47 protein-coding genes and 3 pseudogenes are annotated in these 50933 nt (G+C 36.0%); 25 read left to right on the top strand and 25 right to left on the bottom strand.

Translation table 11 applies throughout. The features are described from left to right. From C6H08_RS04275 to C6H08_RS04265, 3 genes and pseudogenes are all read left to right on the top strand, one after another. Positions 1-1560, top strand: a 1560-nt coding sequence (locus C6H08_RS04275; RefSeq protein ID WP_104686115.1) for a dihydroxy-acid dehydratase domain-containing protein, incomplete at its 5' end; no start/stop codon positions are given. 11 nt (positions 1561-1571) lie between these two features. Further along, positions 1572-2129, top strand: a pseudogene (locus C6H08_RS04270) (restriction endonuclease). A 49-nt stretch (positions 2130-2178) separates the two neighbouring features. Next, the gene (locus tag C6H08_RS04265; protein WP_034580224.1) at positions 2179-3351 is read left to right on the top strand and encodes an Eco57I restriction-modification methylase domain-containing protein; all 1173 of its coding nucleotides are present in this window, start codon (positions 2179-2181) and stop codon (positions 3349-3351) included. 229 nt (positions 3352-3580) lie between these two features. Here C6H08_RS04265 and C6H08_RS12255 read toward each other — a convergent pair whose 3' ends face one another. The 7 genes and pseudogenes from C6H08_RS12255 to C6H08_RS04240 all read right to left on the bottom strand — a co-directional run bounded on the left by C6H08_RS12255 (position 3581) and on the right by C6H08_RS04240 (position 7745). Then, positions 3581-3727 (bottom strand): hypothetical protein, encoded by a 147-nt coding sequence (locus tag C6H08_RS12255; RefSeq protein ID WP_267892875.1) that lies wholly within the window; start codon positions 3725-3727, stop codon positions 3581-3583. Continuing rightward, a complete protein-coding gene (locus C6H08_RS04260) occupies positions 3703-4092 on the bottom strand; it encodes an RICIN domain-containing protein (RefSeq protein WP_267892874.1) in 390 nt (129 codons plus the stop codon). The genes C6H08_RS12255 and C6H08_RS04260 overlap by 25 nt, the downstream gene beginning before the upstream one ends. A 14-nt stretch (positions 4093-4106) precedes the next feature. After that, positions 4107-4937 (bottom strand): annotated as a pseudogene (locus C6H08_RS04255) (cytolethal distending toxin subunit B family protein). Between the two features lie 10 nt (positions 4938-4947). Beyond that, positions 4948-5202, bottom strand: a complete 255-nt coding sequence (locus C6H08_RS12250) for an RICIN domain-containing protein (protein WP_267892873.1) — start codon at positions 5200-5202, stop codon at positions 4948-4950. A 17-nt stretch (positions 5203-5219) separates the two neighbouring features. Next, positions 5220-5669 carry an RICIN domain-containing protein gene (locus tag C6H08_RS12245; protein ID WP_267892872.1) on the bottom strand — a complete coding sequence of 150 codons (450 nt, stop codon included), beginning with the start codon at positions 5667-5669 and terminating at the stop codon, positions 5220-5222. A 610-nt stretch (positions 5670-6279) separates the two neighbouring features. Continuing rightward, positions 6280-6741: an NfeD family protein gene (locus tag C6H08_RS04245; protein WP_034580697.1), complete on the bottom strand. Its 462-nt coding sequence runs from the start codon at positions 6739-6741 to the stop codon at positions 6280-6282. A gap of 329 nt (positions 6742-7070) precedes the next feature. Continuing rightward, positions 7071-7745 (bottom strand): hypothetical protein, encoded by a 675-nt coding sequence (locus C6H08_RS04240; protein ID WP_233708485.1) that lies wholly within the window; start codon positions 7743-7745, stop codon positions 7071-7073. Positions 7746-7859: 114 nt separating this feature from the next. On the opposite strand from C6H08_RS04240, the gene C6H08_RS04235 reads away from it, so the two are divergent. The 3 genes from C6H08_RS04235 to C6H08_RS04225 all read left to right on the top strand — a co-directional run bounded on the left by C6H08_RS04235 (position 7860) and on the right by C6H08_RS04225 (position 10717). Then, entirely contained in the window at positions 7860-8075 is a 216-nt protein-coding gene (locus C6H08_RS04235) for a hypothetical protein (protein WP_034565306.1), read from the top strand. 379 nt (positions 8076-8454) lie between these two features. Continuing rightward, positions 8455-9897, top strand: coding sequence for an argininosuccinate lyase (argH, locus tag C6H08_RS04230; RefSeq protein ID WP_034562865.1), 1443 nt, complete (start codon positions 8455-8457; stop codon positions 9895-9897). 13 nt (positions 9898-9910) lie between these two features. Further along, positions 9911-10717 carry a 3'-5' exonuclease gene (locus C6H08_RS04225; protein WP_034562867.1) on the top strand — a complete coding sequence of 269 codons (807 nt, stop codon included), beginning with the start codon at positions 9911-9913 and terminating at the stop codon, positions 10715-10717. 513 nt (positions 10718-11230) lie between these two features. Here the strand turns inward: C6H08_RS04225 and xseB are convergent. After that, positions 11231-11428, bottom strand: a complete 198-nt coding sequence (xseB, locus tag C6H08_RS04220) for an exodeoxyribonuclease VII small subunit (RefSeq protein ID WP_004084166.1) — start codon at positions 11426-11428, stop codon at positions 11231-11233. 139 nt (positions 11429-11567) lie between these two features. On the opposite strand from xseB, the gene rpmE reads away from it, so the two are divergent. After that, positions 11568-11768: a 50S ribosomal protein L31 gene (rpmE, locus tag C6H08_RS04215; RefSeq protein WP_005219927.1), complete on the top strand. Its 201-nt coding sequence runs from the start codon at positions 11568-11570 to the stop codon at positions 11766-11768. 316 nt (positions 11769-12084) lie between these two features. Here the strand turns inward: rpmE and rplI are convergent, their stop codons facing one another. After that, the gene (gene rplI, locus C6H08_RS04210; RefSeq protein WP_034579542.1) at positions 12085-12528 is read right to left on the bottom strand and encodes a 50S ribosomal protein L9; all 444 of its coding nucleotides are present in this window, start codon (positions 12526-12528) and stop codon (positions 12085-12087) included. A 63-nt stretch (positions 12529-12591) separates the two neighbouring features. Between rplI and C6H08_RS04205 the strand changes: the two genes are divergently transcribed. Next, complete coding sequence (locus C6H08_RS04205) at positions 12592-13254, top strand: M48 metallopeptidase family protein (RefSeq protein WP_034579545.1); 663 nt, start codon at positions 12592-12594, stop codon at positions 13252-13254. Positions 13255-13280: 26 nt separating this feature from the next. On the opposite strand, the gene C6H08_RS04200 is transcribed toward C6H08_RS04205, so the two are convergent. Genes C6H08_RS04200 through fur form a run of 3 tightly spaced genes read right to left on the bottom strand, consistent with a single transcriptional unit; the run spans position 13281 to position 14841 of the window. Continuing rightward, a complete protein-coding gene (locus C6H08_RS04200; RefSeq protein WP_034562873.1) occupies positions 13281-13745 on the bottom strand; it encodes a hypothetical protein in 465 nt (154 codons plus the stop codon). Further along, positions 13742-14368: a hypothetical protein gene (locus C6H08_RS04195; protein WP_233708484.1), complete on the bottom strand. Its 627-nt coding sequence runs from the start codon at positions 14366-14368 to the stop codon at positions 13742-13744. Before C6H08_RS04195 ends, C6H08_RS04200 begins: the two co-directional genes overlap by 4 nt. An 11-nt stretch (positions 14369-14379) precedes the next feature. Next, a complete protein-coding gene (fur, locus tag C6H08_RS04190; protein WP_034562875.1) occupies positions 14380-14841 on the bottom strand; it encodes a ferric iron uptake transcriptional regulator in 462 nt (153 codons plus the stop codon). Between the two features lie 234 nt (positions 14842-15075). Here fur and C6H08_RS04185 point away from each other — a divergent pair, with 234 nt between their 5' ends. The 4 genes from C6H08_RS04185 to C6H08_RS04170 are packed head-to-tail and all read left to right on the top strand — an operon-like array spanning position 15076 to position 18530. Then, the gene (locus C6H08_RS04185) at positions 15076-16050 is read left to right on the top strand and encodes a DUF475 domain-containing protein (protein ID WP_034562877.1); all 975 of its coding nucleotides are present in this window, start codon (positions 15076-15078) and stop codon (positions 16048-16050) included. A gap of 44 nt (positions 16051-16094) precedes the next feature. Further along, the gene (locus C6H08_RS04180; protein WP_005219933.1) at positions 16095-17150 is read left to right on the top strand and encodes a ribonucleotide-diphosphate reductase subunit beta; all 1056 of its coding nucleotides are present in this window, start codon (positions 16095-16097) and stop codon (positions 17148-17150) included. Continuing rightward, complete coding sequence (locus C6H08_RS04175; protein WP_034562881.1) at positions 17134-17871, top strand: carbon-nitrogen hydrolase family protein; 738 nt, start codon at positions 17134-17136, stop codon at positions 17869-17871. Before C6H08_RS04180 ends, C6H08_RS04175 begins: the two co-directional genes overlap by 17 nt. Continuing rightward, complete coding sequence (locus C6H08_RS04170; RefSeq protein WP_034562883.1) at positions 17868-18530, top strand: protein-L-isoaspartate(D-aspartate) O-methyltransferase; 663 nt, start codon at positions 17868-17870, stop codon at positions 18528-18530. The genes C6H08_RS04175 and C6H08_RS04170 overlap by 4 nt, the downstream gene beginning before the upstream one ends. A gap of 69 nt (positions 18531-18599) precedes the next feature. On the opposite strand, the gene C6H08_RS04165 is transcribed toward C6H08_RS04170, so the two are convergent. From C6H08_RS04165 to C6H08_RS04130, 7 genes and pseudogenes are all read right to left on the bottom strand, one after another. Beyond that, entirely contained in the window at positions 18600-19313 is a 714-nt protein-coding gene (locus C6H08_RS04165; RefSeq protein ID WP_034579548.1) for a toxin-antitoxin system YwqK family antitoxin, read from the bottom strand. A 121-nt stretch (positions 19314-19434) separates the two neighbouring features. Then, complete coding sequence (gene gap, locus C6H08_RS04160; protein WP_034579550.1) at positions 19435-20412, bottom strand: type I glyceraldehyde-3-phosphate dehydrogenase; 978 nt, start codon at positions 20410-20412, stop codon at positions 19435-19437. 236 nt (positions 20413-20648) lie between these two features. After that, positions 20649-21956: a hypothetical protein gene (locus C6H08_RS04155; protein ID WP_034579552.1), complete on the bottom strand. Its 1308-nt coding sequence runs from the start codon at positions 21954-21956 to the stop codon at positions 20649-20651. Positions 21957-24821: 2865 nt separating this feature from the next. Continuing rightward, positions 24822-26039, bottom strand: a pseudogene (gene trpB / locus C6H08_RS11885) (tryptophan synthase subunit beta); the annotation flags it as partial. A 680-nt stretch (positions 26040-26719) separates the two neighbouring features. Further along, the gene (locus tag C6H08_RS04140) at positions 26720-27493 is read right to left on the bottom strand and encodes a basic amino acid ABC transporter substrate-binding protein (RefSeq protein WP_034562896.1); all 774 of its coding nucleotides are present in this window, start codon (positions 27491-27493) and stop codon (positions 26720-26722) included. Between the two features lie 11 nt (positions 27494-27504). Next, entirely contained in the window at positions 27505-28233 is a 729-nt protein-coding gene (locus tag C6H08_RS04135; RefSeq protein ID WP_034562898.1) for an amino acid ABC transporter ATP-binding protein, read from the bottom strand. Next, a complete protein-coding gene (locus C6H08_RS04130; protein ID WP_004085863.1) occupies positions 28226-28930 on the bottom strand; it encodes an amino acid ABC transporter permease in 705 nt (234 codons plus the stop codon). The genes C6H08_RS04135 and C6H08_RS04130 overlap by 8 nt, the downstream gene beginning before the upstream one ends. 351 nt (positions 28931-29281) lie before the next feature. Here C6H08_RS04130 and C6H08_RS04125 point away from each other — a divergent pair, with 351 nt between their 5' ends. The 6 genes from C6H08_RS04125 to C6H08_RS04100 all read left to right on the top strand — a co-directional run bounded on the left by C6H08_RS04125 (position 29282) and on the right by C6H08_RS04100 (position 37226). Beyond that, on the top strand, positions 29282-32404 hold the full coding sequence (locus C6H08_RS04125; RefSeq protein ID WP_034562899.1) for an efflux RND transporter permease subunit: 3123 nt from the start codon (positions 29282-29284) through the stop codon (positions 32402-32404). Positions 32405-32618: 214 nt separating this feature from the next. Further along, entirely contained in the window at positions 32619-32903 is a 285-nt protein-coding gene (locus C6H08_RS04120; protein ID WP_014666476.1) for a hypothetical protein, read from the top strand. A 232-nt stretch (positions 32904-33135) separates the two neighbouring features. Continuing rightward, positions 33136-33909 (top strand): glycosyltransferase family protein, encoded by a 774-nt coding sequence (locus C6H08_RS04115; protein WP_233708483.1) that lies wholly within the window; start codon positions 33136-33138, stop codon positions 33907-33909. Between the two features lies 1 nt (position 33910). Then, positions 33911-34675, top strand: a complete 765-nt coding sequence (locus tag C6H08_RS04110) for a glycosyltransferase (RefSeq protein ID WP_034562747.1) — start codon at positions 33911-33913, stop codon at positions 34673-34675. A gap of 14 nt (positions 34676-34689) precedes the next feature. Next, positions 34690-35754 carry a Gfo/Idh/MocA family protein gene (locus C6H08_RS04105; RefSeq protein WP_034562748.1) on the top strand — a complete coding sequence of 355 codons (1065 nt, stop codon included), beginning with the start codon at positions 34690-34692 and terminating at the stop codon, positions 35752-35754. A 2-nt stretch (positions 35755-35756) separates the two neighbouring features. Beyond that, the gene (locus C6H08_RS04100; RefSeq protein ID WP_034562750.1) at positions 35757-37226 is read left to right on the top strand and encodes an FAD-dependent oxidoreductase; all 1470 of its coding nucleotides are present in this window, start codon (positions 35757-35759) and stop codon (positions 37224-37226) included. A gap of 165 nt (positions 37227-37391) precedes the next feature. Here the strand turns inward: C6H08_RS04100 and C6H08_RS12415 are convergent, their stop codons facing one another. Further along, positions 37392-39455 carry a methyl-accepting chemotaxis protein gene (locus C6H08_RS12415; RefSeq protein WP_034580085.1) on the bottom strand — a complete coding sequence of 688 codons (2064 nt, stop codon included), beginning with the start codon at positions 39453-39455 and terminating at the stop codon, positions 37392-37394. A 135-nt stretch (positions 39456-39590) separates the two neighbouring features. Here C6H08_RS12415 and era point away from each other — a divergent pair, with 135 nt between their 5' ends. The 4 genes from era to C6H08_RS04075 all read left to right on the top strand — a co-directional run bounded on the left by era (position 39591) and on the right by C6H08_RS04075 (position 43589). Continuing rightward, entirely contained in the window at positions 39591-40508 is a 918-nt protein-coding gene (gene era, locus C6H08_RS04090; protein WP_034580084.1) for a GTPase Era, read from the top strand. Between the two features lie 80 nt (positions 40509-40588). Next, entirely contained in the window at positions 40589-41245 is a 657-nt protein-coding gene (locus tag C6H08_RS04085) for a tetratricopeptide repeat protein (protein ID WP_034562752.1), read from the top strand. Positions 41246-41383: 138 nt separating this feature from the next. Beyond that, the gene (gene prfB, locus C6H08_RS04080; RefSeq protein ID WP_034580083.1) at positions 41384-42487 is read left to right on the top strand and encodes a peptide chain release factor 2; all 1104 of its coding nucleotides are present in this window, start codon (positions 41384-41386) and stop codon (positions 42485-42487) included. 43 nt (positions 42488-42530) lie between these two features. Continuing rightward, a complete protein-coding gene (locus tag C6H08_RS04075; RefSeq protein WP_034562755.1) occupies positions 42531-43589 on the top strand; it encodes a DNA methyltransferase in 1059 nt (352 codons plus the stop codon). Here C6H08_RS04075 and C6H08_RS04070 read toward each other — a convergent pair. The 5 genes from C6H08_RS04070 to lptE all read right to left on the bottom strand — a co-directional run bounded on the left by C6H08_RS04070 (position 43488) and on the right by lptE (position 47963). After that, on the bottom strand, positions 43488-43877 hold the full coding sequence (locus C6H08_RS04070) for a hypothetical protein (protein ID WP_080745693.1): 390 nt from the start codon (positions 43875-43877) through the stop codon (positions 43488-43490). The two genes, C6H08_RS04075 and C6H08_RS04070, sit on opposite strands and share 102 nt — an antisense overlap. A 91-nt stretch (positions 43878-43968) precedes the next feature. Next, positions 43969-44688 (bottom strand): hypothetical protein, encoded by a 720-nt coding sequence (locus C6H08_RS04065; protein ID WP_034562757.1) that lies wholly within the window; start codon positions 44686-44688, stop codon positions 43969-43971. A gap of 109 nt (positions 44689-44797) precedes the next feature. Further along, a complete protein-coding gene (locus C6H08_RS04060) occupies positions 44798-45979 on the bottom strand; it encodes a glycosyltransferase family 9 protein (RefSeq protein WP_034580082.1) in 1182 nt (393 codons plus the stop codon). A gap of 158 nt (positions 45980-46137) precedes the next feature. Then, positions 46138-47265 carry a cytochrome-c peroxidase gene (locus tag C6H08_RS04055; RefSeq protein ID WP_034562761.1) on the bottom strand — a complete coding sequence of 376 codons (1128 nt, stop codon included), beginning with the start codon at positions 47263-47265 and terminating at the stop codon, positions 46138-46140. Between the two features lie 194 nt (positions 47266-47459). Then, complete coding sequence (gene lptE / locus C6H08_RS04050) at positions 47460-47963, bottom strand: LPS assembly lipoprotein LptE (RefSeq protein WP_034562763.1); 504 nt, start codon at positions 47961-47963, stop codon at positions 47460-47462. A gap of 193 nt (positions 47964-48156) precedes the next feature. On the opposite strand from lptE, the gene C6H08_RS04045 reads away from it, so the two are divergent. The 3 genes from C6H08_RS04045 to kdsA all read left to right on the top strand — a co-directional run bounded on the left by C6H08_RS04045 (position 48157) and on the right by kdsA (position 50894). Next, on the top strand, positions 48157-48918 hold the full coding sequence (locus C6H08_RS04045; RefSeq protein ID WP_034562765.1) for a TSUP family transporter: 762 nt from the start codon (positions 48157-48159) through the stop codon (positions 48916-48918). 19 nt (positions 48919-48937) lie between these two features. Beyond that, positions 48938-49996, top strand: a complete 1059-nt coding sequence (locus tag C6H08_RS04040) for an ATP-binding protein (RefSeq protein ID WP_034580081.1) — start codon at positions 48938-48940, stop codon at positions 49994-49996. Between the two features lie 70 nt (positions 49997-50066). Next, positions 50067-50894 carry a 3-deoxy-8-phosphooctulonate synthase gene (gene kdsA, locus C6H08_RS04035; protein ID WP_104686113.1) on the top strand — a complete coding sequence of 276 codons (828 nt, stop codon included), beginning with the start codon at positions 50067-50069 and terminating at the stop codon, positions 50892-50894. Positions 50895-50933 lie beyond the last annotated feature (39 nt).

Raw genomic sequence — 50933 nt, 5'->3', positions numbered from 1 at the left:
GGTCCTATGAAAGCAGGGCGACTAGAAGATGGCACAATACTTGATTTAAACTCAGCATTTGAAGCAGTAGGTGCGTATGAAAGCGGTAAGATTAGCGAAAAAAGACTGCACGAGATAGAGTGTCAAGCCTGTCCTAGTGGGGGGAGTTGTAGTGGAATGTTTACTGCAAACTCTATGAATACGCTGTGTGAAGCTATGGGCGTGGCGTTGCCGGGCAATGGCACGATCCCGGCTTTAACACCTGAAAGAGAAGAGCTACTAAGGCAGGGGGCTAGACGCATTGTAGAGATTGCCCTAGATTCTAGCCTAAGTAAAAAATTTAGATTCCGCAATATTTTAAATGCAAAAGCCGTGCATAATGCCTTTGTCGTGGATATGGCAATGGGGGGAAGCACAAATACGATTTTGCATATGTTAGCCATCGCTAAGGAAGCGGAAGTGGATTTCAACCTAGAATCTATCAATAATATTGCCGCAAATGTCGCACATATCGCCAAAATCGCCCCGGCGTTAAGTAGTGTGCATATGGAGGATATTAACCGAGCAGGGGGAGTGTCGGCAGTGATGAATGAGATTTCTAAGCGTGGCAATTCGTCTTTGGGTAATCATAGCGGCGATTTTGTGGATTTTAGGAGAACCGCAGACTCTATGTCTAGCTCCCCCCTAAAATCCACAAAAAGCCCCACTAGCATCACCGCAAATACTAGAATTGTGGATTCTAACATTGCAGAATCCCAAGCAAGTTTCACTAAGCTAGATTCTAATGCGGAAGTATCTTTGAGTGATTTTCAGGGTTGTGAAGCTTTGAGTGCGAGAAGCTACCTAAGCGGTAGTGCCGAAGCACGAGAAGCAAACTCCCTGAAAAGCACCAAAGAGACAACGCAAAGCTTGTATTTAGACGCCCTCACAATCACAGGGGAGACTTTGGGAGAGAGAATAGCAAACGCAAATATCACAGACCCCGAAATTATCCGCCATAATGACAATGCCTACTCACAAGTTGGCGGATTAAAAATCCTTTTTGGTAATCTCTGCGAACAAGGCGCGGTACTAAAAGTTGCTGCAGTGGCAGAATCTATGAAAGAATTTAGCGGCAAGGCAATTTGCTTTAACTCCCAAGATGAAGCGATTAAGGGCATCGCAGGGGGCAAGGTAAAGGCTGGAAGCGTGGTAGTTATCCGCTATGAAGGACCAAAGGGGGGACCGGGAATGCAAGAGATGTTAAGCCCCACAAGTCTTATTATGGGAATGGGCTTAGGCGAAAGCGTGGCACTCATAACCGATGGGCGATTTAGCGGGGCGACAAGGGGGGCTTGTATCGGGCATATAAGCCCGGAGGCTGCTGAAGGGGGACTTATCGCACTCATTGAAGATGGTGATATTATAGAGATTTCTGTCTCGCGTGGGAGCTTGGAGCTAAAGGTAGATTCTAAGATTCTAGAATCTAGAAAGGCAAAATGGAAGCCAATACAAAAAGAGATAAAGAGCAAATGGCTCAAACGCTACTCGCTACTTGTAAGCAATGCTGCAAATGGTGCGGTACTAAAAACGGAGTTGTAAAAGTGAATAAAATGGCTTTACCCAAGGAACTTGAAAAAATTGTGAAATTTTTAAAACAGCAAAATCTGCATTTAAGCGAACAAAGTCGCGATGGGCGAATTAACTCTGCTTTTAATGAAGATGAGATTTTTAATCTTTTAGATTCTCACTTTGCGATAAATCGTCCAAATATGCGTGATTGGGTGGATTTTAGTTTTTATGAAAATAATGTGTTTTATCCTGTGAATATCAAGGTTAGCACGACAAAAACGACCGATAATCTCAACTGCAAACTTGGAATCTACTATGCTTTAACAGGTAAAATTCCACCTTTTGGCAATGGAGTAAGCTGGGAAACATATTTTAAGACGCTAAAAGAAAACTTAGAGACAAACGACAAGGATTGTTATTTTTTAATCATCAATAAAGATAATCCTAGTGATGTATTTGCTACTTCGCTTAAATGCCTAGAATCTATCTTGCCAAATGGTAATAATCTGCCCTTTCAAGCAAAATGGGATAATAATCGCCAAATTATGCAAAGAGATTTTGAATAAGTGAAAGAATTTTTATTAGGCACATTTGAGTAGTCTTTAAAACTTAGGGCTGATGCGTATTTGCATTTTAGGAAATACTTTTATGAATCTTGATGTTGAAAGCTTAGGGCAAGTCTTTACCCCGCCGCATATTGTAAGCGATATGTTAGCTTTAGTGCAAAATAATGGGCGATTTTTAGAGCCAAGCTGTGGTAATGGGGCGTTTTATGAGAATCTACCTAGCAATAAAGTGGGAATTGAGCTAGATTCTAGCATTGCTTGTAAAGGGGCGTTGCAACTCGATTTTTTTAGCTATCCTGTGAGTGAAAAATTTGATACCATTATTGGCAATCCCCCTTATGTGAGATTCCAAGATATTAGAGCTCACACAAAAGAGCTTTTAACGCCCTTTATGTCTATGTTTGATGAAAGAAGTAATTTATATTTGTTTTTTATTTATAAGTGTATTTTGCATTTAAATGATGGCGGGGAGCTAATTTTTATCACGCCTAGAGATTTTTTAAAAAGCACTGCGAGTGTGAAGCTTAATGGGTTTTTATTTCGCACAGGTAGTATTACGCATTTTGTAGAGTTAGGAGATAGAAAGATTTTTGCAAAAGCCCAGCCAAACTGCATAATATGGCGTTTTGTTAAAGGGGATTTCACGCGTAAAACACAATGTTTAAAAGAATTTTCTTGCATAAATGGACAGATTTTATTTACAAAAAAGACTTACACGACTCCTTTTAATTCATTATTTTTTGTAAAAGTTGGGGCGGTGAGTGGGGCAGATTCTATCTTTGGAAACGAAAAATGGGGTAATGTAGAATTTGTCGGCTCACAAACTTGCAAAAGTGGCAAAACAAAGAAAATGATATATGGTGAGTATGGTAGGGATTGTGCGTATTTACAGGGCTTTAAAACGCAATTATTACAGCGAAAAATTAGAAAGTTTAATGAAGCAAATTGGTGGGAATGGGGGAGAGATTATCATAAAAGCGAAATGCCTCGCATTTATGTCAATACCAAAACGCGAAATATTAAGCCCTTTTTCTTACACCCTTGCAAAGCCTATGATGGCTCAATTTTAGCGATTTTTCCAAAGTTTAAAGTGGATTCTATAATGCTACAAAACTTATGTGATAAGCTAAATGACATAGATTGGCAGGAGCTTGGATTTGTGTGTGATGGGCGGTTTCTCTTCTCGCAAAGAAGCTTAGAAAACGCAATGTTAGATTCTAGCTTTAATGCATTGAGAACTGTACCAACAAGCTAATCCCCACCTAATCTTAATATTTATTTTGGCGTATGTAAAAGAATTGCTTATTGTTTTTGAGAAATATTGTGGCATTTTACTAGATTTTATTTTTTTAATGTTGCAGGATCTAACTTTAACCAGCAGTTTATTTACTACACAACAAATCTTAAATGAAACTCTATAAAAAACCAAAATCTATGAGATTCTTAAGGATTAATCAGCATTGCATCTCGTATTGGCGGATTTATCAAAAAAAAAGATTATCTAAATCCACAGAAAAGAGACTATCTACATCACAAGGGCGGATTCCTATGCCTCTGCCTCTTGGAAGTTGTGGGTTATTAAACACTGTCATACATTCATTTTTATTCAATACAAAAGAGCGGATTTGCACTGCTGGTGTGGTGGTGGGAATGATTGTATAAGGGTTTCATACCTTTTTGATTTTAAGTCATCATTGCAGGATTTGCGTGTAAATAATCCGCTTTCAGCAATCGCTAAGCACATATCTTTTGTGCCAACTTGCACGAATTGCACTACCCCAAGATGAAAATCTTTAAAAGGATCGTTTCTTAACATATCTTCAGTTAATGGAATATCACGTATAACCCAATTTCTATCTTTTCCAAAGCCCACAATATCACCCGAAAAGGCACTTCTTAGTGAAATCGGCGGTGTAAATTCCACAAAATCAGGTAAATCTGGATCTATCGCATAAGCATTTATGACGCACATTAAAGCTAGTAGTAATCTTTTCATTACAATCCTTATGATTAAAATTTCCCAAAACGCACAGGAAAGTGATCTGATGATAGGTGCAATCTCACACTAGCAGCCATGAGTAATGCGGTAATTGTGGGTAAAGCCAAGCGAGATCTGTCATTAGAGCTTCTGCCAACTATCGCATAATCTAGGATTCTATTTGCCGCACCCATGCTAAAATGCGTTGCCGAGTTTTGCGTAACAATCCGTGTATGATTAGTTATTCTTGTATCAAGTCCGGATAATAGGTTTGCAGGATCTCTATTAAAATCACCTGCAATGAGCCAATTTAAATTTGTGCGATTAAGAAAATTATCATGCACTGCTGTAACCAATGCTGTAGCATCACCGCCTCCCCTTGCAAGAGCATGGATATTAAAAAACACATCATTGCCAAGCCGTATGCCAATCACAGGACGGGAAACTTCAGGTGCAATTGTGTTTTGCGAGATAACAAACACTTCATCAGCTTGTCTACCGCTCACAATGGCGAGATTAACCCTTCTAGCACCAGCATCAATATTTGCATAATAGATAAATACAGAACGCGGTCTTGAGCGAGTGCCCAAATCCCAAACATATTCTTGAATAGGCGTCCCACCCGGCTGAATCATTCTGCCCGTTGGTCTTGCACTTGTAGGTACACTGCCGGCTTCTTGCACCATCAAAATATCCACAGGATTATCACCGGTGATAAGCTGTCTTACACTGACATTCCATTTATTTTATTTATTTTCAGTGCTAGCTGAAGAGCCTTGCAGATTCCAAGTGCCGACAACATAGTCCTCAATCTTTCCAAAAAGTAGGCTAAAACTAAAAAGCATAAGTATAACAACTTTCATCAATATTCCTTTATTTGCCATCTACACTAAACACTACACCAGCATTTAAAGGTGGCGCGATGATAAACCATTGCTGATCGCTATTTAGCTTACCACCTTTCACACAGCTTGTGAGAAAAATGCTGAAAAACCTCGTTGCTTGATTGCTTGGGGTTTGCAAACATTGCTTAGTGGCGACATTTTGAATCTGCACGGCTTGATTATCAAAGAGATTGAAAGTCCATAATTGTGCAGGGTCTTCCATATTGCAATATGTGTGAATCACGCCATTTCTATATGCGCTTAGACAAGTGCCTTCTTTAGCATTTTGTATAGCAGCACTCCATCAGCCTTATTAAAAATCCGCCAAATCCTAGCCCCACCGAAATCTTTACTATCTATGAGAGAATAGCCCCACACCCAATTCCCCACATTTAACGCCCAGAGCGTCAAAACCCCACCTTCAGGACTCATGATGGATAAAAGATCTGAAGTATAGCTTCTAGAATCACCATTAATGCATAGCAAAGGCAACTCTGTATGCTTTGTGGGCGTGTGATTACCTTTTCTATCTGTGTTGGGACGCATGAGTTTTTTAGATAGATTTGGTCCTTGCACGAGATTTACTTGCTTTTTAGAATTAGCTGATGGTGTTGGGGAATTCCCAATGCCAAGTTCATAATCATTAGAAGCATAAGCGGCAGTAAGTAATGTGAAAGTCGATATGATAAGTAAAGTAAAAATCTTAGACATAGCTATTCCTAAGTGTATGTTGTAACTGCATTGTTAGTATAATATCCACTAACTACGCATAAAGCGAATTATTGCCCTATTATAAAAACCATTTTTGTGTGTAAAGTAACATTTAATACGCAAAAGGTTGGGGCATAAGGTTTTACATGCAAAGTTTAACTTTTAGAAACTCTATATCGTAAGCAAACACACGAGATTTATGCGGTATGCTTTGCTAAAAAGTTATAAAACTAAACAGGTATCCCCTAAATTCAACACTCTCTTTTGCAATATGAGCTTGGCGATATTCTACGATATATTGCAACACTACTTATCATTGACTGAAATTTGCTAGTGTTTTTTATCCTCTAAATCAACTTAATATTGCTTCACTATGTCAATGTTTCTTTGCGTAGTAAAAGGGCGTAATGTAACACAACTCAGGATAAATGTCTTTTGCATGCCAAACATCTTTATCAATTCTAACAAAGTTGTTTCTTCTTAATCTACATAGTGTGCGGTGTGCGGAGAGCACGACTGCAAATCTTTGCCCTTGAAGTTGCTATTCGGCTAGGCAATGATGTGGATATGCCAAGAAATCTAGCAAAAAGTGTAACCGTGGAATAAAAACTCAAACCTTGATAATCGCCTTATTATCTCTAATCCCTAACACCTGCACCCTATCGCCTTCTTTTAGTGGCGTGTTAGATTCTAATGTGCTAGATTCTAATCCATTAGAATCTAATGTAGGGGCTTTTTCATACGCCCACAATGTGCCTTTGAAATATACCATTCCTTGCTGAATCTCGCCTATACCGCCACCATTTTGCAGAGAATCTTCATAGACTTGTGAGCCTTTAAACCACGATTTTATGGGCTTTCTTAGCACAATAAGGCAGAGAAAAGCAAAAGCACAAATGCTCACCGCTTGCCACGCATACACGCTCTCCACACTTCCGCCTATGATGTTGCCAAAGCCAACAAATGCTTCAATCCCCGCTGTGATGCATAGCCCTAAACCGATGAAAAGCAAGAAAAATGAGCCAAAAAATATCTCCGCCACAATAAAGCCAAGCCCCAACCCCAAAGGCATAATAATTAACACCTTTATCTCCTTTGGTTTCTGTGTTCTCTCTTTTGTGAGACTAAACAAGTGTTGAATATGTATGGTGCTTTTGGAAAATGCTCACTAAAGATTCTAATCACTGTACTTTCATGTAATTTATCCGCCTTGTTACTCAAAGCCACTAATCTTACTCGAAAAACATCTCCACAAAGAAGCTTAATTGCATTTTTCTCAGAATAAACCTATCAATGATTATCATATTAAAGACTTAATAGAGATGTTGCCCACATTTATGATTCACAAAAATCTTTTTCAGCTATCAATCAGAGCGACAGATAGTAAATCCAGAATCCATATCACAAAAACTTCGGCGGTAATATACGCAAACCAAAGCTTACAAAATCAAGTCCGCCATAAAAAGCATTTCCATAAGTTGCATCAAGCTGTAGCATATCTTGCACAAGCCATGTTCGCAGTCCCACTTGATACATAACTGGGTCAAAACGACTATAATAGACTTCGCCAATGGCATATAGACGAGATACTATCTCTGTTTCTAAGCCCACACCAAGTGTATAGATCCCATCCATAAAGCTTTGCAAATTATACCCCACATTCACATGCAATGCAATCTTAGAATCTAAAAATAAAAAAGTAGCAGGGATATAGGCATATATCTCATTTGCATTATCCGCCCCAAAGAGATAATTATGAATATTCCCAACAGCAATGCCAATACCCCAATCTTTCTCATCCGCATCAACAAAAAGCTTTTTTAGCTGAAACTGCACAGAATTAGACTGCAATCCTATCATACCACCAAGCGTGATTTCAGTCCCCCAAATAAGATTACAACTAGGCAAACTCCATAGCTCACTATCACCTTGTGCATGTAGCTCAATCCATGTCTCCATTTGACAATGCCCTTTTGCCACAACCCTTGCATCATCGGTATTAAAAGGTCTTGCCGCATATAAACTCATCACATATACACATGGCAATATCAATAAAAATGCAACTTTTTTAAACATATCTATATCGCTTTTTGTAGTTTTTAAACAACTCATTATAACAAAAAATATTTTTAGGATAGAATGCGAATTGTAACAAATATGTTAGGAATACGCAGTTAAAAAGGAAATGCAATGTTTCAATATAAATTAATGCTATTTGGATTCCCAGATTTATGCAGGGATTATGATGATGTGTTATTGCATTTAAAGCAAGTCCCGCCACAAAGAGCAGTAACCGAAACGCTTGAGCAATGCTATCTTATTGATATGCAAACAGGACATAAATATGAGATTAGCTTTGATAATAAAGGGTTGTTTGTAAAAGATTTTAAGCTGGATGAGTGTTAAAATCTAGCTTAAAATGAAGATTTTCGCACAAAACAATAAATCCCTATGTACCCCCAATGTTGTATAGACAAATCGGAAAGCATTGCAACATATTTATCCCCCCCCCCCCATAGCACGCACATGATCAGCATGTCTCCACACTTCAACATTGTAAGACGAAAGGATGTGAAAAGCTTTCACATACAAAAGATTGTATAAATGGATTTCATATTTTAAAAGAATTTTTCTATTTCAACTTGTCTTTATCTAGCATGACTGGGTAACAAACGATATATAAAAACATATCATACCAAGAATGACATGCAATTGCCAAACAACACTTAACAAAATTTTTGTACCATTCTAACCATGATATTTTAAGCTCACATAAAGGACATATATGGCGAAACTTTGGGCTGGTAGGTTTCAAACAGATGCAAACACTTTGCTTGATGAGTTTAATGCGAGTATTCCATTTGATAAAAATCTATGGGAAGAGGATATTCAAGGCTCCATCGAACATGCAAAAATGCTTTATTCTATTGGGCTTTTAGACATACACGAGCTAGATTCTATTACGCATGGATTGCAAGAGATAAAGCAAGAGATTATGCAGGGTAATTTCACTTTTTCCTTGCAAGATGAAGACATACATATGGCAATAGAGAAGGCTTTGAGTGAAAAGATTGGCGATGCGGGGAAGAAGCTACACACAGCACGCAGTAGAAACGATCAAGTAGCCCTTGATTTTAAACTCTATTGTAGAAAGCAGAATCTTGGTATACAAAAGCTATTAATCGAGCTTATAGAATCTCTTCTTTCAATAGCACAGCACCACACAAACACTATAATGCCCGGTATGACACATTTACAACACGCACAGCCTATAAGTTTTGGTTATCATTTAGTGGCTTGGTGTGTTGGGCTGAAACGCGATATTGAGAGATTGCAATCAAGTATGCAAAGAAGCGATGATTGCCCCTTAGGGAGTGCAGCCCTTGCTGGCACGCCCTATGGCAATGAGAGAGAGAATCTTGCCTTAAGTTTGGGCTTTAAAACAGCGAGTCTAAATGCTATGGATTCTGTTGGGCAGAGGGATTTTGCCCTAGATATATTGTATGATATTGCTATGGTTATGCTACATGTTTCACGCATGGCAGAAGAGCTTATTTTATGGAGTAGCTATGAGTTTGGGTTTGTAACTTTTGCTGATAGCTTTGCGACTGGAAGCTCTATCATGCCACAGAAAAAAAACCCCGATGTAGCCGAGCTTTTGCGGGGTAAAACAGGTAGAGTTTATGGGAATCTTATGGCATTATTAACCACTATGAAAGCACTTCCTTTTGCGTATAATAAGGATATGCAAGAGGATAAAGAAGGTGTGTTTGATTCGGTGCAAACTGCTATTATTAGCCTTAAGATTCTAACAGAAAGCATGAAAACTCTTACAATTAATACCGAGAATATGCGTAAAATGTGTGAAAAGGGGCATTTGGTCGCAACGGATTTAGCAGATCTTTTAGTAAAAGAGTGTCATGTCCCTTTTAGAGAAGCCCATCATATTACAGGTGTATGCGTGCAGTATGCTGAATCTTGCGGCAAGGATTTAAGCAATATTGAGATAGATTCACTCTGTGAGGTGCTAGAAAAAGAGCTTAAAAATCTTGTAACGCAAAAAGGCAATATGGAATCTATTGTAACGACAATATCAAGTGAGAGCCTAAAGCTTGCCCTAAACCTAGAGCATTCTATGCAAAGGCGAAATAGTCTTGGAGGATGTGGGAGCGATGAGGTAAAAAGACAGATTCATATATTATTACAATGGCTAAGATCTATCGCATAGCTTAGGTTATAATATGGCACTTCAGTATTTTGGACACTATTTTAATCTGCTAGATCAAATGCCCCTAAGCCTTGAGAGTTTTCATACACAATTAAGCAATGTCTTGCCTGAATATGGCACGCTTGAATGCGAAACCCTGCTTGAAATAATGATTGGCTTACATGCACCACTTTATAGAGTGAGTGATATAGAATCTAGCGATTATATTATTGACACAACAATAAAAAATATTAATCTCAATGAAGCAAAACTATGCTTTGTGGATATAGAGACGACATCGGCAAGTGTGAAAAATGGGCAAATCATCGAAATCGGGGCAATAATCGCACAAAATGGAGAGATACTAGACACTTTTGATACGCTTGTGTATAGCCCATTTGTGCCAGAGGATATTATTGATCTCACAGGCATAGATTCCTATATGCTAGAAGATGCACCACGACTTGAGCAAGTATTAAAGCAGTTTCGCGCATTTTTGGGTGATAGCGTGTTTGTCGCACATAATGTTTCATTTGATTACAACTTTATCGCAGAAAGTCTGCATGAATACGATATGCCACCACTCTTTAATCCTCGTCTATGCACGCTAGACCTTAGTCGTAGGACTATCGTATCAAAAAAATACGCATTAGCCTATCTCAACGATATGTTAGGTATAAACACAGCACAAGCCCATAGGGCCTATGCTGACGCACTAACTGCCTTTAGACTATATGAAATATGTATGCAATCACTCCCAAAAGAAGTAAAAACCCTGCAAGAACTCATCGTCTTTTCAAAAGGAAAGATTGCGTATCCACAAAGAGTTGCGGGGAAATAGCAAGCAAAATGCCATATCTATAGAATCTACAATGACATAAAAAAATTGCATTATTGCAAATTACCATAATTATTGTTATCAAACTTTCATATGGTCTTGCCAGAGCACAATATTATTGGTTGGTCGCGCGATAACAAAAATTACAGACCTACTTTTCTACAACAAACACAAGAATCCTTATTTGACACTATAAACACATCAAACAAAATTGTTTTGTTTATATATTTACCCCAGCACAATATGCTAGAACTCTATATCTCCATATAGTATATAGCCCGGACTTATTTGGATACATTTTAATTCATTTAAACACGCTTCTATACCTGTAAAGTTTGCACTATTTTTTGTATTGTTGTGTTGGTTTTGTTAATATGCTTGTGGCTTTGAGTTACTACATATTCTTTGTAAGACTTAGCAATTGATTGTTTTTAGATTTCTTAGGGTCTTATAGAGATACCTCTAACTATATTTGAGTGCTCCCAGCAACAAACCACTGCCTTTATCAATAAAATATTATTGTTGTTCTAGGGCATTTTTTAATTCAAACTCTGCTTCTTCTAGCATTTTGTTTGCCATATTGATGTGTGTTTGTGCATCTTTGTATAACTTCATACCATCTTTTAGATTCAGTGTGTTGTCGTTTAATTGCTTGATAATATCTTTCACTTTTTCCACATGTGTTTCAAAATCAATATCTGTTGTTTGAGTCATGAAGTATTCCTTGCTTTTTTGATTTTAGAGTAGATGATTATACCAAAAATATGATTAATTTAAATTTACAAGCTGTATTTAAGATTATTTTGGCTATAATCCTAAGTTTTATTTTATATTCGTTTGGAGATAAATTACCATGAAAAAAGACATTCACCCTAAATATGTTCCTTGCAAAGTAACCTGTGTAACAAGCGGTAAAGAAGTTGAGGTGCTAAGCACAAAGCCTGAATTACGCATTGATATATCAAGCTTTTGTCATCCATTCTATACTGGCAGCGATAAGATTGCCGATACAACGGGTCGTGTAGAACGATTTAGAAAGAAATATAATCGTTAATACCACTTCTTATAAAGTCTTCTCGAAGGGGTAGGAATTGCATGTGTTAAATTAGATTAAAAGATCTGTTTAATACTAGAGAACTTGTTGTTTTACTTCTCTACTTATCGTCAAACTCATAAGTCCTTGTTTTAGACTTTATACTTCGTTATAAGTGTGTTTCTGTAATATTTTTTCTGTTGAGTAGATCATTAAAGTAAGGCGGGGGTGCTTCGCAATCACTTCGTAGGTAGCCATGTATATAGTGGGATTTGTTTGCTTAATATGTGGGGCGTGCAGTTAGTAAAATGCGATGAGTTGCTGATATTATAAGCCCTTATTCTGCAATCACATTTAAATTCAACTTAGCTTGTAGTCCATGACCAAGTTTTACAACCGCTTGAAATTTGCCAAGAGTTTTTATCTGTGGAATCTCAAAGGCTTTTTTATCGATTGAGATTCTGTGCTGGGCTTGCAATTCATTTGAGATTTCATCTTTTGTGAGTGATCCAAAGAGATGATTGTTTGAGCCGACTTTTTTTGAGATTGTAAGCTCGATTTTTTCTAGTGCTTGTTGCATTTGCTTTGCTTCTGCAATCTGTAATGCTTCTAGTTCTGCTTGTTTTTTCTGCTCTGCTTTGTATTTATTGATAACTTCATTTGTGGCATGTTTTGCAAGTCCTTTAGCAATGAGAAAGTTATTGGCATATCCATCTTTTACTTCTTTTGTTTCCCCAGCTTTGCCTAGATTCGCTACATCTTTGATTAATAAGACGCGCATTTGACACCTTTAAGTTGATTTGCTACTATATCGCCGTTATTTTAGCAGAAAAAAGGATAATTGTTGCAAGAATTTATGGGGTTTTGGTTTGAGATTAAGACAAGCAAACGCATTAAGAGATGGCGTATTGTGTGTAATGTGGAGGGCTTTTTTATCTTTCATTTTCCATATCGCACAAAAAATACACTACAAATTGCAGAACAATATATAAAAGAAAATCATGCTAAAATGAATACATTTTTATTAAAACAGCAAACAAGATTCAATGCAAATAATGACTTAGCAACGCAATATCTAAACGAGTATCCAAACTCACTTGTAGTATTTGGGACACAATGTTTAGCAAAAGATTGCACTATAGAATCTTTATGTCAAAGATTATATGCAAAATCAAAAGAAATATTAGATGAATACGCTTTGCAAATGCAGCTAAACTACACAAAGCTAATAATTAGTTTCGCAAAGTCATATCTTGGGCAATGCAATAGTAAGGCTCAAATAAAGATTGATTATCGCAATGTGCTGTGCGATGAGAGATTACTGCGTTATCTTGTGGTACATGAGTTGGCACATATTAGACACCCAAATCACTCTAAACTCTTTTGGCAAGAAGTAGAAAGATTCTATCCTGATTACAAAAATACACGCAAAGAATTAAAAATTATGGCAAATAGAAATGCGACTATATTAAAACACTATGGCTTATTGCATAAAAGATTGTGCTGACTTTTAACAACCAAAATATTCATCAACTATCGTATGTCCAAAAAAAGCTCTTTTGGTGTGGTAAAAATCTCAAGATAAAATCTATCATTGCTATCATCTTTGTTATATAACAAGATTCCATGTTTAGTAATTTTTTCTAAAATATAGATTTTGTCATTGTAGTTAATTGTGCTATAAAGGCTAATCCATTCTTCATTAATTAAGGCTTTATTATTAAGTATGGCATGGAGTTTTAGCGGTGCTTGTGGCTCTTTATGTTCCTGTGGTAATGACTCAATGGGTAAAGCCTTATCTTCTTTTGGTCTTAAAAAATCGATTATAAAAGAAAAATCTTTGTGTGGAATATCTTTTTGTTGCTGTATAAAATAAAGTTTAGATTCTATATCATCTGTTGGTGTAATAAAGAATCTATCTTTAAACACAAGAAAAAGAAAAGCTATGCAAACAGAGATTGCAATAAATCTTTTAGAAAAGGTTTTTAAAGTTATCATATTTGATATGTCCCAACAGAAAATACGATTTTTATATCCTGTGTGAATGGCATATCATTTATGGAATCTAGATTCCCAACCACTTGGGCGGGTGCAGGGCTTTGGGGTGCAAAATGTATAGAATCTAGATTCTCTGCATTTGTAGATTCTAGACTCTTGCTATCTTGCATCCTAACTCCCATATTCCACCCATAAGGCATAGAATCGAGATTTCGTATTGTCGCATTTGACAATGAAATCTCGTGTATAAAAAGTGTAGGCAATGCTTCAAAGGCGTGTATAAACTCATAGCATAGCATTGCCTTACAAGTAAAAAATAAAGTGTAGTGATTTGTTGTATAGGGCAGTGTAGTTTGCATTCGCCTTTGTTTTAGTTCTTTATTGGAACAAATCGCATTCTTACATTTACTCGTAATCTCATAATCTTTAAAAAGTAAGGCTATATTGCTTTGCATAGTTGTAATATCCACTTGTTTGCGTTGTGTAAGCACCCACTCATCATATTCGATATAGCTAAGCAAAGTAACACAAGACACTACAAACAAACATAAAAGGATAATGCGTTCAAACGCACTTTTTCGTAATAAATAAAGTGTGATTGTATGCAAGAATCTCTGCAACATTTAAGTAAAAACTACACATTCTTACATTTCGCACACATCACAAAAAGTCGCATGTCATGGCTTATAAGCTGTGTGCCAAACTTCTCTGCAATATCAACTTGCAATCTCTCAATATCAGAATCTACAAACTCAATAATCTCTCCGCATTGCAAACAAATAATATGGTCATGATGGGCTTTAGCAGCAATCTCATATCTTCTACCCGTTTTATCTGCTTCAAGTGCTGTAATAAAATGCTCTTTTTCTAAGAAACTTAAGATTCTATACACAGATGAAATGCTTGTATTCTTATCTTTAATGCGTAATTGATTAGCGATTTCTTCAGGGCTTAAATGCGTGCCACTTTTGTAGAGAGCACCTATAATTTCTTCTCTTTGTTTTGAGTTTTTTAAGCCATTTTTCTTAATCGAAGCGCGTAGTCTAAGCAGTATAGAATCTAGAGTTTCTAATCGTTTAGTAATTGCTTTATCCATGAAAATCCCCTTAATAATGAATGTGAAAAATAATATAAAAGTAAAAACTAATCTTAGAAATAAAATTGCAGAATTATAGCAAATAAAAACTTAAAGTGTAGTATTTTTTCTCAAAATATCAGTAAAAATAGTAATAGACATACAGACAGAAGACTTACTTAGATTCACATTATATTATGTGTATATAAAGTATGCTACAATACGCACACTATTCTACTACAAAATGAGGGAGCGATGAAGCATTTTTATAGTTCTTTTGTTGTAACTTTAGTTGGGCTAGTTTTGGCATTTTATGTTGGGGCTTGGCAGGCGATTTACATATGTATTTTACTCTCTATCTTAGAGGTTAGTCTCTCATTTGATAACGCTGTGGTTAATGCAAAAGTGCTTGATACGATGGATATAAAGTGGCAAAAGAGATTTATTTATTGGGGGATTCCCATCGCTGTGTTTGGTATGAGATTTATCTTTCCTATTGTTATTGTGGCAGTAGCAGCAAGGCTTGGTATGCTTGAAACGCTGAATTTAGCCCTGTATTCACCACAAGAGTATCATAAAACACTTGAAGAAACGCGTTTTGAGATTTATGCTTTTGGTGCTGGGTTTTTACTTATGGTGTGTTTGCAATTCTTTTTTAGTGAAGATAAAGAGGTGCATTGGCTAAGCCTTATTGAAGATAATGTTATTATGCGATTTTTTATGAAGTTCCCAAACTTTGCTTTATTGCTTGCTATCACACTTGGAATCATTCTACTTGCCCTAACGGATAATATACTTGTAGGCATGGCGTATTTTTGTGCGATTGTGCTGTATTTAATCATTCATTCCGCAGATAAATTTCTTGGGGCTGGTGGTGTGCGTAATGGGCTTATGGGCTTTTTGTATTTAGAAGTGCTTGATGCAAGTTTTAGTTTTGATGGTGTGATTGGGGCATTTGCCTTGAGTGAGAATATTTTTATTATTATGATTGGGCTTGGCATTGGGGCTATGTTTGTGCGTAGCTTGACGCTTTATCTTGTAGAGCATAAGACACTGCAAAAGCTTATCTATTTAGAGCATGGCGCACATTATGCTATCGGGGCATTAGCTATTATTATGCTATTAAAGATTTTTATGGAAGTAAGTGAGATTATCACAGGGCTTATTGGCGTAGGATTTATTGCCATTGCCTTTATTTGCTCTCGTGTTGCAAATAAAAATAGTATGTAAAATTCACCTTTTTTGTTATAATTCCACATTTAAAGGAAATGAGTATGACTAGTGAAAACACGCAGAAAGACAATAGAGTATCTCGCAAAAAAATCTATAATCCGCACTCAACAGAAAGTGTCAATGAAAGGCGTATATTTGGTGGGAATCCAACCGCAATATTTGAGTTAAATAAGATTAAATATCAGTGGGCTTATAATCTTTTACGCACAATGTTTGCAAATACTTGGTTTCCAGAAGAAGTGAATATGAATCAAGATAAACGCGATTATATGGAGCTAACCCTGCAAGAAAAGCAAGGCTATGATAGAGCATTAGCCCAACTTATTTTCATGGATTCACTTCAAACAAATAACTTAACAGACAATATCAATCCATATATTACATGCCCGGAAATAAATATGCTTTTAGTGCGTCAAGCGTTTGAAGAATCTTTACACGCACAAAGCTATGCGGTTATGGTAGATTCTATATCTGCAAATACTGATGAAATCTATCAAATGTGGCGTAAAGATGACAAACTTCGCTCAAAAAATGACTATATTGCTGATGTATATACAGACCTTGCAAAAAACCCAACAGAAACAAATCTTATAAAAGCCATGTTTGCCAATCAGATTCTAGAGGGAATCTATTTTTATAGCGGTTTTGCGTTTTTTTACACACTTGCTAGAAGTGGTAAAATGCAAAATAGTGCAGAAATGATACGCTTTATCCAACGCGATGAAATTACACATTTAACGATTTTTCAACAAATGATTATCTCTACGCGTAAAGAAAGACCAGATCTTTTCACACAAGCATTACAAGATGAGGTTATGGAGATGTTTCGTCAAGCAGTGGATTTAGAATCTAGCTGGGGGGAATACATTACGCAAGGACAAATTCTAGGCTTGACTGCAAAAATTATCCGTCAATATATTGAGTATTTAGCGGATAAAAGATTAAAAGCAGTTGATTATCCTATCTTGTATAACACGCAAAATCCCATACAATGGGTAGATGAACAGGTAAATTTTAACAATCAGCGGACAAACTTTTTTGAAGCAAAAGTGCGTAATTACACACGGGGAGAATTAAAATTTGAAGACGATTTTTAAGACTTTTTATACATTGCAGCTAAAGACAAAAGCAAATTGGGAAGAGAATCTAGCAAGACTTGAAGCAAAGGTGCTAGAGTGTGAAAAAGATTCCTACATTCTTGCAAGTGAAGTTTTTCTCACAGGATTTGCATATCAAAAGATGGCAGAAGCAAGTGAGTTTAGTGAGATTGCCACGCGAAAGTTACAAGAATTAAGCAAGGATAAAACTATTGTAATCACTATGATAGAGCAAGAAGGCAGAAAATATGTCAATCGCTTGAAAGTATTTCATAAAGGACGCATAGCCTATACACAAAAAAAGGCAAAGCTTTTTCCTTTAGGTAACGAACACTTGCATTTTAAAGCGGGGGATATAAAGGATATTAAGACTTTTATGCTTGATGGAATCTTATGTGCGGCTCTCAATTGTTTTGAAGTCCGCTTTATTGATTTATGGAAAAAGATTCAAGGCGCACAAGTGATTTTTGTCCCAGCCGCATGGGGTAAGGCAAGGAAAGTGCATTTTCAAACACTAACGCGTGCTTTAGCTATTGCAAATCAAAGTTTTGTTATTGCTAGTTCATGTGCGGGCAATGAGTATGCAAAAGGTAGTAGCATTATCACACCTTATGGAATCGTGTATAAAAATGATTCTAAAGAGATGATACAAGCACAAGTAAATCTCGCTGAAGTTACAAAAATGCGAATACATATAGACACAGGAATCCCGCACGCATGAAACTTCATGAAATAAAAAACATGGAAATGCTAAAAGATGTCAAAGATAGCTTTGACCCCAGAATCATCGCCGCATTACGCCAAACTGATAGGGAGTTTTTTGTCCCCTCTGTCGTAAAACATTCCGCATTTCACCTTGATAATGCTTTGCCTATAAGTGATGAACAATGGATTAGCGCACCACTCACTGTGGCAAAGATGACAACCTATCTCATGGCGTATGATTTAGGTGATAGCGTATTAGAGCCAGATAGTGTGCTAGAAATAGGGCTTGGGAGTGGTTATCAAGCAGTTGTATTGTCTCATCTTATACGCAGAGTTTTTAGCATTGAGCGTATAGAATCTCTATGGCTTGAAGCAAGATCGCGTATAGCACAACTACAAATTATGAATATCAATATAAAGCTTGATGATGGTATGAATGGTTGGGCGTCTTTCGCCCCCTATGATAGAATCTTACTTTCTGCATGCACAGAGAGTATCCCAAAAACACTAAGCGATCAATTGCAAGTCAATGGTGTGCTTGTAGCCCCAATATATCATAATGGCGGACAAGTTATCGCACGATTTGTAAAACAAAAAGATCATACACTCACAAGCCATATTTTAGAATCTTGCTCTTTTGTGCCGATTAAACAAGGCGTTATGCGTATGGGCTAAATGAAAAGGTAGCAAAAGTTTGAGTTAGATTTTTAGCTATTATAAGAAATATTAATAATCACAAATGGACTAAATCCATAAACCACTATCCCCTGTATTTTTATCTTGATATGGTCTTTGCATAGGGTTTGGATTCTCAAACTCAAATAAAAATGGATTTATAGAATCAAGCCCTTCAAAAAAATTATCAAAAGAATCTGTATTATTCCCAATGAAATTATACTCTTCAAGTCGCTGTAACAACCCATCGCTATCATAGATTTTTCTACTTACAAGCCTATTATTGCGATATTTTTCCTCTTTGTGAATCTTATTGTTGATATAATATTTTTTTACTTCTTCATTATCTTTATAAAATATCGTTTCAACTAAAGAATTTGCATTATCTTTATCGTAAAAATTTGTTTGTAAAAGCTTATCATCTTGATATAAACACTCTTTTCGTTTTAACCCATTGTTGTAATAGGCTATTGTACGTGTGCGATTGCCATGATCATAAAAATCTTCATATTTCAAAACACTATCGCCATACCATTTTTGTATCCCATGCTTCACCCCTGAAATCTCTTTACATGGTGTATCGCCATCTCTAGATTGACAGATTTTAAAAGTATGACTAGAATCAGAAATATAAGTTGTCTTACTTTTAATTACATTACTATTATTTATATCATAATCAATATACACAAGAGTATTATGTGCTTCATCTTTTTGTTTGGTTACAACCCAAACGATTGCAACAAGACACGCACCAAATGCAATGAAAAAGCCCCATTTCTTCATCATTTTCCTTTATCTTTCGCAGAATAGGCAAACATTGTAACATTAAAAATCCAACATATTGGCAATATTTTTAACAATAAACATCTAAGGATAATCGCAAATATCTAGAATCTTGTATCAATTATCCAAGTATAAACTCTGCCATATCTAAGATTCTATTTGCATAGCCGCTTTCATTATCATACCATGCCATTATTTTTAGCATATTGCCAACTTGCACACTTAAATCTTTTGCCACAATGCTACTATACGCACTCCCTAAAAAATCACTACTTACACGATATTTAGAATCAATGCTTAATATGCCTTTCATACTATCATTTGCATAAGATTCTAATAAAGTATGTATCTCATCTAGTTTTGTGGCTTTATTAAGATAGAAGTTTAAATCCGCCATTGAAACATCAATCAAAGGCACTCGCACACTCTGTCCGTGAATTTTACCCTCTAGATTCGGTAAAACTCGCTTTAGACCGATAGCCGCCCCCGTTGTGGTAGGGATAATATTATTTGCGGCTGCCCTTGATCTTCTTTTATCGCTTCTGTGTGCGTTATCAAGTAGATTCTGATCGTTTGTGTAGCTGTGGATTGTAGTCATTGTAGCACTTGTGATTCCATAATGTTTATCAAGTATGGCACAAATAGGGGCAATGCAATTTGTCGTGCAAGACGCATTTGAAATAATTAACTCGCCATTGTAATCTAAGTGATTGACACCAAGCACGAATGTCTTTGTATCATCTTGCGGTGGGGCTGAAATGATGATTTTTTTCGCACCTTTTTGTAAATGGTGCTTGATAGATTCTGTCGTGAGAAATTTACCACTTGATTCAATCACAATATCTACTTCACCAAAATCAATATCTTTTGGGTTATTATGATTGCTTACATGTATTTTTTGATTATCAATACATAGTGTGTCATTGTAATAGGAAATATTGCGACTAAATGTGCCATGTGCGCTATCAAACTCAATGAGATAAGTCAAAATCTCCCATTGTGCAATATCATTGAGTGCTTTGATGGTATGTCCCCTTTTAATCGCCTCACGCAAGATCGTGCGACCCATTCTCCCAAGCCCATTTATCCCTAGTGTCATATTCTAACCTTATGTAATCCTAGATATATAAATTATGTGGATTATAGCTTATTTTTGTGTGTATGGATTGTATTGGCAGAAACTCTTTGTATGTTTTCAAAGTTACATGGCTTCTATATTAAACAAAGAGAATAGTCAATGCAAATTACGCTTTATTTTAGTGTTGTATAACCGCAATGAAGCGTAGCTAACTTGTAAGAAAATAAACACTTTTTATCAAATCTTTATAAATATTGCTAGTTATTTTCTGGCCACACACGCACAGATTTAATCTCATATTTATTTACAATATCAAAGAATGTTTTCATCAGTCCATGACCTCTACTTTTGTTATAAGCGTTGATCATCTTTTGTGCTTCATCACCGAGATTCATCGCTGTGCTATCTAGCGGCGTGATAAGGATTTTCACACTTCTTTTCTTTGCATTTGGATCTAAAAGCTGTGCGTGGTCTGACACTATTTTTTGTAAGCTTTTCTTTAGATGCGGTGCTAAATATGGGCTTTGCTCTACAAAAGTCATACCACCAGCACGACTGGCTTCTAAGCTAGAATAGTATTGGGCCGTAATGCGTTTCTTCTCGTTTGCCCTTTCAATTCTCTCATCTTTTGATAGCGGGATATTCTCATTAAAGGCAAGATATTCTTTTGCAAAGGTTTCAAACGCACTTGTAGCAAGTTTATTAGCACGGACATAAACGCGTGCTTCCTGCATAGTATAGTTGTATTGGCTAAGCCACGCTACGACTGAATCGCTAAAGTTTTGCATTTCTTCTTCATATTGCTTTTGAATCTTGTCGTATTTATCTTCATAGGATTTTCTTACTTGTCCTTTAATTTCTTGCTTACGATCGATTTCTTTCTCTATGGCGTATGTTTGAGATTGCGACCTACAGCTATTACAACCACAACCATATTCGTGTTGCGTATTTCTTTGCGATACACTTAGCATATCAATATCCGCATCAATATCATCTAGCATATCAGCGGCTTCTTGTTGCAAGGCTTCTAAATCATTTTCATATTTTGTTTGAATGCGATCATACTCTTTGCTAAACTCATCTACCTTTGCAATATACTGCACTAAAAGCGTAGGCATAGTCTTATATCTAAATGATTTAGATTCTACAAGTGTATTTGACTCTAAATGTAAAGTCGCCACATCGACTTTAATGACACATGTCCCATTGGCATTACTTTGTAAGTCTTTTAGTGTAGAGACACTATTGCATGTAAAGCTTTTAGGGATAAATTTATTGATATCTTCCCCAAAATTTGCGGCGATACTGCCTGATACCTCTTGCTTCACTTCGTTATCACTTAGCCATATATCAGCACGCATATCTTTGAGTTGGAATAAGAAACCATCGACATTTTTGAAATAGCATGTCGCATGAGTGCTATCTCCAGCACAATGATACGCGACACCAGCTTTTGCTGCATCTTGCAATGCCCACTCCATAATATCTAACGCACCATTTTTTGCGAAACTCACTCCACACACAGCCATGCTTAACGCACCTGCGGTTATTAACTTTTTTAGCATACCCTTATCCTTTCAGCATTTTTAGAATGTAAGCCATTATATTAGTGTTTTTTAGATTAAAAGTTTATTAATTTTATGTTATTTTTGCAAAAGATATTATTGCTGTTGGGATATATTGGCTGGTTTTGTGGCGAAACCACCATAAAATTGCAAACATGTTGTATGAAACTATTATGACTTTAAAGACTTGCCACAGATTTTACTTAATTCTGGGTCAGTTTTAAAAACACGAGATTTAGCAATGTTTGTATTAATGTAGCTTAGAGTCTGATTATTTGTCGCTTCATCTTTAGAATCTTGCGTGTTGGAGTCTTCTGTTGCGTCTAGGTTTTCTGCCAAAATATCACTTGAAGAATCATGTGATAAAAAATCTGTTTCTATATTGTTTTCACTATCACTTATATTAACTTCATTGTTAGAATCTATACTTGCATTATTTTCATTTGATTGCCTTGTATCATCTATGTCTTCAATGGTGTCTGTAAAAATACCTGCCAACTCATTTTCTATTTCTTGCCCTAAACTCTCTAAGTCATCATGCGTAGAATCCATATCATCTAATAGATCATCAGTTTGCGTTAATGAAGCCATATCATCATCTTGGGTAGAATGAAATGGGTTAGATTCTAGCGTATTTGTGGTTATATTTTCATCTGTCATAGAATCTTGTATATTTACATGTTCTTGTGTGGCTTCTTTATGTCCGTCTAATTCAACTGAATTGTCTTGTGTAGAATCTTGCGTAAGAGAGTCTATTTGCATATCCGATTCTTCTAAATCAAAATCGTCTCGTATATCATCTGCCCCATTTGTTTCATTAGAATCTAAGTCTAAATCATTGGTTTGCATAAGTGGGCTAACAGAATCTTCGCTAGTCATTAAGTCTATATTGAAATCATCTTGCGATATTGTTTCTGCGTTAAGCAAAGAATCTAAAACGCCAGAATCTTGTGCTGTCTCATTTGTAGAATCTAGACTTTCTAAACCTAGCATTTCATCAAAGGCATTTATGTTTATGGGCGATTCATCATCTATTTGTTGCGTATTTTCTGTTGATACATTGTCTAGTGATATGTCTTTGGCTAATTCTAGCTCATCTTCTTGCATATTATCTGTTATATCTGTATCAAGAATGCTTTCTTGCGTATCGCTTGTCTCAATTGCATTTTTGCATTTTTCTATTGTGCTAGATTCTATATTTTCTATATCATTAAGATCTAATTCATTACTTGTAATATCTGTTTCTTTTGGGTCTTGTGCTACTTCATCGATAGAATCTTCTTGCTTATATTGTGTTGATAAATGTTGTAAATCTTCCAAAGCTTCTGGGACGCTCTCGTGCATAGTTTGCAAATCGAGCAAAAGCTGCTGGGCTAACTCTTCGCTTGAATCCATGCTATCTTTAGAATCTATATTTTCTCGTTCTATATCATCTTGGAGATTCTGCGTATCATCATTTGGGGCTATGTTGCTTTGGTCTGTGTCTATACTAGAATCTTCACTAAGCAAAGATTCTAATGATATATCTGTTTCTGGTGATATATCTGCATTTTGGGGTATTTCTGTGGAATCTGTGTCATCAGATTCTACTAAATCTTGCAAATTTGCTTCTGTATCTTGTGATAAAATCTCTGTTTCATTGCTTATTTCGCTAGATTCTATCTCAGCAGATTCTAAAGATTCTGTGTTGTCGCTTGTTTCTTGTGAAAATTCACTTATGGGATTTATAGAATCTTCTTTAGATATTGCTTCTTGTTCTGTGTCTATTTGACTTATTATATCAAGTTGCAAATCGCTCTCATCTTGTAAGTCATCATTATCTTGTGTGTCGCTATCTTGCAAGTCATTCCCTTGTAAAAAACGCAATGCTTGCATATTTGCTTCTTGTGTGTTATTGCTAGATGGCGTGGTTTCTAAAAGTTCAGATTCTACATTAGAATCTGTGGTTAAAAAGTGTAGTGGCTCTTTATGTGAAGATTCTATATCACTCTCATTTAAGTTTAGAGAATCTGTATCTATTAAATCTGCTACATTTTCTATCTCGCTAGATTCTATAGAATCTTGCAAATTGTCCTCTATGCTTTCTGTTTGAATATTATTATTGTCTTGTTCCGTCTCACTTTGTTTTAAAATAGCTTGTATTGTTTCTGTGTCGTTTATCTCTGTATTATCTGTTGTGTTAGTGAGATTAGATTCTAGATTTTCATCATTTTCTAAAAATTCTTTGCTCTCACTCTCTAAATCTATACTAGACATTTCCTTTTCGCTTTGCTCAAGGTCAATATGACAATTTGTAGATTCTAGATTTTCTATGGCTTCTGTAGTGGCAGATTCTGTTGAATCTGTGGAATCCAATGTCTTATCATTTTGCATGTTAAGCGAAAAATCTAGTTGAGATTTCATACTAGATACTTCGCTACGCTCAGTACGACAAGCTGCCTTAGATTCTAGATTCTCACTATCCGCCCTAGACTCCACGCCCTGATTAGAAAGCATAGAATCTAGCTTTTCTAAGCTCTGCTCACTTATAGAATCCAAAGTCATTGATGATAAATCCTGCATGTCTAGCTTGTGTAAAGATTTATCGTCTTGTATTTGTATTGTAGAATCCGCTTGCGTGCTTGTTAAATGCTGCGTATCTTGTGCTTTTGTGTCATCATTTTCTGTATCAGTGGAATCAAAAAAGCTCATATCCTCGTGGCTTATATCTTGCAGGGCAAGTTTTAGCTCATTTTGCCTTTGTTTTAATTCTTCTTCATCTCTTTCTTCTTGGACCACTACTTCTTTTGGTTTATTTTTCTGTTTTAATAGTTTTTCTACACTTTGCAATTCAGATTCTAAAAAGTCTCTCCACGCATTCGTGCATAAAGCCTTTGCCGTGATAAAAATATCCTTATCGCCCCTACCACTCACATTTACTACTATGATTTTATTTTTCTCTTTCTTTGCGATCTCAAGCACACCAGCTAAAGCATGACTTGATTCTAATGCAGGTAGTATCCCTTCATGTCTCGCAAAAAATTGCAATGCCTCCAAAGCAGAATTATCACTAGCAGCCATAAACTCTACTCTTCCAATATGCTTTAAGTGTGCGAGTTGAGGTCCAACCCCAGCATAATCTAGCCCCGCACTAATGGAATGCGTATTTGAAATCTGCCCATGTTTATCCTGCAAGAAGTAGGAACGATAGCCATGGGCTACGCCGATACTTGCCCCACTATTTTCAGCAAGTCGCATGGCATGTTTATTTGCTTTAAAGTCATCGCCCCCAGCTTCAACACCCACAAGCTTTACTTCCATATCTTCTAAAAACGCACTAAATGCCCCCATAGAGTTACTACCACCACCAACACATGCGACAACATAGTCTGGCAGAAATATGTTTAAATACTTACCTAAAGCTTTTTTTATTTGCTTTTTTATCTCTTTGCCAATGATAGATTGAGAATCTCTCACAATATCGGGGTAAGGATAAGGACCAAGCGCACTACCTAATACATAAAAATATTCATGTGGGACTTTACTCCACTGACGCAGGGCTTCATTTACCGCGTCTTTTAGCGTCTTTGTGCCACTCTCTACTGCCACCACTTCTGCACCAAACTGCTCCATTATAAACACATTTGGTCGCTGTCTTTGTATATCTGTCGCACCCATGAAAATCGTGCAAGGCATCTTTAAAAAAGCACATACACTAGCCACCGCTACACCATGTTGCCCTGCACCCGTTTCTGCGATAATATGTGTTTTTTTCATTCGCTTTGCAAGTAGGACTTGTGCTAGGGCATTATTTATCTTATGTGCGCCTGTATTTGCCAAGCCCTCGAACTTGAGATAGATTTCATTCCCAAGTATTTCGGAAGCGTTTTTTGCATAGATAAGGGGTGTTGGTCTGCCAACAAATGTTTTTAAAAGTCGCTTTAACTCTTTTTGAAAGCCTTTTGTTTGGAATATCTGTTTATATGCTTTTTGTAAATCATTTAGTGCCGGATACAATATCTCGGGGATAAAACACCCGCCAAACTTAAAATCGCCCTCTCCAAAATACCCTTTTTCACTCTTTAAAAATATCCTATTATCCATGCTTCCTCTTTCAATATGGCAAAATACAAAACAAATGCCGCCTATTTTATCATTTTTCTGTGATTTTTTGACTTTGAATGATAACCCCAAGATTCCACGGGCTTATGTTTTTATATCTTACATATAGTTGTGTGTGTTTGTTTTGCGTGGTTTTAGAATCTTTTATTGTGTAGTTTTATTTCTTTATTAGCACATAAAACACACTTTAAATAAGTTAAAAATTTGTATAACCTTTTTTAGATTAAAACAAAAGATTTGTGGAATTATAAGAAAATGAACTTAGAGATAAAGTCTTTTATTGCAAAATTAGAGCATGCGAACACATTAATAAGGTTATAAAAAACTCTTATATGAGATTTTATGTGTTAATGTATTTTTGTATTTGTGATTAAGTGTTTTTTTTGTAGATGTCCAGATAGACATAAAAACCTTTAAATAACTCTTACTCGTGCTAATATTCTCTAGATTTACACTCAACATGTTTTGTGAATTATTAGGCAAAATTTTAACATACCAAGAGCTTATAAATATGCAAAGAACCATTGCAATCACAGATACCAATCCATGAAAACCAAAGATATCATCAGCTAATATGAGTAATATAGCCTAGAATCTACAATAAATTATCGCTAGATTCTATATCTTAATGCAACACTTATCAAACATGAAATAATATACAACTACTTTAAATTCTCATTTCTTAAGTTATGCTTTATTAAAAGTTTATCATATTCGCCACTTTCCTTAAGCTCTTTTATAGCGTCATTGATTTTAGCGAGTAATTCTGCATGTTTGCCTTTATCAAATGCGATGGATAGCCCTTCACTACCATCTTTTTCATGATAGAATCCAATGAGTTCTTCATTTTCTTTAAGATAACCTTGTGCGGTTGCATAATCGGCTAATGCCACATCGACTTTGCCCGATTTAAGGTTTAATATCGCACCTAAAATGCTTTCACTCATTACCACTTTAATATTGTATTCATCTTTCATTTTCTGTGCAGCTTGTTCTTGCACCGTGCCAAGAAATACGCCGACTTTCTTACCCTTAATAGAATCTTTATCGACTATATCAGCACTATCCTTTCGCTTTATATACAAAGTTTCACCCTCATAGTAAGGAATGCTAAAATCTACTTGTTTCATACGCTCTTGTGTCGCACTCATACTTGAGATAATCATATCGATTTTACATGCCTTTAATGCGGGTATAAGACCATCAAAGCTCATGTGATTTAGCGTATAGTTAAAGCCTACTTTCTTGCTCACTGCATCAAGTATGTCTATATCAAAGCCTATTATTTTTGCGTCCTGTTTGTATTCAAATGGCGGATACTCTGCGTTTAAGCCAACTCTTAACTCCTTATCATTTCCACCACATACCTCTTCTTTGCTGCAAGCAACAAAAAATAACGCAAAACTAACACATAATAACGACAAAATTTTCTTCATAAATTTCCTTTCTAGTGATTTAAAACCTTGTTTAAAAACTCTTTTAAACGCTCATTTTCTGGCGTATTGAAAACTTTATTTGGGTTGTCATCAACGACAATTTGCCCCTTTTCCATAAATAAGATTCTATTCGCAACATTCTTTGCAAAGCCCATCTCATGCGTAACAACAACCATTGTCATACCCTCTTTTGCAAGCTCTTGTATTAAAGCTAGGACTTCTCCTACCATCTCTGGATCAAGGGCTGAAGTCGGCTCATCAAATAAAATAATGCTAGGATTCATACATAAGCTTCTAGCAATCGCAATGCGTTGTTTCTGTCCGCCTGAAAGCTTTGAGGGCTTCACACTCTCTTTATCTAAAAGTCCTACTCTCTGCAACAAGTTTCTAGCCTTTTGCATTGCCTCATCTTTTGTCATAATCCCTGTTTGGATAGGGGCTAATGTGAGATTCTCTATCACATTTTTATTATGAAAAAGATTAAAATGCTGAAAGACCATGCTAACTTTTTGACGCACTTTATTAATATCTGTTTTAGAATCCATAATGTCTATGCCATCGACTATGATTTGCCCACTTGTTGGCATCTCAAGTAGATTAAGACAACGCAAAAAAGTGCTTTTACCACCACCACTAGGACCAATGATAGCGACTACCTCGCCCTCTTTAATCTGTGTTGTGATTCCATGTAAGATTGTATTTTCACCATAGTTTTTTACGAGATTATGCACCTTAATCATGTTTATGCAACTCCCTCTCTAAAAGCTTTGTAAGCCATGAAAAGATTTTCACACACATATAGTAAAATACCCCTGCAAATATATATGGCGTTGGATTATACAAAACTGCTTGTAATGCCTTTGCCTGCATTGTCAAGTCATTGACACTAATTAGTCCTACAACAGAAGTTTCTTTAAACACAACGATAAATTCATTCGCAAGGCTAGGCAAGATATTTTTAATCGCTTGTGGCATGATGATATGTCTCATTGTCGCAGAATGCGTTAGTCCCATAGCCCTACCAGCATCCATTTGCCCTTTATCTACGCTTTGTATCCCAGCCCTTACAATCTCTGCTATATATGCTGATGAGTTAAGACCGATAGCAACAAGGGCAGCCAAAAAGTTATCATTCAATGTCGCAAATACGATATAAGCAAACACTAAAAGCTGTATAAGCAAAGGTGTCCCACGCAAAATATCAATGTATTCATCAATAAGAAAGTTTAAAATGCGAATCTGCAGCATTCGCAAAAATGCAAGTAAAACGCCAACCACAATACCTATAAAAACCCCACCGGTAGTAAGTATAAGCGTGATTCCAATGCTTTTAAAAGTCGCATTTAAATCCGCACTACTCAAACCATAAGGAAAAGTAAAGTAGAATCCAAGCCCTACGATTAAACAAAAGACAAAAAAGCGAAAGAAATTTTCCAAATAAAAACCTTATAAAATCTTAGAATTTCGATACTATCTAAAAATTTGCATTTTTGGTAAATGTTTATTTAAGTTTCTAAATGAATACAAAATCTCTCTTTAACAAAAGCTAATTTTAACTCACAATGCTTTGTGATATTTTTAAATAAACTCGATTTACATTGCCGACATATATTAAGATTCTAAGCACAACCCGCTATTCAAAGTAGCATAAATGGCTAATTTTAGGCACTCTTTATAAAAAATATTTGCTATTGCAAGTAATTTTTACATTATTTCACAACACATTGATTATAATACGATTTTAATTTTCATAACTCTACAAATACTAAAGCACAAAAGGCTATCTTTATGTATAAAGTTGCGATACAAAGACCGGTTACAACCTTTATGTTTGCTATGGCTTTGATTCTATTTGGATTCTATGCGTTAAATAACATGGCAAAGGCGTTATTCCCTGATGTAGATTTCCCTGTTGTTGTGGTAAAGACAACTTATAAAGGGGCTAGTGCAGATACGATTGAAACAAAGATTACAGATAAGATAGAACAAGCCGTATTGGCTATTGATGGTTTAAAATTTGTATCATCAATATCAGCAAAAAATATTAGCATAGTAACTGTTATGTTTGAGCTAGAAAAACCTATTGAAGTAGCAGTCAATGATGTGCGTGATAAGGTCAATGCGATTGTGCTTGATTCAGAGATTGATAAGCCAAGTGTGCAAAAGCTAGATACAGGTAGCACTCCTATTGTTTCACTCTTTTTATCCACCGATAAGAGTGCGCCTGAACTCATGCGACATGCAAATAATGTCGTAGCTCCAATCCTGCAACGCATAGGTGGCGTAGGTAATGTGCAGCTTAGCGGCTATCGTGAAAGGCAGATTAAAATCTTCCCAGATCCAACTCTAATGAATAAATATGGAATCACTTTTACGGACTTATCAGGCATAATAGGCAAAGAAAATAGAGAAATGGATGGCGGTAGGCTTTTGTCTAGCACAAAAGAATTTTACATTATCACAGATTCTAATAGCATAAGCGTTGAAGAAATAGGTGATATTACCATTAAAGATGGCTTAAAGCTAAGAGATGTGGCATTAGTAGAAGATGGACTAGCAGAAGAGAAGTCCTATGCGACCTATAAAGGCAAAAAAGGCGTGATTTTACAAGTGCAAAAGATCACTGGTGCAAATGAGATTCACATAGCAGATGGTGTAAAAGAAGCGATAGAACAAATAAAGCTAGTAAGCCCGGGATATGATATAGAAACCTTTTGGGATACCACAGACTACATTCGCTCATCAATCAAAGATATTCAGTTTGACTTAGCTTTAGGTGGTGTTTTAGCAGTATTTATTGTATTTGTATTTTTACGCAATGCTACAATTACACTAGTTTCTGCTATCTCTCTTCCTGTGTCAGTTTTAGGGACTTTCTTTTTCGTGCATGTTATGGGCTTTACGCTTAATATGCTTACAATGTTAGCTCTCACTCTTGCGATTGGTATAATCATTGATGATGCGATTGTTGTTATTGAAAACATACATAAAAAGCTAGAGCATGGCATGACAAAGAGACAAGCCGCTTATGAAGGTGTAAGAGAGATTGGCTTTGCTATTGTTGCAATTTCTGCGATGCTTTTATCCGTATTTATCCCTGTTGGGACAATGAGTGGTATAGCAGGGAAATTTCTCTCAAGCTTTGGGCTAACCGTTGCAGTAGCTGTTGCTATAAGCTATGTTGTTGTTATAACTATCATTCCTATGTGTAGCTCTATTGTAGTAAAAGCGGAGCAGTCAAGATTCTATTATGCCACGCAGCCTTTCTTTGAAAAGATAGATAGAATCTATGCAAATACCCTAGCATTTCTTATGCGTAGTAAGAAAAATATGACTCTTGCCACTCTTTGTGTATTTGGAGTTTTTATTTTCTCACTCTATGTAGCAGGGACTTTAGGAAATGAATTTATGCTAAAAGAAGATAGAAGCGAGTTTCAAATCTCAATCAAGGCAAAGCCCGGAATCTCAATACAAGAAATGAAACGCAAAGCAGAGATCTTTACAAAGATTGTAGAAAAGAATCCTTTTGTAAAATTCACTACACTTCAAGTTGGACCGGGTGATTTAGCCCAAGCCTTTTTCGCACAAATCTATGTGTCCTTGCAACCACTAAAAGAGAGAAAAAAGCAAAAAGGTGATAATAGTCAAGATGAGATTCTAAAACACATATTAGCAGAACTAAGGGCAAGTGAAGAAGCAAAAGGACTTGATATTTATGGCTCTGAAGTGCCACTTGTTGGCGGTGGGCAGGATAATACGCCAGTGCAAGTCGTAGTCTTTTCTCCAATAGATTCCATCATGCAAAAAAGCGTAGAGAATCTAGAGAGATTTATCAATGAAACAGAGAAAAGCTTTCAAGGGAAAATCACAAACTATCATAAAAATACTTCAGATTCTATGCCAGCATATAGGCTAAAACCGATAAAACAGAATCTAGCACAATTTGGCATAAGCACAACAGATATAGGGCAAACTCTCTCTAGTGCTTTTTCAGGGGAAATGCAGGTTGCCTACTATAAAGAAGCAGGGAAAGAATACTATATTACTTTGAGAGCCCCAGATTCTAAACGCATTGATTCTAAAGATTTGCAAAGAATCCAAGTGAGAACAAAAAATGGCGATTTAGTATTCCTTGATGGCTTGGTAGAGATTGAAGAAGGCTTTACTGCTACAACGATTAATCGATACAATAGACAGCGAAGCATAACTCTTGCGGTAGAGCCTATAAAGCATAGTGGGCTTAGTGTGGGCGAAATGACAAAGGCTATACAGGATAATGCAACGGAGGGTGCAAAATGGCTTGAGAGTGGAGCTGGATATAAGTTTATGGGACAAGCAGATAGTCAAGTAGAAAGTCAAGAGGCATTTGGTGCAGCGATTTTAATGGCTTTGGTGCTTATCTATCTTATCTTAGCAGCCCTTTATGAGAGCTTTATCCAACCTTTAATCATTATGATAACAATGCCACTTAGCTTTAGCGGTGCATTTTTTGCGATAAAACTTACAGGTGGGGCAGATGCGTCTATGAGTATGTTCTCTATGATGGGGCTAATACTACTTATTGGTATGGTAGGTAAAAACGCAACTCTGCTTGTAGATGTAGCAAACGAGCAAAGAAAGCTAGGCAAAAGCATAGCAGATTCTATACAATTTGCCGGACACTCAAGGCTTAGACCAATCCTTATGACAACTATCGCAATGGTAGCAGGTATGCTTCCTTTAGCTTTTGCCACAGGCGATGGCAGTGCGATGAAAGCCCCTATTGGCATTTCTATGATAGGCGGGCTTTTAGTCTCTATGTTTTTATCCCTACTTGTTGTGCCAATATTTTATAGAATCATTGCCCCACTTGATGAGAGATTCCAGAGACTTTATAAACCTAAAGGTGAAGATGTGCTAGATGAGAAATAGAGATTGTTTGTGCTAGTGTGTTGCGAAGGTTTTTGTTTTGATGTATAAGGGGGTAGTAGAAGTTTCATTTGGCTCTATTGTTTTATGCGGTGCATTTGTTGCTAAAACTTATTTACATATTTATCTTGGGCAATTACACGCAAAGAATATGATTGTTTAACATTTTCAAAGATTCTATGTTACAATCCCAGCTAGATTTCACAGAAAGGCTTGTATGCAAAATAGCGTAGATTCACATAGTTCCACTTCGCAAAAACCACTACAAGATAAACACCGCGTTATATCCATAGCCCTTTTAGATAATCATATCAATATGGATTTATTGCGTGAGTTAAGCAAGCATTTACAAGAATCTTTTGCCTACTTTGAGATTCTAATCCTTAATCCCTTATTTGATATGTTTGATAAAAATCACAAAGACACAATAAAACAGCAAAATACACATATTACCCCCCCCCCCCCACGATATAAATCCACATTCCACACAAACAGAATTTAGCACCAAAGATTCTAAAAATCCATTCCACTTACTTTGTGAAAAACAAAAAGCAGAATCTCAAGCAGATTCTAACAAGCACACAAACGCCCCTGCGGAAGTATCTTGGAGTGATTTTAAGGGTTGTGAAGCTTTTTGTGCGAGAAGCTACCTAAGCGGTAGTGAGCAAGCACAAAAAGCAAACTCCCTTAAAAGCGCCCAAGAGACAACGCAAAATCTAGCTTCTATCCCTAATGTGCGGATTTTAGAGATAAGCTCTCCACTTTGTAGTTATGAGAATCTAGGCTCACTCAAATATGAGATTTTTCTGCAAAACTGCATTGGTGATTATCTACTTTTTATGGATTTAAAAACAGATTCTATCACTGATTGTTTATCTATGCTTTCACTTGCCCCGCAGTATGATATGGTGATTGCCACAAGGAAGAATAAAAAGCAAAATATCTTGCAAAAGCTAGGCTCAAAGCTTTTCTACAAAACACTTGCTCTTTTTGCCAATAGGGCAAGGGAAGATTATAGTGAGTTTTGTGTGATTTCACGCAAAATTATCCACACACTTTTATCGCATAAACACGATATTAAGCTTTTAAGACTACTGCATTTTGACACAACGCTAAACATTTGTGAATATCCCTACACGCCAAAGTCTTATCCAAAAAGAAAGTTTTTAGATTCTTTCTTTTTGGGGCTTGATGTGATTTTTGGGGAATCTTACAAGCTGCTTAGACTTGGCACTTGTATGTGTTTGTTGCTTGCTTGTGGGAACGCATTTTATGCACTCTATATCCTTAGCACTTATTTTTTACTACCCCATATCGCAAGTGGCTGGACTTCTACTTCGCTGTATATGGTAGCTATGAATATCGGGCTGTTTTTAATGCTTTCAATCATTGGCGAATATGTGCGAATTGCTCTCATCAAGCTAAAGGGTGCTACGCCCTATGAAATTGTCAATGAGACAAGTTCAGTCAATCTTAACTTTGAAAACAAAAATATACAAAGGCACTAATATGGAATCTCATAAAACTTTAAATATCATTATCCCTGTGCTAAATGAAGAAAAACGGCTTGAAAATGGCATAAGAGGGGCAATGGCGTTTCTAAGGGAAGCAAAGATTCCACACATTATAAGCATTGTAGATAATGGCTCAAGCGATTCTACACAAGAGATTGCCAAAAGTTTATGCAAAGAGTTAAATGCCAACACATTAGAGTTTATTTCACAAGTAGAGTATTTACGCTTGGAAGAAAGGGGTGTGGGCTTGGCATTAAGGGAAGCGATAGCACATAATGCTAAAAGAAGTGAGCCTTGTGGCTTTATCGGCTATATGGATATAGACTTATCCACGGATATAGGGCATTTACAGGAAGTGTATGAGAATCTAAAAAATGGCGTGGAGATTATTGTAGGCTCTAGGCTTTTAAAAGATTCTGTGGTGATTGGGCGGAGTTTGAAAAGAGAGATTCTCTCTCGCTCTCTAAATCTTATCCTTAAAATTGCACTCAAAGCAAAGTTTAGCGATGCGATGTGTGGATTTAAATTCTATCAATCGCAAGTGGCTTTAAATCTAAAAAATCTCTGTAATGATGATAAAAGCTGGTTTTACTGCACGCAAATGCTGATTATGGCTCAATATCAAGGCATTCCTATAAAAGAAATCGATGTAAAGTGGGAAGATGAAAGTACAGATTCTAAAGTGAGAATCTTTTCACTCTCACGCATTTATTTAAGTGAAATTTGGCGACTTTTTAAGCTTTTACGCCTGAAAAAATAATAAAAAGGATTAATATGCAAAAGGCAATTCTTATTGGCAGGGGCTATTGGGGCAAGATTTTGCAACACTACATTCAAAAACATTATAAAATTTCTTATATCTTTGGGCGTGATGTCGAAGATGAAGTCTTAATCGAAGCTTTAGATAAAGCAGATTCAGCCTTTATCGCTACACCGCTTTCTTCACATTTTAAGCTTGCAAAACTCGCCCTTGAACACAACTGCAATGTCTTTGTAGAAAAGCCTAGCACCGCCACAAAAGAAGAGTTTGAGATATTGCTAAATCTAGCTAGAAAAAACAATAAGATTCTATTCACAGATTATATTTACACATTTTCGCAATCTATTCTCTATGCCCTACAAATATTGCAAGAAAAACATATAGAATCTATACAGGCAGAAATCACGCAATATGGCAATTTTTATGAAAATGAAAGTGTGCTAGAAGTCATAGGTGTGCATTATATAAGCGTATTTGCCTTTATGCAGGAGCTTGGACTTTTAGATAATCTTTGTGTGAAGTCGTGCAAATTTTTAGATTCCAAAAAACAAAGTGCGACTTTGGAATTTAGTGCCTTGCAAGAGAAAGGGAGTAAAAAAGAGATTGTTTTATTACTTCATTGCAGCTTACTTTCAAATGATAAAAAGCGATTGTTGCGTATCAGCACAACAGATTCTATAATCAGCGTTGATATGCTATCCCCCACACCGCTTAGCATAATAGATTCTAGTGAATCTTTACCCATTTTTGATGAGAAAAATAATCTTAGCTTTGCTGTGGAGGGTTTTAAAAATATGTGTGCGAGAGTGAAGCAAGATTCTACAAGCTTAGAATCTTACACTAACGCCCCTGCGGAAGTATCTTGGAGTGATTTTAAGTGTTTTACTAAAGAAAGCAGAGCTTTTCAAAGCAAAGGTAAAGGGAGTGGCTCAAAGGCAAATGACCGAGCCTTAAGTGCAGAATCACTTAAAAGCACCCAAGAGACAACGCAGAATCTACATTTAAGATTTTCTCACACTACACTAGCCCTTCTCTCACAAGCCCATAATCTCGCCCAAGATTCTACTCCAAAGCCTTAAAAATGCCAAAGTTAGATAAATACGACTGCATTATTATCGGTGGTGGATTCTTTGGGGCGTATATCGCTTTGCAGCTTAAGGAGAAATATAACTCTATTTTGGTGCTAGAGCAAGAAAATGATTTGTTGCTTCACGCAAGTTTAAATAATCAAGCCCGTGTGCATAATGGCTACCACTATCCGCGTAGCCTAAGCACGGCTGTGAGTAGCTCAAGGCATTTTAAAACCTTTTGCAATGAGTTTAAAACGGCGATAAAAAATGATTTTGCTAAATATTATGCGATTGCAAATATCGGATCAAAGACTTCTAGCACGCAGTTTTACAGACTTTTTAAGCAATTTGATATTTTTATAGAATCTGTGCCAAATCACATTAAAGCGATGTTTAATAAAAAGCTTGTAAGTGATGTGTTTTTGACACGAGAATACGCCTTTGATGCGGCGATTTTAAGGGAGATTCTAAAAGAAAGGCTAGAATCTAAAAAGATAGAAATAGCCACAAATACACAAGCGGTTTGTGTTAAAGAGGATAAGGTTGGGTTATGCGTTGAGATTCAAAAGATAGGGCATTCAGCTTGTAATGCTATTTCGGCGGATTCTGCAATCGCTAAAGTGGCAAAGCACAACTTTGCCACAATAAAAATCAATGGTGGCGATTCACAAAGTGAAACGCCTACCTTGAAAGCGTTGTCGGGGTGGGGGATTTTTAAGGGGGAGGGAGCGACTTTGCGTGCAGTAGCGAAGCTACAAACCCATACTTGCAAATTTAAGCCCCTCCCCTTTAAAGAAAAAGAAAATAAAATTTTAAGAAATATTGACCGCAGTGATTTTTCGCCACAAGCTGAATTACAAAAAGAGACAATGCGGGAAACACAAAAACTACACGCCTCATTGATTCTCAACTGCACCTATGCTGGTATAAATCATTTATTACAAAATTCACACTTGCCCCCACTCCCACTTAAATTTGAAATGACAGAAATGGCACTTGTAAATGTCCCTAAAAGCTTACAAAACATATCAGTAACGATAATGGACGGGGCATTTTTCTCCCTTATGCCCTATCCTTCAAAAGACTGCTATACGCTAAGCCACGTGCGATACACGCCGCATTTTGCTTGGCGGGATTTTTCCTTAGAATCTAAGCTTAAAGCTTATAATCTACAAGATTCTAATAACCCACCCACACAAACCACAAGCCCTTATACAATACTTCAAGCCTTTATGCAAAATGCAACGAGCAACTTTCCATTAATGAAAGCTGATGCAAGACGCTATATGCCAATTTTAGAATCTTTAGAATACCTAGATTCACTCTATGAGATTAAAACTTTGCAGATTCAAAATGAAATTGATGATGGCAGACCAATTATCTTTGCTAAAGACTATGGACTGAAGGGCTTTTGCACCATTATGGGCGGAAAGATTGATAATATTTATGAGATAGCAGAATTGCTAGATATGGAGTTATAAAGGCAGTGTATAAACAAGTCTTAGAATCTAGGTGGTCTATTTACAATACCTTTTGTTATGTCGCATTAAAATATTACAGCAGATTCCTTATAGAATCTAAATAGGTTTCTCTATGAATCTTAAGACTAATGCGTCTAAAACGATAGCTTCACACATAAAAATGTCTTAGAATTTCTTCGTATTCACATCTTTTAATATATCATTTGCGATTTCATTGACATTTACGCTGATTGTTTCAGCTTGTTGGGCTATGCTTACATTATTGTGTGTTGTTGCTTCAAGTTGTGAAAGCGTTGTGTTGATTTGTGCGATACCTGAAGTTTGCTCCTTTATAGATTCTACCATGTCATTGATTGACTGCACTAAAATATTTGTATTTGCTTCAATCTCACCTAAGCTTTTTTGTGTCCTTTCTGCTAGTTTTCGCACCTCATCGGCTACGACTGCAAAGCCCCTGCCATGCTCTCCTGCCCTTGCGGCTTCAATAGCTGCATTCAACGCTAAAAGATTGATTTGGTCGGCGATATCGCGGATAATTTCTGCTACATTTTTAATGTCTTCACTTTGAGATATGACTTCACCTGTTTTACCGCTTACATTTTGCATAGATGAGGTGATCTCTTCTACTGCTGTGGCGGTTTGCTCAAGGCTTGTTGCCTGCAAATTAGAAGATTCTGTAAGTTTTAATACAGAATCTTCAAGTGTTTTACACTCATTTGTAAGATTTCTTGCAAATCCAGCAGAAGTGGCAAGCATTTCTTTAATCTCTGCTCCAAGCGTATTTGCCGCTTTTTCCACTGTGCCACTTGCATTTGCTATTTCAGTAGTAAAGTCTAAATTCGTATAAGAATCAAAGACTCTCTGAATCTCATTCATATCCTTTCCTATCTTTTCTTCTAGGACGGAAAGCATTTGATTTAGCACATTTTTCAGCTCTTGTAATTGTGGATTATGAGAATCTTCAGTGATTCTAGCGGTAAAATGCCCTCGCTCTATTTCTTTGGCAGTTTGCACTGCTTCTCTTACAAGCAGTGAATCTTTATCCAACCCCAATTGAGTTCGCTTCACATTCTCTGTAAAGACTTTTGCCATGCTACCAATCTCATCATGTGCCTTTACAACAAGCGCTCTTGGCTGTTTGCCCTCGTGATTAATGTATTTAAAAAAGTCTTCAAGGTATTCATTTAGACTACGCAATCTATCAACAATTTGAAATTTTGCAAAAAGACTTAGCACAACTAAGAGAATGACTTGCACAACGACTGAAAAAATAATAGTTTGTGTCCGCAATGCGTAATAATCCGCTAAAACATCACTGCGTGGCGTGAGTGTAGCAACATGCCAATGCACATCTTTAAACAATGATACATCGACATCAGCATGTGCTGCAAAGGTTTCCTGTCCGCTTGTATCAACCATTGTTGCTGTAATCTCTTCGTTTTGCATTACACGCGTTACAAGTGGTGCTAAATGTGGTTGCATTTTAGCTAAATCCTGCAATTTTGCCCCAACAATCTTTGTATTATTTGCCGCGATGATTGTGCCATCTTGTATAGCAAGCACTTTTGCTTCATTTGGATATACGCTATTTTTTGTTGCTAATAAATCAGAAGAAATTAGGTTAATATCAATCATGCCCCCAAGCACACCCACAAGATCGCCCTCATAATTTAACACAGGGAATACAAAGATTGTAGTCCTTACTTCCTTATTATCAACAGATATTGTTCTTAGCGTGCTAAATCGGCTTGTCTTTGTGTTTAGTGCCTCTTGTATCGCTGGTAAATCAAGGATAGCCTTATTTGCCTGTAACGCTTTGCCATTGCTATCTGCTATCACCATCATATCTTTACCAACACGAAATTGTGCGGGCAGTGCTGAATAATCTTTATCTTTTAGGTATAAAAAACCATACATTGTATTTTTATTCTCTTGTGTTAAATTGACAATTTGTTTTACTATCGTTTGATATGAAGAGAGTCGGTTGTTTGCAAGATTATGCGTTAATGTGCTGCCATATATGCTGAATGAATGTAGGTTTGAATTAAGTTCGCTTAGAATCTTGCCTGAGTTGTATTTCGCAGAAAGTAACATGCCATTTTGAGCATTCTCAATTTCTCTGTGTTTCATTTGAATCAAAACCGCACAGCATAAAGCAGTTATCGTGATGATTGTGGTTGTTGCGATAACATATCGCAATTTTGAGCTAAGAGACATACCTTTACGCATATTTTTAGAACTCCTTTACCATTTATTAAAAAAGGCTAATATTATACAAAAATTCTGTGTTGTTTTTAACTTTATTGTTATTTTTATATGCGTATGACTTAAATGTGTAAAGTTTTGAAAAAGGAGTTGTTAAAAATGAAAGAAAAAATTATTACAAGTGGCTTTATTAGCGTTATTGGTCGCACAAATGCTGGTAAATCAACGCTGCTCAATAATCTTGTAAAAAGCCCTATTGCCCTAGTATCAAAGAAGATAAATGCTACTCGCAAACGCATGGATATTATTGTGCCTTTTGAAGATAGCGATTATAACTCACAATTAATCTTTATTGATACCCCCGGCTTACATGAAAGCAAAAAGCTACTGAATGAATACATGCTGCAAGAAGCAAAAAAGGCGGTTGGAGATTCTGATTTAAGTGTGTTTGTCGCTGTTGCTAGTCCTAAAAAAAGCGAGATTTTACATTACAAAAACTTTTTAGACCAACATGATAAAAAGCATATTGTTTTACTCAATAAAATAGATACTTTAAATAAAAATGAACTCTTAGAATGTCTAGAATCTTACAAGCAATATCAAAACAAAAATCTAGGCATTATCCCCATAAAAGCAAAGGAGCTTAACTCTCAAACAATACATTCAATCCTATCGCTACTAGCAAAAAATTTGCCTATTCACCCACATTTTTATGATAATGACATGATAAGCACAACTATTATGCGTGATATTTACAGGGAAGCGATAAGAGAAGCTGTATTTGAGAGATTTAGCGATGAGATTCCCTATGAAAGCGATGTAAGGATTCTAAAAATCACTGAAAAACCTACGATTCTATACATAAAGGCACAAATTATTGTCGCAAAAGATTCTCAAAAAGCAATGATTATAGGTAAAAATGGCGAAACTATTAAGTCATTAGGCAGTATTGCAAGAAAAAAATGCGAATACCTTGCCGAACAAAAAATATTTTTAGAACTCATTGTGAAGATTATAAAGGGCTGGAATACAAGCAAAGACACGCTTAAACAAATAGGTTATGATTTTATGGAATAGAATCTAGATTTATAGAGTCCTGTTTGCATAATTTTATGCTACACTTAAAGCAAAGTTTCTAAAGGTAAAGGGGGTTAAGAATGCGTATAATAGTGTTTTTATGTATAATGTTTTCATGTTTTATTATGGGTTGTGCTAAAAAAGAAGTAATAAAAGCACCACCACCTGAAGCAAAGGATACAAAGAGAATAGAATCCTACAATAAGCTTGATAATCTAAAAGAGGGTGTATGGCGTGTAGATGAGTGGAAAGAAACAGCAAAAAAGATATGCCAAGATTCAAAAGAAAGGGATTGCTCAGTAATGGCAGAAATCTATCATGATAGATTCTATGGTTATGGCTCTAGGGGAGATAGGCAAAAAGCTATACAAATGCTTGTAAAAAGTTGTTCTCTCAATGATAGCAAAAGTTGTCTAAAGCTGTCATCTCTTGCAGATCAGTCAGATTATCCAGTAGGAGAGAGTGAGACATTTTTCAAAAAAGCACACGATCTTGCATTGAAAGGCTGTAATGCAAATTATGCACTAGATTGCCATGTTTTAGCCTTGCTTTATTTTGAGGGGCATGGCGAGTTTGAAAGAGATAGGGCAAAATCAAAGGAATACGCACATAAAGCATGTAATATGAAACATGCTGGTTCTTGCATTTTCATCGGTATTAATGGCGATACACATGAGGAAGCGCTTGAAGCACACAAGAAAGCTTGTGTCTTAGGTATTAAAGCAATGTGTAAGTAGATTTTTTAGATTCTAAAAAGTTTATATTTATAGAATCTATTCTTATTGTGTGGTTATTTGATAGCCTTGTTTCACGCTAGACATTCTTTTGTTATAATAATAAATTTTTTATAATTCCAAGCATGATAAAGGCACACAATGGATTCTTATGAATATGGCGAGTTGTTAAAAACTTTGCAAAATAAAGCACAAAATATAGCAAAGATTCTAAACCCAGATTCTCTGCAAAAGCGGCTAGATGAGATTAACGAGCTAGAATCGCACCAAGAGTTTTGGAATGACGCAAAAAAGGCGGGGGAAATCACAAAGGAAAAGCGAAAATGTGAGCGGATTTTAAGCACTTATGCAGAGATGAAAGCCGAGCTAGATGACGCAAAAGAGCTATTTGAGATAGCAGAGAGTGAAGGGGATTCTAGCACTTTGGAGCTGTTGTTTGAAAATGTAGAATCTTTGCAAAGCCATATACAAAAGGTAGAAATTGAGGTTATGCTAAGTGGGGAGTTTGACTCATCAAATGCCATTATTACCATTCAGCCCGGAGCCGGTGGGACGGAGTCCCAAGACTGGGCTTCTATGCTTTATCGTATGTATTTGCGTTGGAGTGAGCGGCGGGGCTTTAAAGTGGAGCTGCTAGACTATCAAGACGGCGAAGAGGCGGGCATTAAGGGGGCGGCGTTTATCATCAAAGGTGAGAATGCCTATGGTTATGCCAAAAGCGAAAATGGTGTGCATAGGCTTGTTAGAATCTCGCCCTTTGATGCTAATGCCAAGCGACATACAAGCTTTGCTAGCGTGCAGGTAAGCCCGGAATTGAGTGAGGATATAGACATTGAGATTTTGGATAAGGACATTCGCATTGATACCTATCGTGCCAGTGGTGCGGGCGGACAGCACGTGAATAAGACAGAATCTGCTATCCGCATAACGCACTTTCCAACAGGCATAGTCGTGCAATGTCAAAATGATCGCAGTCAGCATAAAAATAAGGCAACAGCTATGAAAATGCTGCAAAGCAAACTCTATGAGCTAGAGCGATTAAAGCAGAGTGAAGGCGTGGCAAATGCGGAAAAAAGCGAGATAGGCTGGGGACATCAAATAAGAAGCTATGTCCTAGCCCCCTATCAGCAGGTAAAGGACTTGCGGAGCAATTACGCTACAAGCGATACAGAAGGCGTTTTAGATGGGGATATTGATGACTTAATAGAATCTGTGCTAGTTTTGGGGGAAAATAAAGGCGAGTGAGATTCTAAAAAGATTCTAAAATCACATCATCAAAGGAGACAAAATGCAAAATATACAAAGCGACCATAAGACAATTTTAGATGAGCTAAAAGAGGAGCAAATAGCAAAAATCAAGCAAAGACATAGAGATAAGATTCTAGAAAAAGAAAATGCCGAGTTTCCCACTAAGCTCATAGAAAACGCAGAATCTAAAGAATCCGTGCTAAAGCTATCTGCCTTAGGAATGAGCCTTAAACGCACAGGCTTTCACTTTGATGTGCGATTAGAAAAGAGCGATGGGACGATAAAGTATTTTGTGAAAAATGAGGAGCTAAGCTTTGAGCCTTTAGGCGAAGCAAGGGAGTTGCCTAAAAGGGTAATGACCGAAGCTGAGACGAAGCAATCGCCATTTTTAGCCCAAAAGCCAACGCTTAAGCAAAGAATAACGCATACCCTAATTATCGACGACAACTACCCCACCCTTTTGAATCTACTTATAAACTACAAAAGAAAAGTGAAAGTCATCTATATAGACCCGCCTTGCGGCAAGGACGTTTTAGGGGAGTTTGCAGAAACAAATTATGACAATGCCATAACACGCGATAATTTTTTATCAATGCTTTATCCAAGGCTTTGCCTAGCCAAAACGCTTTTACAAGATGATGGCGTGATATTTTGCAGTATAGATGATAGGAATCAAGTTTATGTCAGGGGGCTTTTTGATGAAGTTTTTGGGGATGGGAATTTTGTGGTGTGTTACCCAATAGCAACAAATCATAGTGTTAGAAACTATGGTGGAATCCCAATTGCACATGAATATGTTTTGATATATCAAAAAGATGTAAAAAGCGATGAATTGAATCTATTAACAAATGAAAACAAGAATTTTACTTTTTGTGATGAAAATGGCAATTTCAATTTAATGGAGTTGCGGAACAGAAATGGTAAAGTTAATTCTAAAAACAGACCAAACTTATATTATCCATTTTATGTTAATCTAAACAATCAAGATGAAAACGATTTATATGAAGTATCGCTGACACAACATAATGGCTTTTTTTTGTTTGACTATCTCTATAACTTCACTGACAATCAAAGTATTAATATTTTTGCATTCTGTTAAATCGTTATTTTGTGTATCAATTACGCCTTTATTTTGTGTTTCTTTTGGGCGTTCATTAATTTTTAAATCCCGTTCATTAATTATTTTTTCAAGCGTTGAAAAGCCCTTATTTAAGGCGTTTGTAGCCTCTTGTGCCCGTTCATTAATTCTTATATTATTTTCTTTAATATACTTGCATAAACCGCCCTTTGAAATGTTATATTCTTTAGCTAATTGTGATATTGAATAATACCCTGTTTGATACTTTGGAATGATGTCTTTATATGGTATGCTTATTTTTCTACTCATTTTTATGATTGCCTTTATATTTGATATTTTGGAATGTTTAAAAAGTGTTTTGTAAGTGTAATTATAGACCATATAAAAGCATGGATAAACTTTATATAGTCTTTTTTACATAATTCATAAACAATTCATACTCATCATCACTAAGTATCTTTTTCAAGCTAGAGAAATTGATACCATTTGTTCTCTTAATCTCTTTATCGCAAGTCTGAATAATGTCTGCAACAAATTTCTGTGGTATCACAAAGGATTTAAGGCTATTATTTTTCTCTCCCTCTCCCCTAAACAAACAAATCAAATCAAAAATATTTTTAATTTGATTTGTTTTTATATCTACTCTAGCATTTAATATGCTAGAGTTTTGTATATTTGTATCTCTATATAGTATAGAAACTGACTCTTTTGGATACACTTTTGATTCATTTGAATACATTTCTGTATCTGTGAAATTTGCAATATTTTTTTGTTTTGTTTTGCTATATTTATTAACATAATTTGGTATAATATCACTTGAAGTTTGAGAGTTGTTATGTGCTTCTTTAAAACTTTTTCTTCTTACACTTATATAGTTTTGGGTTACTATATACTCTCTGCAAGTCTTAACAATTAATTCTCTTTTTACTAACTCCCCTAAGATTTTGTAGAGATGTCCCCGAGCTATGTTTGAGTGTTCTGCTATCTTTGTAATACTTATTTGATAACTTTTACAATTACGATTATTGTAGTAATAGAAAAAATCTAAAACTATTGCCTGTTTTATACCTATGCCTAATGATTTTAATAAACTTGTGTCTATAAAGTAGTTAGACTTCATATTTTAAACTCCTAAAATTAGCAGTTTATGTGTCAATGTGTCGCACAAGTGTGTCAATTTTCACTTTTTTAGATACCATAAACACCTAAATTACTATGTTTTAAGAGAGCTAATAGAATTCTAGTTCCAGCAACTTATATCCAAGGTCTAGCACCTCTTTTGGCGTGATTAGTCTCATGCAATCATGGTGTTTTATAGGGCAGGTCTTTTGTTTGCAAGGCACACATGAAAGATCTTTTTGTATAGAAATCGTATTTTCTGTAATGTAGTATTCTCCCCGTTTTTCAGTCTCTAAAACACTCCAAGGACTACACCAAGAAAAGGGCATAGGACCAAAGATAATAATGCTAGGTAAATTTAGCGCTCTAGCGATATGTGTCGTCCCGCTGTCATTGCCGATATAAAGTCTGCATTCACTTAAAGATTGAATGAGTTCTTGTATGCTAGTTTTCCCGCTTAGATTCTCTAATCTTTCATAATCGCTTTCTTTCAAGGCTTCTTTCACACTCTTTTCTATCTGTGCGTTTCTCTCTATATCATCTTTAGCCCCATAGATTCTAACATTATAGCCTTTGTGTATGAAATCTACAATCACTTCTATGAAATGTGAAATAAGCCACATTTTAGAATCTCCATAACTCGCACTTGTGCTAATGGCAATAATCTTTTTTTTCGACTTTTTCTCTGTGAAAGGAAGGTAGAGTTGTAAATCTTTTGCTTCATTATAAAGCATATTTTGCACACGACTTGCAAGCGGATTGTAATGCACGCTTTTAGAATCTAACTTGCAATCTTTAAAAAAACTATGCGGTAAAATCGGCAGCAATAAATGAATATAGCTTAACACCTGATGTGTGCAAAGTGGGGGACGACCGCTTGTATATTTGACTATATGAGTTAAGAGAAATTTACGCATACCAAAAGCATTTTTATCACCATAGCCAATGCGTTTTTTAACTGCTATTTTTGAGAGTAAAAAAGCAGAAAAAAAGTTATTTTGCGTAGTTATCGCACAATCAAGTGTTATATTATTTCCATGCAAATAGCTATTAACCTCTCCTGCAAGTTTAGTTGTCTCCCTAATGCGATTTATAATACCTTTTTTTTGCTTACTTTTATCAGTAAAGATTTTTATAAAAGTTTTATTCGTGTTAAATAAACTCACACTCAAAGCATTACCAACGAGAATGATTTTTGCTTGTGGGAAAAATCGCCTTATACAAGCAATGGTCGGTGTTAGCATCATTGTATCGCCAAGCCAATTTGGAAGTTTAATTAAAATATATCGCATTTGATACCCTTCTGTTTGGAATCTAAGCTAAAAAGATTCTATATAAAATTGTTGGTAATAAATCATAAAAAGCTTATATAAGGCTTTATTGTAGCTTTTTAGATTTTATATTAGATATCCATAAATAGCCCTTAAAATTGTCTTAGAAACTCGTTCCATTAAAAACTTGCTCTAGGCAAAGTCGGTATTGTTATAGGTCGTATCTCACCATTTAAAGATTCTAAAAACTCGATAATCTTTGCTATGTCTTTATTCGAGAGATTAATGCCTATTTGTATTCTCCCCATTTCTTTAATCGCATCATCAAGGTTACTGAATCCACCATTATGAAAATATGGTGCAGTTGCAGTGATATTACGCAGCGTTGGGACTTTCAGCATTTTATTAGAATCTGTGCCAAACTTCCCTAAATCACTGAATTTATATCTGCCTATAACTTCAAAAGGCTGCATTGTCCCACCAAGATTTACGCCATTATGACATGTTACACAGCCCTTTTCAATAAACATATCAAGCCCTTCAGCTTCACTAATGCTAAGGGCTTTTAGATTCCCATTTAAAAAATCATCAAAGCGAGTCACTACATTTAAACTCATAATAAAGCCCGCTAAAGTCTGTGCGATAAGTTTCTCATCAACCTTTACTTTCGCCCCATAAGCCCTTATAAAATATCGCATATATTCTTTTGAATTGGTGATACCTTGAATGATTTTTTGCATATCACCTTTCATTTCATTGTCCGCCTTTAGTGCATGCAAAGTCGCTCTAGCAGTAATATTTTTTGATAAAAATTTACTTGTGTTTGTATCTAGTTTATCATGTCTTTTTATTTGTCCTTTGTAGTAGGCAGCATCATTAAAAAGCATGTTATAAATTGTTGGGACATTGAGATGATAGGGATTTTTTTGACTTTTATCAAGCGTGCTTGTGCCTTGCATAGCGATATTATGGCAAGTGTTGCATGAACGCATTCCATCATTACTTAAACGCGGATCAAAGTAGAGAATCTTACCGAGTTCAAGTTGTGCCTCTGAAAAGCTAAAATCTGACTTTTTATCAAACATACCTTTTTGTAATGCGGCTAATTCAGCACCTTCACTCACAGGCTTTAATCCCGCTGAATGTGCCTTTTTGGCGATGGCTTCTATCTTTGCCCCTATGTCTTCAAAGCCATAAACAAGCTGTGTGAATACAAAAAAGCTACTGCATACAATAATACCAAAAAGCATAACTTTTGATCGCATTTGAGATATAAGGCTAAATAGATTTTTTCTCATCTTTTTCATAACTACCCTTTTTGTAATTTTTATATAGTCGTCTTTGCATGACACACTTTTTATCACAATAAAACAAAAATTGTTATTATACATTAATGTTATGTAGAATCTTAAAGACTTAAGCAATCATCGCATATACAATTCACACTAATAATTCTATCCTTTAAGATTATGTTTAAACTTTGGATTCCAATACAGAGAAATTAAAAGGATGCACTATAACCAATTTGAGATATAAATCTATCAAGGCTTTGCCTTGCTGCTTCAACGATTGCATTTGATCTATTATTATAAGTGATTGTTGGGCTACCAAGTGAGGCGGCATAGTCATAATAGCCTTGATTTGCAAAGTTAAAGGCTTTTCCATTGCGATTAAAGCTAAAGGAAATATTGAGAAACACACGATAAAAGGTCGCAATGCCTTGTGTATTTGTGCCAATGATTGTATCTTGTATATTTTCCACATTAACTTTAAGGATAAAATCTGCCTCACTCTTATTTGCTACCCTTGAATGAAAACGCGAAACAATCGCCTCATTTACTAAGTCTTTAATCTTTACAGATTCTTCTGGATTCTCTAGATTTACAATGAGTTCTACATAGACTTTCTCACCTAGGGCTTTATTTGCGTAATATGACATGGGTTTATAGCCGCAACCACTCACATATATGGCAAAAAATATAAAAAAGATTCTATAAAATAGCATGAATTTACCTAATTATGTATTCAAAAAATGAAGTTGTATTATAGCTAAAAATTATATGTAAAATTCTTTGCGATGAAATCTAAGATATAAAAGACTTTATGAGATGACTAAAAACTTTAAGAATAATTATATAACTTGTTTTCTCTTATGTGTTGTGATACAATTAATTTATAGAAGAACGATAAGGAATAACATGTTAGGGGATTTAGGCTTAGATATTTATGTGATTTTATTTTGCGCGGCTTTTTGTGCTGGATTTATAGATTCTATTGCGGGGGGTGGGGGTATGATTACTATCCCTGCATTATTTCTTGCAGGGATTCCACCGCATCAAGCCTTAGGGGTGAATAAACTGCAAAGCTGTTTTGGTAGCTTTTCAGCGACTATGCACTTTTATAAAAAAGGACATATAGTTCTTAAAGATAATATTATCCCTGTTGTTTGCGTATTTTTATGTGCGGCTGGTGGGACGCTGCTCGTGCAATTTTTAGAAGCACAATTTTTAGCGAAATGTATCCCCTTTTTGCTGATTGTCTTTGCACTCTATTTTCTGTTTTCTCCAAAGATTACAGAAGAACAAAGTCATGTCCGCTACACTCATGCTTTACTTTATTTTGTGCTTGGGGCGATTGGCTTTTATGATGGCTTTTTTGGTCCGGGGACTGGCTCATTTTTAATGCTTGCTTTAATCATGCTTGGTGGATATGGGCTGAAAAACGCATTAGCTCATGCAAAGCTTTTTAATTTTACTTCAAATATTGCCTCTATGCTTGTATTTGCCATAGGCGGACAGATTCTATGGGTGCTTGGCTTTCTTATGGGTGCTGGGCAGTTTATCGGTGCAAATCTTGGGTCTAGACTTGCACTTCGCTATGGTATAAAGATAGTCAAACCCCTTGTTGTTGGTGTATCACTTATTGTTTGTGTAAAGTTGCTTTATGATGAGTATTTTTAGAATCTTGTGTGAGTGAAATATGTCTATTGAGATTCCAAAGCTAAAGCATTTTTTTCCACGCAGTGTGAATATAAAGAGTGATAAAACCTTTATATATGGACCACCACAAAGCGGTAAAACTACATTTGCTTTGTGGTATGCGCAAAAGTTTCAGCATGTCTTTTATATGGATTTATCTATATTATTTTCACAAACTCTTATAGCAAATACAAAAAAGGCTTTATATAGCATGAGTGAAAAGCTAGAGTTACTCATCATTGATAATATCACTCTAGATTCAATAAAATATTGTGATGATATAGCTGTATCTTGTCCTTGTATCTACATAGGCGATATACAGGCATGTCCTAGCGATTTTAGCCCATTGCCTTTGTTACTATTAAGCTTTGAAGAATATCTAAGTATGGATTCTAAGAATCTAAATATTGATGTTTTACTATCAAACTTCATTAAAGATGGTAATAGTATAGAGATGCTTTCACTCCCAGATTATAAAAAGAGAGAATATAAATGGCGTTCAATGCAGTTTGGCTTAAAAGATGAAGCCAAAGCGTTAAGCTATATGTTAGCCTTGCAATCCTTAAAGACAAGCACCTATGGAATCTATACGCATTTAAAGCGGCATATAAAAATCTCAAAAGATAGAATCTATCCTTTAATGCAAAGTTTGCAAACAAATCATATCGTGCATATTTGCAAACATATTGATACGCAAAATACGAATAAGAAATATAAACTTTATTTCTATGATTTTACACTCAGTGAATTTGCAGATTCTAAACATTTTGTGCGAGTGTATGAAAATATGGTATTTTTAGAGTTGGTGTCAATGGGCTTTAAGCTGCAATATAGCCATCATTGTGATTTTATAGATACAACGCAAAATATGATCTTTTTATGTATGCCATTTGCAAGTATAGAATCTATGGCAAAAAGGATACAGCTTATACGAAAGAGAGAGAAAGAATATAGTGAGTATTTGATATATATTATTACAATGAGCAGTAATCATAGCTTTGATAGTAAAGCAATAGCACTTGACTTTGCGAGTCTCTCACCGCTTTTGCGTCTTGTTTAGCATTGTAAATAAGATTGGGTTTAACTTTTTGTATAATAGCCTTGAAAATTTATATTATAGGGAGCATATTATGATATTACTGAGTGGTCCATGCGTTATAGAAAATGAAGCAAATATTTATCGCATTGCAAAAGAGCTTGAGTTCGCACATAATGACACAGAGATTGACTTTTACTTTAAAGCAAGTTTTGATAAGGCAAATAGGACTAGCCTTGATGGATTTAGAGGTCCGGGGCTTGAAAAGGGCTTATTATTGCTAGAGAAGGTAAAAAAGGATTTTGGCTATAAAATCATCACAGATATACATGAAAGCATTCAGGCAGAGCCTATCGCTGAGGTGGCAGATATTATCCAGATTCCAGCGTTTTTATGTAGGCAGACAGATTTGATTGTCGCGGTGGCAAAGACTAAGGCGATTATTAATATCAAAAAAGGGCAGTTTATGAATCCTAGCGATATGCGTTATAGTGTGCTTAAGGCATTAAAGACTAGAGATTCTAGTATAAGTGATTCTAGCTTTATGCAGGATTCTTATAGCTTAAGCGGTAAGCATAAGATATGGCTTACAGAGAGAGGTAGCACTTTTGGTTATGGGAATCTTGTGGTAGATATGCGATCACTTGTGATTATGCGTCAATTTGCCCCCGTTATCTTTGATGCGACACATAGTGTGCAAATGCCCGGCGGACTTGGTGGTAAAAGCGGTGGTGATAGTAGCTATGTGTCTTATCTTGCCCGTGCTGCGAGTAGCGTTGGCGTTGATGGCTATTTTATGGAAACACACTTTAATCCAAATGAAGCCTTAAGCGATGGTCCAAATATGATTGAACTTAGTAGGCTAAAAGCACTTATACCGATATTAAAAGAACTTGACTTGATAGCAAAGAAGAAACTGTAAAATTTATAGATTCTACTTTATTGGGGTGATGTGGGGGGG

Origin of the sequence: Helicobacter bilis (assembly GCF_900198365.1) — a bacterium.
Classification (GTDB): Bacteria; Campylobacterota; Campylobacteria; order Campylobacterales; family Helicobacteraceae; genus Helicobacter_A; species Helicobacter_A bilis_B.
The sequence above is the reverse complement of the archived record's forward strand: the minus strand, read 5'-3'. Positions and strand labels throughout refer to the sequence as shown.

Bases quoted from the DNA above. Each gene is read 5' to 3' on its own strand.
- C6H08_RS04265 (WP_034580224.1), top strand. From the start codon at position 2,179: ATGAATCTTGATGTTGAAAGCTTAGGGCAAGTCTTTACCCCGCCGCAT.
- C6H08_RS04260 (WP_267892874.1), bottom strand. From the start codon at position 4,092: ATGAAAAGATTACTACTAGCTTTAATGTGCGTCATAAATGCTTATGCG.
- C6H08_RS12245 (WP_267892872.1), bottom strand. From the start codon at position 5,669: ATGTCTAAGATTTTTACTTTACTTATCATATCGACTTTCACATTACTT.
- C6H08_RS04245 (WP_034580697.1), bottom strand. From the start codon at position 6,741: ATGCCTTTGGGGTTGGGGCTTGGCTTTATTGTGGCGGAGATATTTTTT.
- C6H08_RS04240 (WP_233708485.1), bottom strand. From the start codon at position 7,745: ATGTTTAAAAAAGTTGCATTTTTATTGATATTGCCATGTGTATATGTG.
- C6H08_RS04235 (WP_034565306.1), top strand. From the start codon at position 7,860: ATGTTTCAATATAAATTAATGCTATTTGGATTCCCAGATTTATGCAGG.
- argH (WP_034562865.1), top strand. From the start codon at position 8,455: ATGGCGAAACTTTGGGCTGGTAGGTTTCAAACAGATGCAAACACTTTG.
- C6H08_RS04225 (WP_034562867.1), top strand. From the start codon at position 9,911: ATGGCACTTCAGTATTTTGGACACTATTTTAATCTGCTAGATCAAATG.
- xseB (WP_004084166.1), bottom strand. From the start codon at position 11,428: ATGACTCAAACAACAGATATTGATTTTGAAACACATGTGGAAAAAGTG.
- rpmE (WP_005219927.1), top strand. From the start codon at position 11,568: ATGAAAAAAGACATTCACCCTAAATATGTTCCTTGCAAAGTAACCTGT.
- rplI (WP_034579542.1), bottom strand. From the start codon at position 12,528: ATGCGCGTCTTATTAATCAAAGATGTAGCGAATCTAGGCAAAGCTGGG.
- C6H08_RS04200 (WP_034562873.1), bottom strand. From the start codon at position 13,745: ATGATAACTTTAAAAACCTTTTCTAAAAGATTTATTGCAATCTCTGTT.
- C6H08_RS04195 (WP_233708484.1), bottom strand. From the start codon at position 14,368: ATGTTGCAGAGATTCTTGCATACAATCACACTTTATTTATTACGAAAA.
- fur (WP_034562875.1), bottom strand. From the start codon at position 14,841: ATGGATAAAGCAATTACTAAACGATTAGAAACTCTAGATTCTATACTG.
- C6H08_RS04185 (WP_034562877.1), top strand. From the start codon at position 15,076: ATGAAGCATTTTTATAGTTCTTTTGTTGTAACTTTAGTTGGGCTAGTT.
- C6H08_RS04180 (WP_005219933.1), top strand. From the start codon at position 16,095: ATGACTAGTGAAAACACGCAGAAAGACAATAGAGTATCTCGCAAAAAA.
- C6H08_RS04170 (WP_034562883.1), top strand. From the start codon at position 17,868: ATGAAACTTCATGAAATAAAAAACATGGAAATGCTAAAAGATGTCAAA.
- C6H08_RS04165 (WP_034579548.1), bottom strand. From the start codon at position 19,313: ATGAAGAAATGGGGCTTTTTCATTGCATTTGGTGCGTGTCTTGTTGCA.
- gap (WP_034579550.1), bottom strand. From the start codon at position 20,412: ATGACACTAGGGATAAATGGGCTTGGGAGAATGGGTCGCACGATCTTG.
- C6H08_RS04155 (WP_034579552.1), bottom strand. From the start codon at position 21,956: ATGCTAAAAAAGTTAATAACCGCAGGTGCGTTAAGCATGGCTGTGTGT.
- C6H08_RS04140 (WP_034562896.1), bottom strand. From the start codon at position 27,493: ATGAAGAAAATTTTGTCGTTATTATGTGTTAGTTTTGCGTTATTTTTT.
- C6H08_RS04135 (WP_034562898.1), bottom strand. From the start codon at position 28,233: ATGATTAAGGTGCATAATCTCGTAAAAAACTATGGTGAAAATACAATC.
- C6H08_RS04125 (WP_034562899.1), top strand. From the start codon at position 29,282: ATGTATAAAGTTGCGATACAAAGACCGGTTACAACCTTTATGTTTGCT.
- C6H08_RS04120 (WP_014666476.1), top strand. From the start codon at position 32,619: ATGCAAAATAGCGTAGATTCACATAGTTCCACTTCGCAAAAACCACTA.
- C6H08_RS04110 (WP_034562747.1), top strand. From the start codon at position 33,911: ATGGAATCTCATAAAACTTTAAATATCATTATCCCTGTGCTAAATGAA.
- C6H08_RS04105 (WP_034562748.1), top strand. From the start codon at position 34,690: ATGCAAAAGGCAATTCTTATTGGCAGGGGCTATTGGGGCAAGATTTTG.
- C6H08_RS04100 (WP_034562750.1), top strand. From the start codon at position 35,757: ATGCCAAAGTTAGATAAATACGACTGCATTATTATCGGTGGTGGATTC.
- C6H08_RS12415 (WP_034580085.1), bottom strand. From the start codon at position 39,455: ATGCGTAAAGGTATGTCTCTTAGCTCAAAATTGCGATATGTTATCGCA.
- era (WP_034580084.1), top strand. From the start codon at position 39,591: ATGAAAGAAAAAATTATTACAAGTGGCTTTATTAGCGTTATTGGTCGC.
- C6H08_RS04085 (WP_034562752.1), top strand. From the start codon at position 40,589: ATGCGTATAATAGTGTTTTTATGTATAATGTTTTCATGTTTTATTATG.
- prfB (WP_034580083.1), top strand. From the start codon at position 41,384: ATGGATTCTTATGAATATGGCGAGTTGTTAAAAACTTTGCAAAATAAA.
- C6H08_RS04075 (WP_034562755.1), top strand. From the start codon at position 42,531: ATGCAAAATATACAAAGCGACCATAAGACAATTTTAGATGAGCTAAAA.
- C6H08_RS04070 (WP_080745693.1), bottom strand. From the start codon at position 43,877: ATGAGTAGAAAAATAAGCATACCATATAAAGACATCATTCCAAAGTAT.
- C6H08_RS04065 (WP_034562757.1), bottom strand. From the start codon at position 44,688: ATGAAGTCTAACTACTTTATAGACACAAGTTTATTAAAATCATTAGGC.
- C6H08_RS04060 (WP_034580082.1), bottom strand. From the start codon at position 45,979: ATGCGATATATTTTAATTAAACTTCCAAATTGGCTTGGCGATACAATG.
- C6H08_RS04055 (WP_034562761.1), bottom strand. From the start codon at position 47,265: ATGAAAAAGATGAGAAAAAATCTATTTAGCCTTATATCTCAAATGCGA.
- lptE (WP_034562763.1), bottom strand. From the start codon at position 47,963: ATGCTATTTTATAGAATCTTTTTTATATTTTTTGCCATATATGTGAGT.
- C6H08_RS04045 (WP_034562765.1), top strand. From the start codon at position 48,157: ATGTTAGGGGATTTAGGCTTAGATATTTATGTGATTTTATTTTGCGCG.
- C6H08_RS04040 (WP_034580081.1), top strand. From the start codon at position 48,938: ATGTCTATTGAGATTCCAAAGCTAAAGCATTTTTTTCCACGCAGTGTG.
- kdsA (WP_104686113.1), top strand. From the start codon at position 50,067: ATGATATTACTGAGTGGTCCATGCGTTATAGAAAATGAAGCAAATATT.